Below are 55,304 nucleotides of genomic sequence, written 5' to 3' on the forward strand. Positions count from 1 at the left end.
ACCATCTGCCGGTGAATGCGGACAACCGCGCCGTGCAGGAACAGCAGATCATCGATCTGGTCGAGCGCGAGAACATCGACCTGGTGGTGCTGGCCCGCTACATGCAGATCCTCTCACCGCGTCTGTGCGAAGCGCTGGCCGGCCGCGCGATCAACATCCACCACAGCTTTCTGCCCAGCTTCAAGGGTGCACAGCCGTACCATCAGGCCCACGCACGCGGGGTCAAGATCATCGGCGCGACCGCGCACTATGTCACTTCCGACCTCGATGAAGGCCCGATCATCGAACAGGACGTCGCCCGGGTCGATCACGCCATGACGCCGCGCGATCTGGTGCGCCTCGGCAGCGACACCGAATCGCAGGTGCTGGCACGCGCTGTGCGCCGTCACGTGGAGCATCGCATCATCCTCAACGGCCACCGCACCGTCGTGTTCCGGTAAGGTCCGGCTCAACCCCTCCATTGCGGATCTGACGTGCTTCATCAGTACTGGGCCGAATTCCTCACCCTCGCCGTGGTTCACCTTCTGGCCGTCATCGCCCCCGGCCCTGACTTCGCGGTCGCCGTCCGGCAGACGGTGCGCTTCGGCCGCCGAACCGGCATCTACACCGCGCTGGGCATCGGCGCGGGCATGTCGGTACATGTCATCTACACCCTGATCGGCGTCGCCGCACTGTTGAACGCCACGCCGTGGTTGATGAAAGGGGCCCGTTGGATCGGTGCCGCCTACATCTTCTATCTGGGCATCCGGTTCCTGCTGAGCAAACCGGGCAGCGACAGTAGTGCCGTCGAGGCGGGTGCTCCGGTGGTCGCAGTGCAGACACCGGGACGGTCGTTCGCGATCGGGTTCATGACCAATGCGACCAACCCCAAGGCCACGCTGTTCTTCCTGGCCGCGTTCACCACGCTGGTGAGCGCGCAGACGCCATTGGCGGTACAGGCGCTTTATGGGCTGTGGATGTGTGTGGTCAATGCGGCGTGGTTCGTGCTGGTCAGCGTGGCGCTGTCAGCGGCGGCGGTGCGGCAGCGGTTCCTGCGCGTGAGCCATTGGTTCGAGCGGCTGATGGGGGTGTTGCTGATCGGGTTTGCGATACGTCTGGTTGTGGTTGCCTGACGTCGTTCCTCGCCTGCGGGTCACGACCAACGGTCGTGACCTACCGGTAGGTATCGACCGTTGGTCGATACGCAACCATCAACGCGCCACAATCCCTGCCGCCAACAACGCATCGCGCGTAGCCGCATCATTCTCCGCACTCACCGCCCGGGTCAGCTCCCACAGATACCCCACCCGGAACGCTGCCGCCACCGCATCCTGCGCCGTCCACAGCACGCAGTAATCCCGCGCCAGCCCGCACACATGCACCTCGGCAATGCCACGCTCGCGCAGCCAGCCGGCCAGGCCCGTTGCCGGGCGGGTACCTTCAGGCCCGAAGTTCTCCTGGAACGCGCTATAGGAATCCACCTGCCGGCGCGTGCCTTTGCGCAGAATCAGATCGGCCGCGTCCCAATTCACGTCTGTATGCAGCGCGGCCCCGGGCGTGCCTTGCACGCAGTGGTCTGGCCACAGTGTCTGCGGGTGCCCGTGCAGGGTGATCTGCTCGAACGGCGCATGCCCCGGATGCTGGCTGGCGAATGAGGCATGGTCAGCCGGATGCCAGTCCTGTGTGGCCACCACCGTGTGATAGCGCCGCTGCGCCAGCAATTCGGCAATACCGGGCACGATGGCGTCGCCGTCAGCGCAGGCCAGCGCACCGCCGGGCATGAAGTCCGGCTGCAGATCGACCACGATCAGGGCGACATCGACGGGGAAGCGGTTCATGGGGGATGGTCACGGGCGCGGGGGACCACAGTCTATCGCACGCCCCGACACGTCATTCGTTCGTGGTGCCATCCCCGTAATACAACACCCCGATCTCGATCTTCCCGCGCCCGGACGCCTGCCGATGCAGGTTGGTATCCCGCAGCGAGTACACACACCCGCAGTACTCCTGCTGGTAGAACTGCTCGCGCTTGCTGATCTCCACCATGCGCGCTGCGCCACCACCCTTGCGCCAGTTGTAGTCCCAGTACTGGATACCGGGGTAGTGCGCGGCGGCACGATGCCCGCAGTCGTTGATCTGGTTCATGTCCTTCCAGCGCGAGATGCCCAGCGAACTGCTGATCACCGGGAACCCATGCTCATGCGCATACAGGGCAGTGCGCACGAAGCGCATGTCAAAGCACATCGTGCAGCGGATGCCGCGCTCGGGCTCATGCTCCATGCCGCGCGCCCGCGCAAACCACTCTCGCGTGTCGTAGTCGGCATCCACGAACGGCACATTGTGCTTCTCGGCAAAGCGGATGTTCTCTTCCTTGCGCAGCTGGTACTCGCGCGATGGATGGATATTGGGGTTGTAGAAGAAGATGGTGTAGTCGATCCCGGAGGCGGTGATCGCCTCCATCACTTCGCCCGAGCACGGCGCGCAGCACGAATGCAGCAGCAGCTTGGTGTGGCCATCGGGCAGGGAAAGGGTAGGGCGTACAAAGTCGTTCATGGCAGTTCCAGTGTGCCCAGCGCCGGCAACGGCGGCGCTGGGCACGGTCTACAGAAGGGAGGGTCAGGCCGCGTTGGCGTCGGCGTATTCGTCACGAAGTTGCTGGGCAGCCGCCACCAGCGCCTCCAGCGCGGCGCGGGTTTCCGGCCAGGCACGGGTCTTCAGCCCGCAGTCCGGATTCACCCAGATCTGCTCCGGCCGCAGCACTTCGGCGGCCTTGCGCAGCAGTGCCACCATCTCCTCCTTGTCCGGCACGCGGGGCGAGTGGATGTCATACACGCCCGGCCCGATCTCGTTCGGATACTGGAAGCGCACGAAGGCATCCAGCAGCTCCATGCGCGAGCGCGAGGTCTCAATGGAAATCACATCCGCATCCATCGCCGCCACCGAGTGGATGATGTCGTTGAACTCGGAGTAGCACATGTGGGTGTGGATCTGGGTGGCATCACGCACGCCGCTGGCGGTGATCCGGAACGCTTCCACCGCCCAGTCCAGATAGTCACGCCACTGCGCGCGGCGCAACGGCAGGCCCTCGCGGATGGCGGGCTCGTCAATCTGGATGACCCCGATGCCCGCCGCTTCCAGGTCCAGCACCTCATCGCGCAGCGCCAGCGCGATCTGCCGGCAGGTATCTGCCCGGGCCTGGTCGTCACGCACGAAGCTCCACTGCAGCACCGTCACCGGTCCGGTCAGCATGCCCTTCATCGGCCGCTCGGTCAGCGACTGCGCGTACTGTGACCAGCGCACCGTCATCGGCTGTGGGCGGCTGACGTCGCCGAAGATCACCGGTGGCTTCACGCAGCGCGAGCCATAGCTCTGCACCCAGCCGTTTTTGGTGAAGGCAAAGCCCTCCAGCTGCTCGCCGAAGTACTCCACCATGTCATTGCGCTCGAACTCGCCGTGCACCAGCACATCCAGTCCGATCTGCTCCTGCGCGCGCACGCAGAATTCAGTCTGGGTGGCCAGAAACGCATCGTAGTCGGCGTCGGATAGCTTGCCGGACTTGTTGCGGGCGCGTGCTTCGCGCACCTCCAGCGTCTGCGGGAACGAGCCGATCGTGGTGGTGGGGAACAGTGGCAGGTTCAGCGCGGCGGCCTGGGCCAGGTGGCGCTGTGGGTAGGCGCTGTGCCGCTGCGAATCGGCGGCGGTGATCGCGCCCAGGCGCTCGGCAACCACTGGGTTGTGCACCCGCGGCGAGCGGCGGCGCGCTTCCAGCCGTTCGCGGGCCGCCGCCAGCGGCCTCTCGGCCACGGCCGGGTTGTCGATGGCATTGGCCAGCAGGCGCAGTTCCTCCAGCTTCTGCTTCGAGAACGCCAGCCAACCCCGCAGCTCGCTATCCAGCTTGGTCTCGTGGGCCAGATCCACCGGGCTGTGCAGCAGCGAACACGAAGGGGCCAGCCACAGATGGTCGCCACCGACGTGACCATGCGCATAGCGCGCCAGCAGCAAGGCGTTGTCCAGATGGGTGCGCCAGATGTTGCGGCCGTTGACCACACCGGCAGACAGCACACGTCCTGCCGGCAGTGCCTTGATCACCGCATCCAGCTGTTCCGGTGCACGCACCAGGTCCACATGCAGGCCCTCCACCGGTAACCCAGTGGCCAGCGCCAGGTTGTCTTCCAGCGCACCGAAGTAGGTGGCCACCAGTACCTTGGGGCGGGTGGCTGCAGCCAGTACTTCATAGGCATGAACGAAGGCCGCGCGCGTGGCATCGTCCAGGTCCCGCACCAGCACCGGCTCGTCCAGCTGCACCCACGCAGCACCCGCCGCCTGCAGTTGGCCCAGCAGTTCCACATACACCGGCAGCAGCGCGTCCAGCAGGTCCAGCGCCGGGCTGCCGTCGGTGGTCTTGGACAGCAGCAGGAAGGTCACCGGGCCGATCAGCACCGGGCGCGTTTCAATGCCCAGACCCTGCGCCTGCCGGTACTCGGCCAGCGGCTTGTTGCCGCGCAGGGCAAAGCCCTGGCCGGCCTGCAATTCCGGCACCAGGTAGTGGTAGTTGGTGTCGAACCATTTGGTCATTTCCAGCGCGTGCAGGTCATGCCCGTCGCGCTGCAGGCCGCGGGCCATGGCAAAGTAGCCGGCCAGCGGATCCGCGTCGGCCAGGGCGCGGTAGCGGGCCGGAATCGCGTCGAACAGGAAGGCGGCATCCAGCACCTGGTCATACAGGCTGAAGTCGTTGCTGGTCGGCACATCCACGCCGGCGTCGTGCTGCAGCCGCCAGTGCGTGGCGCGCAGCGTCGCGGCGGTGTCCAGCAGCGACTGCGCGCTGCTCTGGCCCGACCAGAATGCTTCCAGCGCACGCTTCAGCTCGCGCTTGGCCCCGATGCGGGGGAAACCCAGATTGGTAACCGTGGTCATGAAAAGTGTCCTCATTGCTTGGCGGCATTGAGGAACGAAGGAACCGTGCAGCGTCCACGTCCTTGCGGCCATGTGCGCTTCACCAGCGACCTTCGCCCCCGCGGGCGAACCGGATCGAAGCAGAAAGCGGTCGTGCTCTCTGGCCGGGGCCGGTATTCGGGCTGATGGACACGGGCGCGCAGGCCCACCTAGTGCCCGCCGCTTCCCAGGCGCGAAGCCCAGTGCTGTGTGGCGGGGGTCGTTTCCATTCACCGCTGCGGGGCAGCTCCGGAATGAGCGCAGAGCGCTTTCACCGGATTCCCGTTTAATTTCATCCCTTCATCTGCATGAAGAGATAAACACCTTCGGCCCGCACAAGGTAGACCTCGGACGGGCGAAGGTCAAGAACAGCTTGGCGGCATCAAACGCGGGTGCGTTCCGCGCGGGTGCGGATCATGGCAAACGCCTCGTCGACCCGCAGCTCCCCATTCTCCCAGACCGTGACCATCGCGTCTTCAGTACCGGTAGGAAGCGTACCGTCATTGACCGGCACCGTATTCAGCCGGCCATCCTCCACGTTGCGCACCAGCTGCAGCCGTCCCCGTTTGCTCTGCTTGCCACTGTCGGTCACCGGATCCTTGTACACGTCGATCCATTCGCCGTTGACCCGCGCCGCCGAGCACTTCAGCGCGAACTTCTGGGTGTCGCGGTCCAGCCGCTGCAGCAGGGCACCGCCCATGCCGAAGGCCACGTTGTTGGCCGCGTAGCCGGCGTCGGTGATGCGCTGCAGGATCGCGCGGATCGTATCCGGGTTGATGCCATCACCCTGGATCACCCGCACATGGTTGAGCACGCGGTAGCCCTTGCCGTTCACCGTGTGGCCGAAAGCTTCGTCGAGCAGTACCAGGCTGTCGGCCACCACCTCCACCGGGTCGCCCGAGTCGGGGCGGATCACCAGCGTGGCCCCCGAGGCGATCACCTCTTCGCGCAACGTGGTGCCCCAGTGCTCGCGGATGGCGTGGTAGATGTCATAGCTGTCCGACACCACCGCGACAATCGCGCCGGGTTTGCCGAACTGCTTCAGCATGTTGCGATACGCATCCACTTCGCGTTCGCGGCCCCAACTGGTGATGGTGCTGTGCTCGGCGGCCGGAATCGAATAGCCCGCCATCGGCTCGTGGTAGTGCGCGCGGGCCAGGCACAGCGCCGATACCGTGTCAGTCCCGAGGAAGTTGACCAGATGCGCGGCTCCGCCCAGTGCCGCCGATTGCAGGCTCGACACGCCGCGCGCGCCAAAGTCGTGCAGCTTGAACGGCAGCTGCCCTTCCGGGTCGTCACTCGTGAGTTCCAGGAAACGACGGATGGTCTGCTTGGCATGCCAGCTGATGGTGGCCACGGTCACCGGGTACCACACCCGTAGCAGCAGCGTTTCAAGGTACGACGGCACCCAGTACGCCTGCGGGTCGGTCGATTCGATGGTCATCAGCGCCTGGTGGGTGGGCACCACGCTGCCTTCGGGCACGGCACGGATGCGCACCGGCAGGTGCCCGCCCAGCCGGTCAACGATGTCGCGCCAGCCGGCTTCATTGAACGGTTCACCGTGCGCGGCGAACAGGTCGCGCGCCTCGTCGATGTCGGCGTGGGTGACCGGACGCGCCAGCGCGTCTTTCAGAATCGACTGCAGGCCGAAGAACACGGTGCGGTCGTGCAGGCCGCCGCGCGATTCCACATAGAAGAACGTGGCGTCGGTGCCCGGCGGGTACTGCAGCCAGTGGCTGGCCTTGTAGCTGTCGGTATTGAGGAGAAGATTATCGAGGTAATGCATGACGGGAAGCTCCTTCGCGTCGAGTGGCACCGGCGGTCTATCCGCCGGTGATGGAACCAGGTCGGGCTCAGCCGCGACCCAGGAAGTACTCCAGAATGTGCAGGTGGTCTTCGTACAGCCGGGCCCCCATGTCCAGCGCCTCGCTGACCGGGAACCAGCGCGCCTTGTCGGCATCGTCGCCACCGCGCACCGGCGGCAGCTCACCGGCCGGGAACTCGAAGTGGAAGGCGTGGGTGATGGTGCGGCCACGCTGGCTGCGTTCGGGGTGGTCGAACACCTGCTGGCCCTTCAGCGAACCCTTCAGCACGGGCAGCGGCAGCTTCAGCCGGGTTTCCTCGCGCAGCTCGCGCAGGCAGCTGTCGAGCAGGGTCTGGTCCTGGCCGACGAAGCCGCCCGGCAGCGCCCACAGGCCCTTGCCCGGTTCCGAGCGGCGGCGCACCAGCAGCACATGACCCGAGTGCACCACCACCGCATCGGTGGTGACGAAGGTGGGTGCATACGGCGCGTCTTTCCAGGCGGCCTTGTACTGTTCGATGAAGCGGTACTCGGCGACCAGCTGGTCGTAAGCCGGTGAGCTTTTGCGGAATGCCTCCAGCATGTCGTACACCGGGGCCGGCACATTGCCACGCAGCATCAACAGGGCACCGTGGAAGTCCACATCGCCGGCTTCAAACAGGTAGCGGCGCAGCTCGGTGGCTGACAGCGTGGCGGTGTGCTGCACATCCACCAGCGGCCATTGCGGAAACTCGCGCAGGTAGTAGCTCGATGCGTCCTTGTCCATGCCCACCAGGCCAACCTTGGCATCGGCGGCGGCACCGTCTGCACGCAGGGCTTCAGCCACGTTGCGCTGCACGCCGGCAATCCACTGTGCTTCGTTGTACAGGTGGTCGCGCAGCGGCTGGATGATCAGACGATCAGTGCTGCCATCAAGAGCGGCCTGGATCATCACGGCGCGTTCGGCCACCGTCCAGGGATTGCGCAGGCTGCGTGGGATATCGGCAGAGCCGACCAGGAAGATCAGCTTGCGGGCCCGGCTCAGGGCCAGGCGGGCAACGGCAGCGTGGCCGTTATGAAAGGGCTCGAAACGCCCGATGAAGACGAGATAGTCGAATTCCATGAGAATCCCTCATGTCGTTGTGAGTGCCGCGGGTCTGTCCCTTGGCTTGAAGGCAATGCTACGCCTCCTGTTCAGCACGTCAAGCGCCGGCCAACGGTCCGAGGTAGCGCTGCCACAGGTGGTTCACCAGCTGCAGGCGCGGGTCGTACCTGCGCTTGCGCGCCACCAGTTCGGGCCACTGCGGGTAGGCGCGTTGGAACTGGTCCAGCGTCGCATGCGGCCGGTAGGGCAGGTAGTGGCACCCGCCGCACAGCAAGGCCGCGTCGATCAGTGCACGTGTCCACTCGGCGGCGCGGTCATCCGACCACGGCAGTCTTCGTTGCTTGTGGTACAGCACAAAGCAGAACACGTCCTCGCGCGCCCACGACATCACCGCCAACGGATCTGCTGGTGCGTGACGAATCGAAACGTTCAACGCGTTGACCTGATGCGCCTTCAATATGTTCGCCAGCATTCGCGCGAAGGTGCGGAAGTGGGCAATCGGAATGAAGTACTCCTGCAACAGGTAGGTGGACATGCTGCGCGTGCGCGGCTCCAGCGCGGCCACGTCCAGGCTGGCCTCAAGATTGCGAAGAACCACCCGGGGCTCGCGCAGGGTCTTCTCCACCACCAGTTGCTCGCGCAGCTGCGCACCGCCCGGCAGTTCGGACACCGCCCAGATCAGGTTCTGCTCGGTGCCGTAGTGCGCCCCGACCGGCACCAGCCGCGCCGTATCGGTCAACGCAGCGTCCGTGCGATACCAGGTCACCGCCAGCGGTGAATTGAAATCCGGCGGCATCAGGTCGGCGTTGTGCATGATTGCGCGTGGATCGGCCAGCACGTGTTCGCCGAACCAGTCAACGTAAGCATCCAGCGACATGCGCTGGGTATGCCGGGCCATGGACACATTGTCGACGACGTCCAGCTCCACCTCGGTGATGACCCCCAGCAGACCGTAGCCGCCCAGCGCGGCGCGGAACAGGTCGCTGTTGTGAGTGCGCGAGGCCTCCAGCACTTCTCCCGAACGCAGCACGATCTGCAGGGCGCGCACGCTGCCGGCGATGCTGCCGCTGCCGACGTAACGTCCATGGCAGTTGACCGATACCGAGCCGCCCACGCTGAAGTTGCTGAAGCTCTGCATCACCTTCACTGCCAGCCCGTGGCGGTCCAGCTGCTCCTGCAGTGCACGCCAGCGCATGCCGGCCTGCACCCGCACCACCTTGCCGGGCACGTCCAGGAACACCAGTTGATTGCAGGTGCTCATGTCCAACTGCAAAGCCTGCTGAGCACTGGTCTGCCCGCCCATGCTGAAGCGCGCGCCGGCCACGCAGACGGTGCCGGTGTGCCGCTCCAGCGCGGCGGACACCTCAGCGGTATGGCGGATCGGCACCACCGCGGCCACCTCGGTGGGCTCCAGCTGGCTGATGTCATTCACGGTCGGCGCAGCCTGACGCGTGCAGGCGCCCAGCAAGGCCACGCTGCTGCAGCTGGCAATGAAGCGACGTCGAGAGGTCATCAGCCTTCCTGGCAATGCGAGGTCAGACCGATTGTGCCTGTTCAGCGGGCCAAGCGCGACGCGCGGCCTGCACGCGGCGGCAATTGCAGGCACCATACGGTTCCTGCTTCGTACGTGATCCCTGCATGACTGTCGTACCTGCCTTCCTTCGCCGTACTTCCCTTGTCACCCGCATCGTCATCGGCCTGCTGCTGGGCATCGTGATTGGCGTGGCACATCCGCCCACCGCGCTGGCGCTCGGTCTGCTGGGGGAAGTCTTCATCAGCGCCCTGAAGGCGGTCGCGCCGGTGCTCGTGCTGGTTCTGGTGGTGGCCTCCATTGCCGGTCATCGCGGTGGCGGCACCCACATGCGGCCGGTGCTGATGCTGTATCTGCTGGCCACCGTGGCCGCCTCGCTGGTCGGCGTCGCCGCCAGCTTCCTGTTCCCGACCACGCTGGTACTCAAGGCGGCCGGAACTGCCGCGCAGGCCGCGCCCAGCGGCATCGGCTCGGTGCTGCACACGCTGCTGCTGCAGATCGTGGACAACCCGGTCAACGCGCTGGTCAAGGCCAACTACATCGGCGTATTGGCCTGGGGCGTGGGCCTGGGGCTGGCATTGCGCCACGCCGGCGAGGCCACCCGCGCCATGCTGGCCGATGTCTCTGCTGCCTTTACCCGCGTCGTGCAGTGGGTGATCGTTCTGGCCCCGATCGGCGTGTTCGGCATCGTTGCCTCGACCATTGCAGGGTCCGGCCTCGGCGCGCTGGCCGACTACGCGCGCCTGCTGGCGGTGCTGCTGGGGGCCATGCTGGCGGTGGCGCTGCTGGCCAACCCGCTGATCGTGTTCCTCGTGACCCGTCGCAATCCCTATCCGCTGGTGCTGACCTGCCTGCGCGAAAGCGGCATTACTGCATTCTTCACCCGCTCCTCGGCCGCAAACATCCCGGTCAATCTCGCCCTGTGCAAGCGTCTGGGTCTGCATGAGGGTACCTATTCGGTGGCCATTCCGCTGGGGGCCACGATCAACATGGCCGGCGCGGCAATCACCATCTCGGTGCTCACCCTGGCGGCGGTGCATACGCTGGGTATCCAGGTCGACCTGCCCACCGCGTTGCTGCTGAGCGTGGTGGCGGCCATCGGAGCCTGCGGGGCCTCCGGCGTGCCGGGCGGCTCGCTGCTGCTGGTGCCGCTGGCCTGTGGCCTGTTCGGTATCGAGGACAGCGTGGCCATGCAGGTGGTGGCGGTCGGCTTCGTGGTCGGCGTGGTCCAGGATTCGGCGGAAACCGCGCTGAACTCGTCGTCCGACGTCGTGTTTACCGCTGCGGCCTGCGCCCGCGCGGAGCGCCTGGCGCGCTGACGCGGCCATACGCGTGTTCAGCCCAGCGCATCGAGCACCTGTTCGATGCGCTGCTGCAGCGAGCCGGTCAGCAGGGTGAACGGCCGCTGCTGCGTGGAGAGCCATCGCACATAGGCGTCGTGCTGGGCGTGCCGGAATGCGTCGTCGCGACGCGTTCCATCCTGCACAAACGGAAAGTCCGGTGCGCACATGAACAGGTGCGCATAGGGACGCTCTGCCAGCGCATGTAGCTCAGCCTCGGCCCTGTCGAACATGTCCTGGCAGTAGAGCAGGGTGGTGAGTGGCGTGGTGTCGCACACCAGCCATCGATCCGCCGTTGCCGCCAGCGCGTTCTCGCGTTGCACCTGAACCTGTGCGATGTGCAGCAGGTCGTCGTAGTCCAGCGCACCGGCTTTCGCTTCCCAGTGCTCGCGGCCAAACTCCGCCGCCCAGTGCGTCTTCAGGCGGTGCGCCAGCGCAGTTGCCAGCGTGGTCTTGCCGCTGGATTCCCCGCCGAGCAGGCCGATGCGGCCAACAAAGTCCGCATACACGCGGGGATCGAGATAGTGGCGCAGGCCATGGGGATCAGCGCGTAGCGCAGTACCCGATACCGGAACATGGCGTCGATCGAGATCCAGGCAGACATGGGCGACCGGCCAGACCTCTCCCGTTGAGCCACTGAAATGGTGCTGCAACGCAGCCGCGAAGTCATCGCCATAGTGCTCGCTGGTGAATACCGCATCGACGCGGCAGTCCCACAGCGACGCGCAGACCCACGCCACGAACGTGCGCTGTGATGCGTCATCGTCCCGGTTGTCGGGCAGTTGGCGTGGCGCAATCCCTCGCTGCGCACACAGGTGTGCCAGCCGTGCCTCATCCAGCACCAGCCGCTCCACCTGCGGATACAGCGCCTGCAGCCAGGCCTCGCGACGCGCGGCGTCGCAGCCGGGTAGCTCCGGCTGGCTCCAGCTCAGCAGCAGCACCCGGTCGCAGCGCGACAGCGCATGGTCGATCAGGGCCTGGTGGCCTCGGTGCAGCGGGCTGAACTTGCCAACCACCAGCCCGGTGTTGAAGCGATCCTGCATGTACGGCGTTCTTCCGTGAAGCGGGGCGGCCAGTCTACGGGGTCGCCCAGGGACATGGAGGAATCAACTGAACAGCGCGATCCGTGCCCGGAGTCTCAGGCCGTGAGAGACGCTTTCGTCATACTGGGCATATAGCGTCAAACCCAGCCGCTTGCAGCGCGGCACTGACAGGCAAGTCACACCCATCCAGGGACGGCCACAGGCGCATCCAGGCGTCGCAGGCAGCGGGGGTAGTGTGGTGGCAGACAAGTATTGCGATCTGGTCATGAAAGGCGGCATCACCAGCGGCATCGTGTATCCCAACGCGGTGCTGTCGCTGGCCCGCGAGTACCGGTTCAAGAACATCGGCGGCACCTCAGCCGGGGCAATTGCCGCAGCGGTGGCCGCGGCCGCCGCGATGGGCGACCGGCGTTGCCGGGCCGGTGAAGCCTTGGGGCCCAACGCTGGTTTTGCCGGCCTGGCCGACGTCAGCACCCAGCTGTCGCGGCGAGGCTTCATCTACAGCCTGTTCCAGCCCGTGTATGGCGCACGTACCGCTTATCGCCTGCTGGTGATGTTGACCGGCAAGGCCGGCGTGCCGCGCAAGGTGCTGTGCCTGCTGGCGGCGGTGTTCGCGATTGCGCCGCTGGAGCTGCTGGCCGCGCTGGTGGGGCTGCTTGGCATTGGCTGGCTGGCCGGTGGCATGGCCGGCGTGTGGGCGACGCTGCTGCCATCGCTGTTGTGTGCGTACGGTGCGGGCGTGCTGGCCTCGGCGCTACGTGTGGCGCGGGTGGCTCGCCGCAATCTGCTGGGGCTTTGTTCCGGTGCCACGCAAGCCGATGCCAGTGCACCGGCACTGACCGACTGGCTGCACACCCAGCTGCAGGCGTTGTCGGGCAAACCGCTCGAGCAGCCGCTTACCTTTGCCGACCTGCACAACGCGCCGCGCTACGTGGGTGAGCCGGTCGGCGCACATGCGGTCAGTCTGCAGATGATCACCACCTGCGTGTCGCACACCGAACCGCGCACGCTGCCGTTCACCGCCTCGCAGTTCTGGTTCCGGCGCGAGGAGTTTGAACGGCTGTTCCCGGCCAGTGTGGTGCATTGGTTGGTGGAGCGAGCAGGCACGCCGCAGTCCGTCGACGGTGTCGACTACTACCGGCTGCCGGAAGGCGAACACCTGCCGGTCCTGGTCGCCACGCGCATGAGCCTGAGCTTCCCGCTGCTGATCAGTGCGGTGCCGCTGCATGAGCCTGCGCGCCGCGAGCGCCGCTGCGATCCGGTGGAAGACCCGGCCCCACCGCGTGACAACACCAATGTCGCCGACAGCATGGAGGGACTCACCAGCGGCGGTCACAGCTGTGGTCCGGTGATTACCGCATTCCGGGTGTGCTGGTTCTCCGATGGTGGCATCAGCAGCAACTTCCCCATCCACCTGTTCGACGCCGCGCTGCCGCGCTGGCCGACCTTCGGCATCAACCTTGTCTACCCGCGTCATGCCGAGCCGGAGCGTCTGTCGCCGGATTCACCGGATGCGATCAACGCCGCAGTGTTCCTGCCCACCGAGAACCGCCATGGCTGGCAGCGCAGCTACCACGCCATCGCGCGGCCGCTGGCGGCGGCGGAGATGAGCGGCTTCCTGTTCTCCATCGTTTCCACCATGCAGAACTGGCGCGACGTGCTGCAGGCGCGTGCGCCCGGTTACCGCGACCGCATCGTGCACGTGTCGTTGCAGGGCGACGAAGGCGGCATGAATCTGGACATGCCGCAGGCCGTGCTCAGCCGCATCGCGGCCAAGGGCAGTGTGGCGGGTGAACGTTTCTGCGATTTCTCGTTCGCCAATCACTACTGGATCCGCTGGCGCAACCTGGCCTCGGCCTATCAGCGCTATACGTTGGAGATCGCACGCACCGATGATCCACTGCAGCGCGTGGCGGCGTGGGCACCGGCGTATGAGACGGTGGCCATCGGTGAGCCGTTGGAGCCGTCTTACCGGCTCAGCTCGGAAGAGAAGCGGCGTGAGTCGCAGCAGCTGTGGCGGATGATGGTGGAGCAGGGTGAGGCGTGGGAAGACCTGGGCCCCGATCTGACCGATGGCGCGCCGCGGCCATTACCGCAGATGAAGGTCACGCCAAGCTATTGACCGGTAGGTGCCCACCGTTGGTGGGCACGAACAGTGGCGATGCAAGACGCGCGCCGCGTTGCGGCGTCGCACGACCAACGGTCGTGCGCTACCGCCATCTCTCCACCGTTCCGGCGGCTGCCGGTCGCAGATCAGGGCATACTCCTGCTGTCCAGCTACGGAACCGAGATGAACAACGGTCACCTCCTGCTCATGCTGATTCTTCCCTGCATTGCGACCGTGTTCCGGGTCGTGATCTTTGTCAGGAAGGGCGGGAAGGTACGTACTTCCCTATGGAACTGCGTTCTGGACCAGTTGAAGGCCGTAAGCTTGTACGGCCTGCTCGGCTCGCCTCTGGGTGTTCTGCCCTTGGTGGTCATTGGCGTGATCCTTAAGGGCGAGCTGCTCCATCTCTGGATCGTGATTCCTGCCATGCTGTTTTCCTTCCTGTTTGGAGCGCTCCCGGCAATGGCAACCGGGGCGGTCATCGGCGCTCTCAAACCCTGGCTTTGGGGATGGGGGGCGCTCGTGGCAGGCTGTGTTTTCGGCATGCTGCTCACGGCTCAGTGGGTCGTCGCCATCTCCCTTGCCGATGAGTTGAAAGATGTAATGATCTTTGCGCTCGCCGGGGGATTCGCCGGTCTGGTGTGCTCGGGAATCCTGTTCCGCAGGTCAGGAACAGCGGTCTAGCCGCGCCCCGGCAACTGCGCGAACGCGCGCTGCATGCAGTCCTCGCGCGGGCACACCCGGCACCCGGGTCCGATCGACACCGAGTTGCCCGGGCTCTGGATATCCAGCCCGCGTGTATAGATCAGCCGTTCGGCATGCTGCAGGTCACAGCCCAGCGCCACTGCAAAGGTCTTGCGCGGCTGCCCATGCCCGATCGGGCCGCTGCTGACCTGACGCGCCAGCCAGAAATGGCGACGGCCATCGGGCATGCGTGCCGTCTGGGTCAGCACCCGCCCGGGCTGGTTGAAGGCTTCGTACACGATCCACAGCGGACACGAGCCGCCCACCTGCGAGAAGTGGAAGTCGGTCGCCGAATGCCGCTTGGATACGTTGCCGGCGCGATCCACGCGAATGAAAAAGAACGGCAACCCTGGCGCACTGCGCCGTGCCAGCGTGCTCAGCCGATGGCACACCGCCTCGAAGCCCACGCCGAACCGGTGTGCCAGCAGGTCGATGTCATACGCACTCTGTTCTGCCGCGCGCAGGAACTGTGCATACGGCATCACCAGCGCGCCGGCGAAGTAATTGCTCATGCCGATCCGCGCCTGCGCAATCTGCTCCGGCTCGCGGAAGCCCGCACGTGCGATCACCGCGTCGATCTGCGCGGCATAGCCCAGCAGCCCTAGTTCGGCCGCCATCTGGAACGCCTGCTGGCCCGGCTCCAGGTAATCCGGCAGCCACAGCGTGCGGCTGCCGCCGTCATACACCCGCTTCTCGCGCCCGGCCTGCAGCGGAGCCACTTCCACCAGCACGCCATGACGGTCGGCCAGCAGCTGGCGCAGGCGCGGCGCGACGTGCCCGGCCACCAGCCCCCATTCGGCGAACAGCTGCTCGGCCAGGTCGTCCAGCTCGGGAATGTGGTTGTGCATGCGGTTGAAGAAATCACGCACCTGGTCACCGGCCGGCAGCGCCTGCCCGGCCTGCGGGTCGCCCAGCTGGAACTCCAGTGCCGCCGCGTGCTCGCGAAGCAGCAGGTGGCGGCGGTGCAGGTCGAGCAGGGCATGGCTGATCTGCGGCAGGTTGCCGGCCATCGCGCGCAGTTCGGTGCTGCTGACGTTGTCCAGGCCGAGGTCGCGCAGGGTCTGCCCCAGTGCCTCCTGCAGCGCCGCCGGCTCGTCGTCCTCGAACAACGCGCCGAGGTCGCCCAGTACCTCACCCAGCTTCTGCTGCACCGCCGGGGTCAGCGGGCGCTTGTTGCGCTCGATCTGGTTCAGGTAGCTGGCCGACAGCCCCAGCGCCCGGGCCAGGTCGGCCTGGCTGAAGCCGCGCTGCTCGCGCAGCTTGAGCAGGCGCAGGCCGATCTGGCGGAGGGGAGGCTGGCTATTCACAAAATTCACAAGAATCGTAGCGGGCGTTGGCCAGATTAAGCGCAGACAGCCCGGAAATCGAGTGTTGGCCTGTGAATAATGCCAATCACCTTTTCGCACCCGCCGGGATTGTCATGACTGTTGCAGCGCCCCGTATCCGCATGTTGATCGACGGCCAGTTCGTCGAGTCGGCCAGCTCCAACTGGCAGAACGTGGTCAATCCGGCCACCCAGGACGTCCTGGCGCAGGTGCCGTTCGCCACCGTGAGCGAAGTGGACGCGGCCGTCGCTGCCGCCAAGGAAGCCTTCAAGACCTGGCGCAAGACCCCGATCGGCACCCGCGCCCGCATCTTCCTGAAGTACCAGCAGCTGATCCGCGAGCACATGAGCGAGCTGGCCCACATCCTCAGCGCCGAACAGGGCAAGACCCTGCCCGACGCGGAAGGTGATGTGTTCCGCGGCCTGGAAGTGGTCGAGCACGCCGCCGCCATCGGCAACCTGCAGCTGGGCGAGCTGGCCAACAATGTCGCCAACGGCGTGGACACCTACACCCTGCTGCAGCCGCTGGGCGTGTGCGCCGGCATCACCCCGTTCAACTTCCCGGCGATGATTCCGCTGTGGATGTTCCCGATGGCCATCGCCACCGGCAACACCTTCATCCTGAAGCCGTCCGAACAGGACCCGATGGTCACCATGCGCCTGGTCGAACTGGCGCTGGAAGCCGGCATTCCCAAGGGCGTGCTCAACGTCGTGCACGGTGGCGAAGAAGTGGTCAACGCGATCTGCGACCACCCGGACATCAAGGCCGTCTCGTTCGTCGGTTCCACCCGTGTCGGCACCCACGTGTACAACCGCGCCTCGCTGGCCGGCAAGCGCGTGCAGTGCATGATGGGCGCGAAGAACCACGCCGTGGTGCTGCCGGACGCGAACAAGGAACAGAGCCTCAATGCCATGGTCGGTGCCGCCTTCGGTGCCGCCGGCCAGCGCTGCATGGCCGCCTCCACCCTGGTGCTGGTCGGTGAGGCCCGCGAGTGGGTGCCGGATCTGGTCGCCAAGGCCAAGACCCTGAAGGTCAGCGGCGGCACCGTCGCCGGCACCGATGTGGGTCCGGTGATTTCCTGCGCCGCCCGCGAGCGCGTGGAAGGGTTGATCGCCTCCGGCGTGGAGCAGGGCGCGAAGCTGGTGCTGGACGGCCGCAACCCGCAGGTCGATGGCTTCGAGAAGGGCAACTTCGTCGGCCCCACCATCTTCTCTGGCGTGAAGCCGGGCATGCGCATCTATGACGAGGAAATCTTCGGGCCGGTGCTGGTCATCCTCGAAGTGGACACGCTGGAAGATGCCATCGAGCTGATCAACGCCAATCCGAACGGCAACGGCACCGCCGTGTTCACCCAGTCTGGTGCGGCCGCGCGCAAGTTCCAGGAAGACATCGACGTCGGCCAGGTTGGTATCAACGTGCCGATCCCGGTGCCGGTGCCGCTGTTCTCGTTCACCGGTTCGCGTGCGTCCAAGCTGGGCGACCTGGGTCCGTATGGCAAGCAGGTGGTGATGTTCTACACCCAGACCAAGACGATCACCTCGCGCTGGTTCGACGACGAGACGCTGGGTCATGGCGTCAACACCACGATCAGCCTGAAGTAAGCAGGAGTTTCACCATGAGCCACTCGATGACGACGGAACTCGAAGAAGCGCAGCAGGCCTATAGGGAGGCGGCACGTGACTTCGCCCAGGCCGAACTGGCACCGCACGCCGCGCGATGGGATGCGGAGGGCATCTTTCCGCGCGAGGCGATCGCCAAGGCAGGGGAACTCGGGTTCTGTGGCCTGTACATGGACCCCGAGGTCGGTGGCAGCGGCTTGAGCCGTCTGGACGCCGCCGTCGTCATCGAGGAGCTCGCCAACGTGGATCCGTCCACTGCGGCGTATATCAGCATCCACAACATGGCTTCGTGGATGGTGTCGACCTGGGGCCAGGACGGGCTGCGTGCACACTGGTGCACCGACCTGTCGGCCGGTACCAAACTCGCCTCGTACTGCCTGACCGAACCCGGCGCGGGCTCGGACGCCGCGTCGCTGAAGACCACCGCTGTGAGGGACGGTGACCACTTCGTGCTGAACGGCTCCAAGGCCTTCATCTCCGGTGCCGGCGCGACCGAGCTGCTGGTGGTGATGGCACGAACCGGCGGTGCCGGTGCGGGCGGCATCAGTGCGATTGCGGTGCCGGCCGATCTGCCGGGCATCAGCTACGGCCGCAAGGAAGAGAAGATGGGCTGGAACAGCCAGCCCACCCGTGGCATCACCTTCGAAAACGTGCGCGTGCCGGTCGACCACCTGCTGGGCGAAGAGGGCAGTGGCTTCAAGCTGGCCATGAAGGGCCTGGACGGCGGCCGCATCAACATCGCCGCCTGCTCGCTGGGCGCGGCACAGGGCGCACTGGATGCCGCACGCCGCTACATGGGCGAGCGCCGCCAGTTCGGCAAGACCCTGTCCGATTTCCAGGCGCTGCAGTTCAAGCTCGCCGACATGGTGACCCAGCTGGTGGCCGCACGGCAGATGGTGCACAGCGCCGCACGCAAGCTCGATGCCGGTGCCAGCGACGCCAACGTGTGGTGCGCAATGGCCAAGCGCTTCGCCACCGATGCCGGCTTCCAGGTCTGCAACGAAGCCCTGCAGATCCACGGCGGATACGGTTACATTCGCGAATACCCGATTGAACGCCTGCTGCGCGACAGCCGCGTGCATCAGATTCTGGAGGGCACCAACGAGATCATGCGTGTGATCGTGGCCCGCCACCTGCTCAACACCGAAGAGGAACTGCGATGATGGATTGGCGCAAGCACGAACACACCGGCCTGAAGGTCGAGGCCGATGGCCACGTCGCCGTGGTGACGCTGGACAATCCGCCGGCGCACACCTGGACCGTGCACAGCCTGTCCGCGCTGCGTGACCTGGTTGGCGCGCTGAATGCCGACAAGGACATCTACGCCCTGGTGATCACCGGTGGCGGTGAGAAGTTCTTCTCCGCCGGTGCCGACCTCAAGCAGTTCGCCTCCGGCGACAAGGCCGCCGCACGCGAAGCCGCACGCCGTTTCGGCGAAGCCTTCGAAGCGCTGTCCGGCTTCCGTGGCGTCTCCATCGCCGCCATCAATGGCTATGCCATGGGCGGCGGGCTGGAATGCGCGCTGGCCTGCGACCTGCGCATCATCGAAGACCACGCCCAGGTGGCGCTGCCGGAGGCCACCGTCGGCCTGCTGCCGTGCGCCGGCGGCACCCAGAACCTCACCCGTCTGGTTGGTGAGGGCTGGGCCAAGCGCATGATCCTGCTCGGCGAGCGCATCGACGCCGATACCGCGCTGCGTATCGGCCTGGCAGAAGAGAAAGTGGCCAAGGGTGCGGCCAAGGCACTGGCGCTGGAGTGGGCGCACAAGGCCGAGAAGCAGAGCCCGACCAGCATCGCGGCCTGCAAGACCCTGGTGCAGTTCACCCGCACCGGTTCGCACGCCGCTGCACTGGTGGCCGAGCGTGAGGCCTTCGTCGATCTGTTCGACCGTGCTGACCAGGCCGAAGGCGTGAATGCCTTCCTGGAAAAGCGCGCACCGCAGTGGAAAAACGCATGAGCAGCGCGCCGTCGATGGACGAGGCCCCGGTGCTGTTCGAAGAGCGCAGCGCCGCCAACGGCATGCGCATCGGCATCGCCACGTTGAATGCACCGCGCACCCTCAACGGGTTCTCGCTGCCGATGGCGCATCTGCTGCTGGAGCGCCTGCAGGCCTGGGCCGACGATGCCGGCATCGCGCTGGTGGTGCTGCAGGGTGCGGGCGAGAAAGCCTTCTGCGCCGGTGGCGACCTGCACAGCCTGTACAAGAGCATGCAGGCCTACCGTGCCGACGGCAGCACCGACGTGCGCGATAACGCCTACGCGGCGGAGTTCTTCGACGTCGAATACCGCGTCGACTACGCCATCCACACGTATCCCAAGCCGATCCTGTGTTGGGGCCACGGCATCGTCATGGGCGGTGGCATCGGCCTGATGTCCGGTGCCAGCCACCGCGTGGTCAGCGAGCGCAGCAAGCTGGCGTTCCCGGAGATCACTGTCGGCCTGTTCCCCGATGTCGGCGGCAGCTGGCTGCTGCCGCGCGTGCCGGGCAAGGGCGGGCTGTTCCTCGCCCTCACCGGTGCCACGCTCAATGCGGGTGATGCCATCTACGCGGGTCTGGCCGACATCCACATCGCCGAAGCCAACCGCCCGGCCGTGTTCGACGCACTGGCCGGCGTGCACTGGAGCGATGACGCCCAGCGCAACCACGCCCAGCTCAGTACCCTGCTGCAGCAGCACGCCAGTGACGCCGCCACCGGCCCGCTGCTGCGCAACGCGGCCAGCATCGACGCACTGTGCGAGGGTGCCGATGTCGCCGATGTCGTCGCCGCCATCAGCGCGCTGAAGACCGAAGATCCCTGGTTGCAGACCGCGCAGGCCACCCTCGCCGCCGGAGCCCCCGGTTCGGCACGGCTGGCCTGGGAACTGCAGAAGCGTGCCGAAGGTGCTTTGCTGGCCGACGTGTACCGCTTCGAGTACGTCGCCGCGCTGCACAGCGCCGCCCACGGCGACTTCGCCGAAGGCATCCGCGCGCTGCTGATCGACAAGGACCGCAGCCCGAAATGGCAGCCGGCCACCCTGGCCGAGGCCACCCCGGCCTGGGCGCAGACCTTCTTCGTTTCGCCGTGGGACGACGCCGCGCATCCGCTGGCCGACCTCGGTGCCACCGTTACTGAAAGGAGCCTTGCATGAGCCGTATTGCATTCATTGGGCTGGGCAACATGGGCGGCCCGATGGCCGCCAACCTGGCCAAGGCCGGCCATGCCGTGCGCGTGTTCGACCTGGTGCCGGCCGCCGTGCAGGCTGCCGTGGACGCCGGTGCCACCGCCGCCACCTCCGCACTGGATACGCTGACTGACGCCGAAGTGGTCATCAGCATGCTGCCGGCCAGCCGCCATGTGGAAGGCGTGTACCTGGGCGAAGACGGCGTGCTGGCCGACATTCCAGGCGGCGCGCTGGTGATCGATTGCAGCACGATCGCGCCGGCCACCGCACGCAAGGTGTCTGAAGCCGCCGCCGCGCGCGGCCTGCAGATGCTCGACGCCCCCGTCTCTGGCGGCACCGCCGGCGCAGCGGCCGGCACGCTGACCTTCATTGTCGGTGGCGAAGCCGATGCGCTGGAACGTGCCCGCCCGCTGCTGCAGGCCATGGGCAAGAACATCTTCCATGTCGGTGCCAGCGGTGCCGGTCAGGTCGCCAAGCTGTGCAACAACATGGCACTGGGCGTGATCATGGCGGTCACCGGTGAGTCCATCGCCCTGGGCGTCGCCCACGGACTGGACCCGAAGGTGCTCTCGCAGATGATGGCGGTCAGCACCGGCCGCAGCTGGGCCACTGAAGTGTGCAACCCGTGGCCGGGCGTGCTGGAAAATGCGCCGGCTTCGCGCGGCTACAGCGGCGGCTTCGGCAGCGACCTCATGCTCAAGGACATGGGCCTGGCCGTAGAGGCCGCCATGAGCGTAGGTGCCTCCATCCCGCTCGGCGAACTCGCCCGCAACCTGTACTCCATGAACCACCAGGCCGGCCGCGGCAAGCTGGACTTCAGCAGCGTCGTCCAGCTGATCGCCAACGAAAAATAACAATCGGCATCTCGCCGGTCGCGCACGACTCACCGGTGGGTCACGACTCAACGGTGGGTCACGACCGTTGGTCGTGACACGAACAACCCAAATGCATCCCGCAACCCGGGATCCACCGCGGTGGGATGGGCGGCTGCCAAGCACTTGAAGCCAGGCAGCCGCCCATTTTTATGCATCAAACAATCGTCAACGTCACATCGATGTTGCCACGCGTGGCATTCGAGTACGGGCAGACGATATGCGCCTTCTGCACCAGCTCTTCCACCTGCTCACGCGGCAGGCCCGGCACGCTGATCTGCAGCTCGGCCTCAATACCGAAGCCGGTCGGAATCTGACCGATGCCCACGCGACCGGTGATCTGCGTCTCGGCCGGCAGTGCGACCTTGGCCTGACCCGCCACGAACTTCAGCGCGCCCAGGAAGCAGGCCGAGTAGCCAGCTGCGAACAGCTGCTCCGGGTTGGTGCCCGTGCCGCCGGCACCGCCCAGCTCGCGCGGGGTGGACAGCTGCACGTCCAGCACGTTGTCCGACGAGACGGCGCGGCCTTCGCGACCGCCGGTTGCGGTGGCCTGGGCGGTGTACAGAACCTTTTCAATCGACATGGGATATCTCCTGGCTGTGAAGGGGTGAACCGTTGTTGAGGTGTACTTTGCCCGCAATGGGTGGACGTGTGGCAACATGGCGTCCAGAAAACTTGATCTGGAGTCCGCCATGGTCGACCGCCTTCAATCCCTGCTCAGCCGCTTCGCGGTCCGTGCCGAGGTTTTTCACACGGGCGCGCTGACCGGCACCAACGATCTGCCCGGCGACGGTGAGCGCGGCCAGCTGCACCTCATCCGCGACGGCCGCATCCAGGTGAAGCATCAGGACGGTTCGGTGCTGGACATCGACCAGCCCAGCATCCTGCTCTATCCCCGTGCCCACGCGCATCGCCTGGTCGTAGATCCCAGCACCGGCGCAGGAACCGCCTGTGCCCACGTGCAGTTCGAAGGCGGCATCAACAACCCCATCGTCAACGCCTTGCCACCGGTGATCTGCCTGCCGCTGAAGGAGCTGTACGGCGGCGCGCCGATTCTGGAGGTGCTGTTCGAAGAAGCCTTCGCACAGCGCTGCGGTCGCCAGGCGCTGCTGGACCGCTTGTTCGAAATCGTGCTGATCCAGGTGCTGCGCGTGCTGATGGAGAACGGTCAGCTGCGCGTCGGCCTGCTTGCTGGCATGGCACATCCCCGTCTGCGCCACGCGCTGGTCGCGATGCACGAAGCGCCGGCCGAAGAGTGGACGCTGGAAAGTCTCGCCCAGCGTGCGGGCATGTCGCGCAGTGCCTTCGCCGACAGTTTCCGCGACACCATCGGCAGCACGCCGGGCCACTACCTGCAGGGCTGGCGTACCCGGCTGGTGCAGCAGGCGCTGCGCAAAGGGCAGCCGCTCAAGCGCATCGCGATGGATGTGGGCTATGGCAGCGAGGCGGCGCTGTCGCGCGCGTTCAAGGCGCAGACCGGGCAGTCGCCGCGGCAGTGGAAGCAGGGTGTGGAAACCAGGGCTGCCGTGACGGCGTGAGAGGCCGCCACGGCGGGACGGGTTACTGGATGTTGAGCGGATCGTCGCCCTTCTTGTACGCGTAGCCGGTCATTACCCAGTGCCCACCGTGACCGGTGGAAGGTTCGGTCCACTGGAACGTCCACGACTGCATCGTGCCGTCCGGCAGCGTGTTCTCCACGCTATAGACCTCACCCGGGTAGCCTGAGTCCGGCAGCCCGCCGGGTGGCGTCGGGGTGTTGCGCTGGGTGAGAGGGAAGTGCTGGATTCTTTCTACCGAGACCACGCTTGCGCCGCTCAGCGGTGGAAACCGGGGCGCATGCTTCGAGACCCATGCGAGTACTTTTTGCCCCTCGTTCTGGTTTGCTGCCCACGTGTGGTTGACGACGACGGTGGCGCTTGATGGCGCTTTCGCTACCGCCACACCGGTGGCACTGGCTGCCAGTACAAGCGCGAGCATTGCTGGAACGATCAACCTCATAGCATTCACTCCCTTGATCAAGCGCGATGCGGATTCATCGCGCCGGATCGAAGCTAATGCAGCGCCTGCACCATCCCGAATGCAACAAATTGCATCCTACCGTTGTGCGGGATCAAATCTGACCCCGTCGGACACCCAGCCTCAGATCGTCCACTCCCGATCCGTCGTGAACATGATCGTCAACCACCGATCCGGCGATTCCTCCCCCAACGCCTCACCGATCTCATCACGTAGCCGGTCCCATTCCACCAGCGCACGCGGCGGGTCATTCTCCGGTACCACAAAGAACAGCTCGATCTGATCGCCGCGCCCCACCTTGGCCACATAGCTGCGGTGTTCAATGAAGCCATGCTTGGCCACCACCGCCCGCGCCACCTCATCCACATGCGCCTGCAAACCCACCGGCGTGATCAGCAGGATGTCCGACAGCGCCCGCCGCACCGTGCCCAGCGGAGCAAGCACCACGAACGCGCACACCACCAGCAGGATGGCCGGATCGATATACGGCACCACCCATGCCCATTCGGTACCACGCAGCAGCCAGCCGCCGCCAAACGCCAGCAGGTAGGCACCGGACATTGCTGCCGCCACCATCCAGTTCTTCGCATCCAGCCCCACGAACTCCGAGCCGATGCGCCGGTTCGCCCGCCGCACGAAGATCGCCAGCGCACTCTCGGCAATGATCGACAGCACCGCGAACACAATCGCCGGCCCCAGCGCGATATGGCGTCCGCCGGACATCAGCGCGTCCACCGCATTGACCGCCGCATACAGCGCCGCCCCGATCATCAGCGTGCCGCTGACCCCCAGCACGATGGGCTCCAGGTGCCAGAAGCCCATGGTAAAGCGCTGGTTCAAGCGGGACTGCAGCGCATCCACATTGGTGGACAGGCTGATCAGGCGCACGACCAGCAGCGACAGCCAGGTCATCACCACGTCGATCAGGCCGTAGATGCCGTCGAAGATGATCAGCGACGAATTGGCCAGCAGCCCGAAGGCCACCGCCGCCGCCGCCATCGCAAACGAGGCCGCAATCGACAGGCTCAGCACGCCCTGTTCGGTGGTGGGGTCGAAGCGGGAAGGGCGGGTGCTGCGCATGGTGACAGGGCTGGGTGGACCGGGCCCATTGTGCACATCCCCCGTGACAGGCCATGAAGATCGCCTGTAAGTGACTGATATGAATGATGGAAAAACCGGCGCGGCAGCCCAGCGTCATCAAATTGACGCCCATCCCGTACAATCGCCTCAGCGCAGCCGTGGGGACGGTTGCCGACCGGGCGTGGAAGCCGTATCGCCGGGCGGTAACGAACCGCTGTGCAGAATGGATGCTCAACTACCGCCGTGCGCCCCGACAGGGCCAGGCATTACGCAGGGAGAAGCGGAACGTGAACTTGAATACCTCGAATCCGGCGATGAGCGCAGCCGCCTGCTGTGCTGCGTTGCTGGCACTTTGCCTCGGGCTGGTTGCCGCCCATCCTGCCGCCGCCGCTCCGCAGACGTCCTCGGCACCTGCCGCGGAGACGATCAGCGACGAGGACATGGACCCGGGCCTGGACGATTCCTACAACGTCGCAGATTTCCGTCCTCAGTACGGTGCCTGCATCGAGGCGAGTGACGCAGTCATGCCTGAGATCAAGGATTGCCAGGACGAGGAATTCTCCTTCCAGGAGGCACGACTGCGCGCTGCCCTGGCCCGGATCAACGCGGGTCCAGACGGCTACTTCAAGGACGAGGTTGGCAACTGGCAGGCGGAGTACATGCGTTACACCAACATCAACTGCGGTGATAAGGAGAAGAACGGCCCCGTAGGCGAAGGGCTGTCGTGCTTCATGAATCGCTACGCCAATCGCGCAAATGCGTTGGAAGCCCTGGCCGACATGGCGGAAAAGGTTTACGGAAAGGGGCGCTGACACTCAGCGCCTTCAACCCGTTGCGTGCAACGGCTCAAGACAAGAATCGCGCTGCTACCTGAAAGGCAGCCACCTGCAAGGAGAACCAGACAATGCAGATTACGAACACACACCAGCACCGTCGCATCGCTCAGCCGATCAAGCGGTCATTCGCAGTACTTGCCTTGGTGATGGCGCTGGCTGCATGCCAGGCCTCGGATACCGAAGCGCAAACCGCGAATGTGCCGGCTACCGCCCCTGAGACCGCAGCAGCAGCTCCGTCCGCCCCAGCAGCATCGCCGGCTGCACCCGCCGCTGGTTCGACCGAAGTTCCCTTGACCACCGCCGACGCGGCCGATGACGCGCAGCCCGCGGCGCTGGATGACTCCTACAACAAAGCCACCCTGCGCCCGGAGTATGCCAAGTGCATCAAGGCCACCGAGGGCGTGACCCCGGAAATCCAGGCCTGCCAGGACGAGGAGTTCGCGTGGCAGGAGAAGCGTCTGCAGACCGTGTGGGGCAAGATCGCCGACGGTCCGGACAGCGTTGAGAAGGACAAGCTGGCCGACGAACAGGCCGCCTACATGGAAGACACTGACAAGAACTGCACCTGGAACCCCGACGAAGACGGCCAGGGCCAGATGCTGGACGCGCAGTCGTGCCGCATCAACCGCTACGCCAACCGCGCTGGCGCGCTGCAGGCGCTCACCTCGAAGTAATTCATCCCGCAAAGGAGTGTAGGCAATGGACGTTGTAACCCAGGCAAAGCAGAAGATGGACGACTGGCACCGCGGTGCCACCTCGGCCCACTACGAAACCGGCGGTCGCGGTCCCGGCCACGTGTCCACCGGCAAGGGCGACCATGGCGGTGTTTCGTACGGCAGCTATCAGTACGCCACCAATGTCGGCGGCGCTGCGGAATACGTGGCAGCCTCGCGCTACAAGGACGAGTTCACCGGCCTGAAGCCCGGCACGCCCGAGTTCACCGCGCGCTGGAAGGAAGTGGCCGCCGAGCACCCGAAGGAGTTCGCGCAGGACCAGCACGACTTCATCCAGACCAAGTACTACGACGTGCAGATGGGACGCCTGAAGGACATCGGCATCGACCTGTCTGATCGTGGCCCCGCAGTGCAGGATGCGCTGTGGAGCACTTCGGTGCAGTACCGCGGCATTACCCGCTCGGTGTTCGAGAAGGGCCTGGAAACCACCTACGGCAAGGACTACAAGCTCTCCGACCTGAGCGACGAACAGATCGTCCGTGCGGTGCAGGACTACAAGCACGATAACGTGAAGACCCACTTCTCCAAGTCGCCGGACCTGTGGGATTCGCTGGCCAACCGTGCCCTCAACGAGAAGACCTCGTTAGTTGGGCTGGCGCGCTACGACGAAGTGAACAAGCACCCGGAGCAGTATCAGGGCAAGGACTACCAGCAGGCCTTCGGTGAACCCGAGCCGCAGCAGTCGCGCGGCCGCACCCGTGCCGCTCCGATGGCCGACGGCATGCTCACCCCCGGTGAGCGCGGCGACGAAGTGGGCGCGCTGCAGGACAAGCTGATCCAGGCTGGCTACACCGGCAAAGACGGCCAGCCGCTGACCGCCGACAAGCACTACGGTCCCAACACCGAACATGCCGTGCGCGAGTTCCAGCGCGACCACGGGCTGTCGGTGGACGGCAAGGCCGGCAAGAACACCCTCGACGCCATCAATGGCCAGGCCCCTCAGCAGGCACCGGCGCAGCCGGCCGCACCTGCTGCGCCGACCCCGGCAACGCCGCCGACGCCCGCCCGCGATCAAGCGACCCCGGCCCAGGAGCAGGCTCCGGCCGGTCCGGCCCCGGCGGCTGCACCCGGCGGCGAGCGCATCCGTCTCGTCGAGCCCTTTGGCAGTGCAGACGGCAAGGCCAACCGCACCATTCCGCATGGCACCTCCGGTGAGGACGCCTTCCGCGAGATGCACATCCACCATCCCAACGCCAACCGCGAGGCGGTTCGCACCGGCAACGCCAGCAAGGCCGACCGACACTCGGAGATGGTGGAAGGCGAACTGGAGACCGTGCGCACCCGCGAGGACAAGAACGGCATTCCGCTGGTGCACAAGGACCTGATTCTGACCAATCAGGCCGGCGGGCGCGGCGTGATGGTTCCCAATCCGGTAGAGGGCTACGTCCAGGTCAACCAGGACAAGTGGAATTCCATCAGCATCTACAGCCACCCGGCCGGTCACCCCGACCGCGAACTGGTGGGGCAGGTGCTGCATGGCCAGAAGGGCACCACGCCCTACAAGACCGGCGACTTCGTGGAATACGGCGCGCCGCTGATCAAGCAGTCCGACGCCGGCACCCCGGGTGCGGTGCACGCCCACATCGAGCTGGAACCGGATCAGTTCCGCAAGTACATGGGCGACATCCTCAACGACCGCATCACGCTGGGCGGCGACGTGCACAAGCAGGGCCCGCAGCACAAGGACGGCCCGTCGCACGGTGCCATGGCCGACGGCATGCTCACCAAGGCCGAGCGCGGTGATGACGTCAAGGCGCTGCAGGAAAAGCTGGCCGGCCTGGGCTACCAGGGCAAGGATGGCAAGCCGCTGTCCAACACTGGCTACTTCGGCAACGACACCCTTGCTGCGGTCGAGAAGTTCCAGCGCGACCATGGCCTGAAGGACGACGGCAAAGCCGGCGAGAAAACCCTGACTGCGCTCGACGCCGCGACCGCGGAGAAGAACAAGGCGCAGAAAGAGCCGAGCATGCGAGACGCCTCGCACGCCGACAACGGCCGCTACAACCAGGCCGTGGACAAGCTGCAGAACCTGGAACAGCAGCGTGCCCAGGGCGGTCTGAAGCCGCTGTATGCCGACAAGGAACAGCTGGAGCGTGTCGCCGGGCAGATGGTGGTGTCCAGCAAGGCCGCCGGCATGCAGCAGATCGACTCCGTGGTCGCCCGTCCGGACGGTACCGGCGTGATCGCAGTGCAGGGCACCCTGGGCGACCCGGCGTCGCGCCGCGCGCTGGTGGAGCACAACCAGGCCGCCCAGCAGACCGTGGAAGCCAGCACCCGCCAGGCCGACACGCAGAGCCAGTCGCAGCAGCAGGATCAGAACCAGAACCAGCAGCAGGAACAGAACCGCTCGCGCGGGATGTAAGCGTTGAAAATGGCCGGTGGCGTGCAACGCGCCACCGGCCGATGCTTTACGGAAATCGCTTGTTACTTGCGCCTTGCGCACTGATGCGGACATGCGGGTTGATCGCGTCGCCCGCCAGATCAAGACATCATCTTGATTCGACGTGACTTCGCGGATTCAATGCGCAGCTCGCGGTGCTGCGACCGATTGATTCTTCCACTTCTGGAACACGCATCGCAAAATTTGCGTGTCAATCGCGACAATGGCTCGATTGCGACTGCCTACGCGCAACTCCCTGTCGCAAATGCCAATTTCATTCCATGGCAGAAGAGCGCACTGTCCGCCCCGGGTGTTACAGCCCGTTCGAAACAAATAATGCTTGTGCATCCCTGAGTCGGGAGGGTGGTTAATACAACACCCTCGTGAGGGGGAAATACGCCACACCGTGTGGTTTCGAACGGCTGTAAACCTCCCGACCTCCCCTCGCCGCAACGGCGAGGGGTCTTCATCGACGACGGAGATTTCATATGCACAAGAACCGCGCATCCGCGCCTGATCGTGACGCAACCTCCTCAGAAACAACCGGCCTGACCCAGCGCTGCCGCTGCTGCAACAGCCTGCTGCGGCCACCGGTGCTCTCCAACCAACCCGTCCCCTTTATCCTGCTGCACGGCACCTGGCTGCACGACATGGGAATGCGCGTGGGCGCACGCGTGATCGTGGAAGCCGGCCTCGGCCTGGTCACCGTAGCGCTGATCGGCCCACGCGACCTGGTGGATGAGGTGACGCCCAACGGCCCCGACGGCGAGATCCACCAGATCCACTTCACCGACGTACACGCCGATCCCATCCGCCAGATGCCCTCTGCCGCGTAGTGCACCCCTGAAACCGCGCCCGGCGTTGGCCGGGCGCTCGCCGAAAAACGCCCTTCCCAACCTACTTCTTGAAAATCCAACAACTAACCGCCCTGGTCCCCTTCGGCCCCCGAACCCACCGAATCCGCAAAAACGTCGGACACCGCCGCACCGCCTTACGCAACAGATAGATCGGCGGAAGCTCCACCCCAAGCGCCTGCGACGCGGCATGCACAGCAACCAGCCGAATCGCCAGCAGCTTCGGGTCCATGGAGTGGTTCTTGATCACCTCATTTTCCAAACCCTTGTTCGCAGCGCTCCAGAAGCGCTCGATCATCTGATCCTGCGTCCACACGTCCTGCATCTTCAGTTCTCCCATAGGCCCAACGGCTCACGCCCACAACTGAAGCGATTCTCCGACCCGAAGGTCCCAATGAAAATTCCGAATGACGCAATCGACACACTGCGCGTCATGTGGCGCGCGGCATCCTTGCCATGGAATGGCCCCTCTCCGTTCCCCGTGTGCTGGTAGCGTCGGTCGACAGACGATGACCGATAGCGGTGGTCGGCACGGTAGCGAGTGACCTCCAACGCAGAAGCGCCTCCCTGTTGGATGGTCATGCGCTACAGCGGTGATCGGCCTTGCGAGCCGTCGTCTGTCGACCGACGCTACCGCTGAAGCCGCACCGGCATCATCATCCGGTTTCCCGCTATGATCAGCGCCAGCACGGATGATATGAATGAGCCTTATCACATGGACAACCTAAAACTTTTCAAAGCCTCCACGCAGGATGCGGAGGTGGTCTTCCGATTGATGCAGTACTACTTCTTCGAGGCTTCTGCCTGGAGTGATGAAGAGATCCTCCCCGATGGCCTGTACGACTGTGCGTTGGCCGACGTCGAGGCCCGGCTACGGGATGAACCCGACTGGACGCGTCTGATCTGGCTCGATGGCGCACTCTGCGGGTTCGTCCAGGTGGACGTGTTCGAGTTCGAGGGCGGGGAGCTTCCCGAGTTGGCGGATCTGTTCGTTCTTCCCAAGCATCGAGGCAAGGGCATCGCGGCGGCGGTGGTCAAGGAACTAGTGCGACCCGAAACGGGCGAATGGCTTCTGGCCACCTTCCGCAAGGACAAGACCGCGCGCGCGTTCTGGCAGCGCAATCTTCCGAAGATGGGGATCGCGCAACGCGTTCCGCCCGGGCCAGAGAAGGAAGATTTTCGCTACTTGTTGATCAGAGCGCAGTAATCAGATTGACCTCGTAACTGGCGGGGGTGATTCGGCGGTCGGCGCAATCCGCTATATCCACGACACCAACGAAACCCACGTGGTCGGCGATCCTTGCGCCGGTAGCGTCAGTCGACAGACGACGGCCGATAACGGTGATCGGAACGGTAACGAGTGAACCTCAACGCAGAGGTGCCGCTCCGTTCAATGGTTCATGCGTTACAGCAGTGATTGTTGTTGTCGACCGTCGTCTGTCGACCGATGCTACCAAGGCAACATCGATCCGGTCATGATCCGAGTGCTGCATGAAGTTGAGAGCAGTTGCGCCACCGCAGAATCAGAGTTCTCCGAGGTCAATTCGTGCGGGTGATCGTTAAAGTCTCGCGTTCATTCCGATGACACAGGTGACGCATGCCCCGCTTCATCCACACGCTGCTGCTCGCATCGAGCCTTGTTCTCGCCGTTGCAGCTCCGGCGGCGGCGCTCGAGCTGGCCGTCAGTACAGAGAACACGCACGTTCTATCGCTCAGAGTGATGGCCCATGACAAGGAGGTCATGGCTCCGGTGCTGCAAGTAGCTGCCGGTAAACCTGCGTCAGTGGCCATGAGCAACCGCGAAGGTCCGATGTACACGCTGGTCACCACCACTCAACCGCCAATGGGCGAGGGTGCACCCGCCACGGGAGGCGTGCAGCTATCCCTGTGGAAGGGCGACGAAGACAGTGGCATCCGGATGATCGAGGGCAGGGTGTTCGCCAATGGCACCCGAACGCTCAGCGACGGACAGGGCACTACGGTGGAGCTGATTTCCCACGCTGCGTATTGAGGCACAGGAGCAATGCGAATGACGCAACCGGATCGCCGCGTCGGTAGCGTCGGTCGAAAGACGACGGCCGATAGCGGTGATCGGCACGGTAACGAGTGACCATCAACGCAGAAGCGCGTCTCCGTTCGATGGTCATGCGTTCCAGCAGTGGTCATTGTCATCGGTCGTCGTCTGTCGACCGACGCTACCAAATCAGCAACCGCAGAGGTCCCGGCGCAACGAGACACCCTCCCAAAAGCCACCATTCACCCCGGGCAGGTAAACTATTGATTGCGCGGGCAAACCCCGCCCCCCAATAGCCCCACCTGCCCATGACCCTGCCTGTCCCAACCGCCGCGGACCGCTACGCCGCTTCCCTGCGCCTTTCCGTCGCCCCCATGATGGATTGGACGGACCGCCATTGCCGCGTGTTCCACCGGCTGCTGGCCCCGGGTGCGCGGCTTTACACGGAGATGGTCCACGCCAATGCCGTCATCCACGGCGACCGTGAGCGCCTGCTGGGCTATGACGGCAGCGAGCACCCGCTGGCCCTGCAGCTGGGCGGCAGCGACCCGGAGCTGCTCGCCCAGGCGGCGCGCATCGCCCAGGACTGGGGCTATGACGAGGTCAACCTCAACTGCGGCTGCCCCTCCGACCGCGTCCAGGCCGGACGCTTCGGGGCCTGCCTGATGCGCGAGCCGACCCTGGTGGCTGAATGCGTCGCGGCGATGGTCGCGGCAGTCGACATCCCGGTCACGGTGAAATGCCGCCTGGGTGTTGATGACGACAACAGCTACGAAAATTTCCTGAATTTCGTCGATCAGTCGGCCAACGCCGGAAGCGCGATGTTCATCGTGCACGCCCGCAATGCCTGGCTGAAGGGCCTGTCGCCCAAGGAAAACCGCGAAGTGCCGCCGCTGCGCTACGAGTGGGCGCACCAGCTCAAGGCCGACCGCCCGCATCTGCCCATCGTGCTCAATGGCGGGCTGGCCACGGTGGAGGCCTGCCAGGCCCAGCTGCCGGCGCTGGACGGGGTGATGCTGGGCCGTGCGGCCTATCACGACCCCTACGTGCTGCATCAGCTGGAAGCCGCCCAGACCGGCGCTCCGCTGCAGCCGCGCGAGGCGCTGCTGCGGGCCATGCGCCCGTACATCGAGGCCCAGCTGGAGCGCGGCCTGGCGCTGAAGCACATCACCCGCCACCTGCTCGGCCTGTTCCACGGCCAGCCCGGCGGGCGTGCGTTCCGTCAGGTGCTCAGCGAGGGCGCACACCGGCCGGGTGCGGACTGGAGCCTGATCGAGCAGGCGCTGGAGATCACCCGCGCCCAGGCCGAACGGGTCGCGGCCTGACCTGAACCAACGTGACCGCTGTCACGGCCGCCGCTTGATCCTTTTGGCGTTTTCCCGCTATGGTTCACTTAGATGAACGTAGCCACGGGGCACCCGGAAAAGTTCAGACCGGATTCACTGCGTAAAACCAAGAATTTGCAAAAGATTCGTAAAGCGCTGGCCCAACGCCCGCACTTCCCGATTCACAACTTTTGAACGTTTTGACGCCGTCCGCTAGGATCGAACCGATGCTCTTCGTGACCCGCCACCGCCGCCTTGCTGTCGCCGCCCTGCTGGCAACGGGTGCCGTCGCTGCTGTTGGCAGTGCCAGCGCCCAGGTGCCACCGCCGGATCCGGCGCGCGCCGAGGCCATGCGGGCCGCGCGTAGTGCGCCGCAGGAGCGGTCGCTGTCCGACGCCGTGCGTCGGGTCCAGCGCACCACCGGCGGCCACATCCTGGGTGCGGAGCGGGTGCCGTTCGACGGGCGGGACATCAACCGCGTGAAATACATGGATGACCGGGGCCGCGTCCGCTACATGGACGACCCGGCGCAGCCACGTTCACAGCCCCGCACGCCCCGGTCGGATATGTCATCACTACGCGGCGATAACCCCTGAACAGGGATAGTTGGCCGTCAACAACGAAATCCACTGGCCCCAGGCCACACCCAGGACACTAGGGAGAGTTCATGCGTATCCTTCTGGTCGAAGACGAAGCCCCGCTGCGGGAAACACTGGCAGCCCGGCTCAAGCGCGAAGGCTTTGCCGTCGATGCTGCGCAGGACGGTGAGGAAGGTCTGTACATGGGCCGCGAAGTGCCGTTCGACGTCGGCATCATCGATCTGGGCCTGCCCAAGATGTCGGGCATGGAACTGATCAAGGCGCTGCGTGACGAAGGCAAGAAGTTCCCGGTTCTGATCCTCACCGCCCGCTCCAGCTGGCAGGACAAGGTGGAAGGCCTCAAGCAGGGCGCTGACGATTACCTCGTCAAGCCGTTCCATGTCGAAGAACTCCTCGCCCGCGTCAACGCGCTGCTGCGCCGCGCCGCTGGCTGGAGCAAGCCGACCCTGGAATGCGGCCCGGTTGCACTGGACCTTGCCGCACAGACGGTCAGCGTCAATGGCAGCAACGTGGACCTCACCAGCTACGAGTACAAGGTGCTGGAATACCTGATGATGCATGCCGGTGAACTGGTCTCCAAGGCCGATCTCACCGAACACATCTATCAGCAGGATTTCGACCGCGACTCGAACGTGCTGGAAGTGTTCATCGGCCGCCTGCGCAAGAAGCTGGACGCCGACGGCGAGCTCAAGCCGATTGAAACCGTGCGTGGCCGCGGCTACCGCTTCGCGATTCCGCGCTCCAACGAAGGCTGAGATCCAACGTTGGCGATTGCATGATGTCCGGCCGTCTGTGGTTCTTCAAACGCTGGCGGCCGCGCTCACTGCAGGCTCGCCAGCTGCTGGCTGCCAGTGTGAGCCTGCTGGCCTTCCTGGCCATCGCAGGCTACGCGCTTGATGCGGCCTTCGCCGACACCGCTCGCGCCAATCTGCGCGAGCGGTTGAAGAACTACGCCACCGCGTATGCGGCCGGCATCGACTTCACCCGCGACCGCTCGCTGTACATCCGCGAACAGCCACCGGATCCGCGCTTCGACGTGCCCGGCAGTGGCCTGTACCTGCAGGTCGTGATGCCGGACGGCAAGGGCAACTCGATGTCCGCCGAAGGCCCGATGCTGCCCACCGTGGGCGGCGGCATCCTGGCACCGCGCCAGGAGGTCTTCGAAGGCCCGCTGCCGATGATCCAGATCGACGGCAGCGAGGGCTCGGTGTACCGCTATGGCCTGGGCCTGGTGTGGGACGCCGACGCCGACCCCACCACTGAATTCCCGTACACCATCTACGTGATGGAAGACTCGCGCGCGCTGGGTGCGCAGCTGCGTGTGTTCCGTGGCCGGGTGTGGTTCTGGATGGGCGGTGCGGGGTTGATCCTGCTGCTGCTGCAGACCGTCATTCTGCAGTGGAGCCTGCGCCCGATGCGTCGGGTGATCACCGAGCTGACCAAGGTGCAGCGCGGCGAAACCGAGCGCATGAGCGAGCGCCACCCGCGCGAGCTGGAACCGCTCACCGACAGCATCAACGCGCTGATTGAAAGCGAGCGCGAAAACCTCGAGCGCCAGCGCAATACCCTGGCCGACCTCGCGCACAGCTTGAAAACTCCGCTGGCGGTATTGCGCACGCAGCTCGACAGTGGCGCGCACGACCAGGACCTGCGCGAGGAATTCGACGTGCAGCTGCGGCGCATGAACAACCTGGTGTCCTACCAGCTGGCCCGCGCCGCGTCGTCGGGGCACAAGCTGTTCTCCGCGCCGCTGCCGATCGAATCCAATGCGGAAGAGATCGTGCGCGGGCTGGAGAAGGTGTACGCCAGCAAGGGCGTGCTGTGCGAATTCGATATCGATGAAGCCGCGCGTTTCCACGGCGAGCCGGGTGACCTGCAGGAACTGCTGGGCAACCTGCTGGAAAACGCCTTCAAGTGGGCCAACCGCCGCGTGCTGCTGACCGCCAAGCCGCTCACCGCGCCGGGTGTTCGCCGTGCCGGTCTGCTGCTGTCGGTGGACGATGACGGCCCGGGCATCGCGCCGGACGATATCGCCAAGGTGCTGCAGCGGGGTGTGCGCGGCGACGAGCGCGTGCAGGGCCATGGCATCGGTCTGTCGATCGTGCAGGACCTGATCAAGGACTACCGCGGCGAACTGCAGGTGAAGCGCTCGCCGGAACTGGGCGGCGCACGGTTTGAAGTGAAGTTGCCGCCAGGGCCGTAAAGCGCACGGCGAACCGACCAACGGTCGGTACCTACCGGTGTGCCACGGCCCCGACCCGCCACGGCCCCGACCCGCCATGGCACCGACCCGCCATGGCACCGACCCGCCATGGCACCGACCCACAACGGTAGCTACCGACCGTTGGTCGGTAGCCCAACCGCCGGCGGCTCCCCATAGAACCGCCGCAGGTGCGCGGCCACCGCCGGCATCTCCTGCGCCAGCAGGTCCGGCGCCGAGAAGTGATACTCCGTCGCCACCGCGAAAAACTCATCCGGCGCTTCCGCCCCGTACGGATCGATCACCGTCTCTTCGTCCGCGTCCACCTGCGCGCACAGCGCATCGAACGCGGCCTGGAAATCCGCCGCCCATTGCTGCTGCCAGTCGCGCGGCAGCGGCGGGGTGCCGTCCAGCACGCCGTCCAGCATGTCGATCCGGTGCGCCATCTCATGCACCACCACGCAGGCGCCCTCATGTGGGTGCGCCAGCTCGGCCTGCACGTCATGCCAGGACAGCAGCAGCGGCCGGGTGTGCGACACCTGGCCGATGGCATCTTCTTCCCACTCGTGCAGCACGCCGTCTTCGTCGACCTCGCTCTGCGGCACCACGAAGCCTTCCGGGTATACCAGCACCTGCGACCAGCCCTGCAGGCCGACCTCGCCCAGCTTCAGCAGGGGCAGGCAGCACAAGGCCGCAATCAACACCGCATCGCGCTCCTGTAGCACCAGTCCGCCCACCGGCGTGACGGTCTTGCCATGCACAAACGCCGCGCTAAGTTCGCGCAGCCGCGCGCGATCGGCATCGGGTAACCCGCGCAACCACGCGGTGCGCTGGCAGGTGTGTTGCCAAGCCTCATCAGGAATGGGGCGCGGACCGGGCCGCAACCACTGCAGAAACGACTGGATCAGCGGAACATGCCCGGCAGGAAGCTGTGCCACTTCGGCGCACGCAGGCGCGGCAGCACGTCGTCGTCGCCACCGCCGCCGGTGCTGCCGGCCGGGGACACGCTGGGCTTGTTGCTGGACGGCGCACTATTGGCCGGCGGGTTGGCCGGGGTCGTGCGCTCGGCCTCGGCCGTCGAATACACACAGCCGCCCCGGCCCTGGTGGGTCAGCGCATCGGAAGCCTGCGCGGCCATCGGGGCCGTCAGCAGAAGCAGGCAATGGGCGAACAGGCGCATCGTCGACATCCGGTGGGGGCGGGTGGGGGGTAATTTTCGATTCTAGCCCGATTCTGGTCCCGGTTTGGAACCCCCGGCAGGCGCGGCCCGGCGCTTTCCCGCATAATTTTCCCGTTTCTCCGATGGACACCGCCGTGGACGACCGCCAACTGCTGGCCAAACTGAGTGCCGGGCGCTTGTCCGGCGACGCCCTGGCCCGCGAGCTGGGCCAGACCCGTGCCGCCATTTGGAAGCGAATTCAAGGACTTAGGTCGGCCGGGATCGAGATCGACGGCCGCGCAGGCGACGGCTACCAGCTGCAGCAGCCGGTCGAACTGCTGGACGCGGCCACCATCACCACCGGGCTGCCGGCTGCGCTGGCTCCCCTGCTGGACGACCTGCAGGTCGCCTGGAATGTCGGCTCCACCAACACCGAATTGTTGCGGTGCAGCGCGCCGCAGCGCGGCTCGGCCGTGCTGCTGGCCGAGCGCCAGACCAGTGGTCGCGGCCGCCGGGGCCGCGAATGGGCCTCGCCGCTGGCCGCGCACATCTATCTGTCGGTGCTGCGCGGCTTCGCCGGCGGGCTGTCGCGCCTGGGCGGGCTGAGCCTGGTTGCCGGCGTGGCCGTGGCCGAGGCGTTGCAGGCCCAGGACGTGAAGGACGTGGCCCTGAAGTGGCCCAACGACATCGTGGTCAACGGACACAAGCTGGGTGGCCTGCTGGTGGAGGGCGGCGGTGAGTTCGCCGGCCCGGCACGGGCGGTGATCGGGCTGGGCATCAATGTGCGCATGCCGCCGGCCTTCGCCGCACAGATCACCCAGCCGTGGACCGACCTGACCACCCTGATGGGCGGTGAGGTCAGCCGCAACGCCGTCGTCACCGGGCTGCTGGCACATCTGCTGCCGGCGCTGGAGCTGTTCGAGCAGGATGGGTTGGCTCCGTTCCTTGCCCGCTACGCCGCGCTCGACAGCCTGGCCGGGCGCACCGTGCGGGTGGAAGACGGTGGCACCTGGCACGAAGGGCAGGCCCTGGGCCTGGCCGAGGACGGCGCGCTGCGCGTGCGCATCGAGGGCGTGGAGCGGGTGTTCCATGCCGGGGAAGTCAGCGTGAGGGCGCAATGAGCGACTGGTTGTTCGACCTGGGGAATTCCCGTTTCAAATTCGCACCGCTGCAGGGCGTGCGCGCCGGCGACGTGCAGGCGTGGCCGCACGGGGCCGAAGCCATGCCAGCGCAGGAGATAGATAACCTGCCGACCGGTGACATCGCCTACGTGGCCAGCGTGGCCGCACCGGCGCTGACCGCCAGCATGCTGGAACTGCTCGGGCAGCGCTTCGCGCAGGTCCGGGTGGCCCGTACCGAAGCCGAGTTCGCCGGCCTGCGCATCGCCTATGCGGATCCTGCGAAGTTCGGCGTGGACCGTTACCTGGCTCTGCTGGCTGTTGCCGACCGCCGCGAACCGGTGGTGATAGCGGGGGTGGGTACCGCGCTCACCATCGATCTGCTCGATGGACATGGCCAGCACCACGGCGGACGCATTGCGGCGTCGCCGACCACCATGCGCGAAGCCCTGCACGCGCGTGCGGTGCAGTTGCCCGCCAGCAGTGGGCAGTACAGCGAGTTCGCCAACGACACCGCCGACGCGCTGGCGTCCGGCTGTGACGGTGCCGCCGTGGCGCTGATTGAACGCAGTCGCGAACGCGCGGCCGAAGTGCTGGGCACGCGCCCCGCGCTGCTGATTCACGGCGGTGGCGCACCGGCACTGATGCCGTTGCTGCCCGACGCGCAGTTCCATCCCGCACTGGTGCTGGACGGCCTCGCGCGCTGGGCCGTGCATCAGCCACCGGCGGCACGGTAGGATCGAGCGCATGCTGACCCGTGCCCTGATCGTCGTTCTGGCCATTCTCAATGTGGGTGTCGCGCTGTGGTGGATGCTGCGCGGCGAACCCGTGCCCGCCCCGGTGGAAGCGCCTGCCGGCGTGGCCCGCCTGCAGTTCCTGGATACCCCGCCCGCCGCAGCGGCCGCGCCTGCAGCGGCCACGACGGACGCCGCCTCGACGGCACCGCTGACCGACGCCACGGCAGCGCCGTCCGCACCCTCTGCTTCGACGGCACCCTCCGCCGCACCGGCCGCCACCACCCCGGCTGCGCCCCCGGCGGCACCGCCTGTGGCCGCCGCGCCCACACCTGCTGCGCCGGCACCCGCCCCAGCACAGTGCCTCAGCCTCGGCCCGTTCACCAGCCGTGACACCGCCATCGCCGCCCAGGGCAAGGCCGGCGACCTGCTGCAGCGCTCGCGCCTGCGCGAAGTGCCCAATGCCGGGGCCAGCACCTACCGGGTGATGATGCCGCCCTCGGCCAGCCGCGAAGAGGCGCAGGCCCTGGTCAAGCGGATTGCCGCCGCCGGGATCAGCGACTACTACATCCTCGGCCAGGGCGAAGACGCCAACGCCATCGCCCTGGGCCAATACCGGAACCGCGAAGGGGCCGAGCGGCGCATGGCCGCGCTCAGCGCCGCCGGATTCAACGCCCGGCTGGTCGCCAGCGGCGGTGATGGCAGCGCCCAATGGTGGGTAGATGCGACATTGGTTGACGCAGCCAGCCCCAATGCAGCCCGCCAGCGCAGCGGGGCCGCACAACAGCGCTCGCTGGAATGCGCCCGCCTGCGTTAGAATCGCGGTCCGCGCCGCCAACCGGCGCGCGTCATGCCTGTGCCGGCATAGCTCAGTTGGTAGAGCAACCGCCTTGTAAGCGGTAGGTCCCCAGTTCGAATCCGGGTGTCGGCACCATTCCAGGCAGCAGCGGACACGCATGGCGTGTCCCTACAGACAACCCGAACCGCGCGACCACCCACACCGCGCGACCAAGGATCGTAGTGACACGCCATGCGTGTCAAAGCCATCATCCTGCGCACGTAAACCGCCATGCGTGTCAAAGCCATGATCCTGTGCACGTACACACGCCAAGCGTGTCATCGTCATCCAGATCAATTCGTCTCAGCGTACCGATACGACAACAGCGACTTCACCAGGAACGTCACCTGGGTCGCCGAACGCGCATCCACGCGCATCACCGGCAACCGATGCCCGGCTTCAAACAGCGCGTTGCGGAACTCGGGAATCTGCAACGCGGGATACTCATCTCCACGCGTAACACCCACCGCTAGACTCGCTTCCGGTGCAATCCGCGAGAACTCCTGCAGCAGCTCCACGGTCGATTCAACTGCTTCCGGGTGACCGGCGCTGACCAGCACGATCACGCCGAGTGCGCCTTCGCACACCATCGGCCACATGAAATCCAGGTAGCGCTGGCCGGGCACGCCGTACACGTGCAGCAGTTCACCGTCGTCCAGCTCAATCGAGCTGTAATCCAGCGCGACGGTGGTTTCCACCTTGTCGCCGACGGTGTCACCGCTGAGCGGCATTTCGGTGCTGACCGGCTCGATATCGGAAATCGCACGCACCGCGGTGGTCTTGCCGGCACCCATGCTGCCGACGAACACCAGCTTGTTGGCGGGCAGGCTCATCACTGACCCCCTTGGAACAGGTTCAGGCCGAAGCGGCGCGCCACCCACGAGAAGAAACGTGAGTCGCTGGCGTCTTTACGGCGGGTGGGGCTGGGCACGGCGGCATCCTGGTTCAGAGCGAGGCCACTGGCAACAGCAGCACAGAAGATCGATTCCACCGTGTTACGCGGCAGATGGCAAGCCGCAGCCAGCGCGGCGGGTTGCCACGGGCGGGCATGCAGGCTGGCAATCGCCAGCAGCCAGTCCGCAGGCACGTCGTCGGCATGCAGGTCGGGCCAGTGCCGCAATTTCAGCGTCGGTGGCGTATCCAGTGCCGGCAGCAGCTCCGGACGGTAGCGCGCGAGCGCGAAATACAGCGCCTCGAAGGAGTGCCGCTGCGGCAGGCGGTAGGTGTACTGGTGCTGGAAGGTGGCGGCGTCAACGACTTCCGACGACCACGTAGTGTCATCCAGCTGCGCGATCAGCTCGGCCAGCGACAGCGAGGCGGGCAGGGCGATGCTGCGCGTGGTGGTGTCGACCGCCGCGCTGATCCCACCCCGCTGCAGCAGGTGCAGGTCCGCACTGGCCGGCATCTGCACCAGGCGCAGCAGCTTGGGCACGCCGGGCGAGGGGCGCTCTGCAGCCGCGGCCGGCGCATTGAGCAGCAGGCTCGACAGCTGTTCGTTGATGTCGCGCACGGTGGCACCGTGCGGCAGGCGGCCGGAAGCGGCGTCGGCGTAGCGACGCGCGATCGACAGCATCGGCACGTTGGACGCGTTCGCTTCGCTGAGCGTGCGGGCGGCGTCGGCATGGTCCAGGCCGATCACCAGCAGGTCGGCATCGCCGCTCCAGGGAACCAGCTGCACGTCCATGCGCTCAGCCAGCAGCATCGAACAGGCCAGCTTCAACCGGGTCTGATGCAGCACATCCAGACCGGCGGCGGCCACGCGGAAACTACGAAGGGGGGTATTCATCGGGACAGGTCGCGCGGCCCGCGCGCAGCACCCGCAAGCGGGTGCCACACACGTGGGGCCTCAGGCGATCAGCTGAAGTCCAGGGTCTTTTCCATGGCCTTCAGTTCGTGGCGCGACATCGCCAGGTTGGCCTTGCTGCGGTCCATGATCACGTACAGGAACAGCATCGGATTGCTTTCCAGCGGACGGATCAGGTGGTACTGGGTATCCAGCGTGATCAGGATGTCTTCGATCGAATCAGACAGACCCAGCGAGGTCGCGACGCGACGCTTGGCGCGCACCACTTCGGTGTTGCCGGCCGCAGCCAGTTCCAGGTTGATGTTGCCGCCGCCCGCCATGGCCAGGGCCATGCCGCTGTCACCGTCAACGAGGGCCGCGCCAACGAAACCGGCGAGGGAGTTCAGCTTTTCAAGCGAATGATTCGGCATACAAATCCTTTTTGCTCAGACACAGGGGGCAGCAGACAGAAGCCTGCCGGTGAGACACAACAATACGGGAAGGGTCAGCCCGCGCGTGACGGCAGCAGGGCGTGCAGGCGTCCGGCGCATTCGCGCGCATGGAACAGCAGCACCGCCATGTTGACGTCGTGGCTGGCAACAGCGGTGAGGGTGAGCGGCTTGTCGGCGCTGATGCGGATCAGCACCACGTTGCCCAGCTTGGTGCAGATGGTGGCGTAGTCGGCTTCGCTCAGTGCCAGCTCGCGCGAAACGGTCTCGCCCAGGGTGAGGAAGGAATTGGCCATCGCGGCGAGGCGGCGACCGTCCACGCCCAGCGCCGAATCCTCGGCGACGGCGCGACCGTCGGCGGTCGACAGCATCAGCAGGGTCAGGCCGGACTCGCGTTCGCGGGCCTGGCGGAAGGCATCTTCAATGGCGGCGGCGTCATACAGCTGGCGGGCCGGCTGGCTTTCGCCACTGGCATTGCGAACGATCTGATGAATGTTACTGCGCTGCACGTACTGCCCCCTAAACACGACGAACGACAGACCAACCCGTTGCGGGTTAGTCAATCAGCACTGCGAAGAAGTGCGAAATGTATCACGCAGGTGACGTCATCTTGGCTAATGAAAGGTAAATCACACTTCCTCTCACTCAAGTGTCAAACCGTTGACACGCAAGGCTTTCACGCTGCGTCACGGTTCGGCGCAGCGCGTTGGATGTGGTTATTTCATCACCATCCGCAGGCGTCCGGTGCTGCATCGCCGCGAGTGTGAAAAGCATCACATCACTAGACTGAGGGACTAATTTCACGTGTTCGGAGTCAGCATGAGCAAGCGTCTTCCCCCGGTGTCCCTGATTGGCGTGCCCACCGACGTGGGGGCCGGTCATCGTGGCGCGGGGTTGGGGCCGGAGGCGCTGCGCATTGCCGGGTTGGCCCAGGCGCTGGAGGCGCGCGGGGTCAACGTGCGCGACTGCGGCAACCTGGACGGTCCGCGCAATCCATGGACCGCCCCCGAGCAGGGCTACCGTCACCTGGACGAGGTGGTGGCCTGGAACCGTGCGCTGATGGACGCCACCTACGCCGAGCTGCAGGACGGCCGCGTGCCGATCATGCTGGGCGGCGACCACTGCCTGGGCATTGGTTCGATCACCGCAGTGGCGCGCTGGTGCCGTGAGCAGGGCCGCAATCTGCGGGTCCTGTGGCTGGATGCACACTCGGACTTCAACACCAGCGAGGTCACCCCGTCCGGCAACGTGCACGGCATGCCGGTGGCCTGCCTGTGCGGGCTGGGCCCCGAAGCATTGACCCATCTGGGTGGCAGCGCGCCGGCGATCTCGCCGCAGCAGGTGCACCAGATCGGCATCCGCTCGGTGGATCCGGATGAGAAGCGGCTGATCAAGCAGCACAAGGTCGATGTCTACGACATGCGTTACATCGACGAGGTGGGCATGAAGCGCACGGTGGAAGCGGCACTGGCCGGCATGGATGCCAACACGCATCTGCACGTGAGCTTCGATGTCGATTTCCTCGACCCCAGCATCGCCCCGGGTGTGGGCACCACGGTGATGGGCGGGGTGAACTACCGCGAAGCCCAGCTGGTGATGGAGATGATCGCCGACACCGGGCAGATGGGCTCGCTGGATATCGTCGAACTCAACCCGCTGCTGGACACCCGCAACATCACCGCGGAAGTGGCCGTGGACCTGGTCGAAAGCCTCTTCGGCAAGTCCACCCTGATGCGCGACTGAGCGCATTCTGGGCGCTTCCCTGCGGCCGGCTGAACAACGCCGGTCGCCTGTTCACATCGATTGCACGCGCCAACAGCGAGATTGCACCCACGCGGCGGCGCTGCCGGAAACGGCGGCGAGGTCACCGCGATCAGGAAGGCGGGCCCGTGCCCGTCTTACAGGTGGGACCCGATTTGCGGTGCCGTTTTTGAACCTTGAGGAGAAGCCCATGAAGCGTGTTATTGCACTGATGCTGTTGTCGATGTTCTCGGTTGCCGTGCTGTCCGGCTGCAACACCGTTGCCGGTGCCGGCAAGGACGTGCAGAAGGCCGGCGAAAAGGTCGAAGACGCCGCCAAGGGCAATTGATGACTGTGCTGGCCCTGGCCGGCACGCATCGGGAAAAAGCCGGGGAAACCCGGCTTTTTTCATGTGCGCTGCACACCGCTGTCTGCATGTTCAACGACGTGAGCATCGTTTTCATTCACGCTTGACCGTCGGCCAACACGCGATTGCGCACTCTGCACCTGCGGCGACATTGCCGTTCCAACAGGATGCCAACCCATGAACAAAGACATCATTTCCGGCAAGTGGACGCAGCTGAAGGGCAAGGCGCAGGCCAAGTGGGGCGATCTCACCGACGACGACTTCAAGGTTGCTGAGGGCAATGCAGAATATCTGGCCGGCCGCCTGCAGGAACGTTATGGCTGGGCAAAAGACCGCGCTGAAACCGAAGTCCGTGACTTCGAGAAAGCCATGCGCAAGGAATACCCGGATTACCACTGATCGGGTGCCGGTCTGATCCGGCAACGTGAAGTGAAGAAGAGACGGGCCGCACTGCGGCCCGTTCTTCTGTCTGTCCGATCAACGCCAGCGGTACGGCGGCGGGTCGGGCACGAACTGGCCCGGAAACGCCTGCGGCTCGCCCGCCACCGGACGCGGCCGGGTCATGATGCCGCGCGCGATCAGGTTGCGCTCGCTGTCATAGCGGACCGACACCTGCTGCACCGGGTTGCGGCTGGCGCGGCGGAAATCCGTGCTTCCCGAATACGACGATTCGCGCGCGCCATGTCCGGTGCCCAGCGCGGGCGCCGGGGCCGACGCGACCGCCGAGCCCGTTACCTCGACTGACGACAAGGCGCGGTCGGCTGACTCCGCCGCCGGTGCCTGCGCGCGCTGCCGCGCCATCGGCGCTGCCGGTGCCACCGGCGGGCGGAACTGCGGCGCTTCATTGAACACCGCCATGCCGATCACGCCGATGTTGTCGGGCCGGCCGGTGCGGCTGGCGTAGCTGCGGCCCGGGTCGGTGAACACGAACTGCGCCACTTCCTGTCGGGATTTACGCCAGCCGGTGATGTCCGCGCTCTGCCACGGTTCCAGCACGTAGCCGGTCTGGTCCAGAGAGGCCACCTCGCCGTTGATCACGTTCAGTCCGTCCACCGACAGCACCACCAGCACGCGCCCGGGGCTGCGGTTGGTCAGGCGCAGGCTGTACGGGTGGCCGTTCTGGCCGGCAACCCAGCGCTGGCCACGCTGGCTGTAATACGGCAGCTCGCTGCCCTGGTCGCGGTCGACGATGCTCAGCTGCACCGGTTCAGTACGGCCCGGGTCCGGCGGGTAAGGCTTGAAGCCGGTCAGGGCCAAGGTGGCGAGCAGGGGCAGGATCAGGCGTTTCATGGCAGCGCATCCGCTGGGAAGGTAGTGGGTTGAACGTGCCACCCGGGCCAACGGGGTTGCGCCGGGGCAGGTAAACTGGGGGCGTTTACCTGTCCGACATGATTCCCCCCATGACCACCCGCGTTCTTACCGGCATCACCCCCTCCGGCACGCCCCACCTGGGCAACTATGTCGGTGCCATCCGCCCGGCCATTGCCGCCAGCCAGGCTTCGGAGATCGAAAGCTTCTTCTTCCTGGCCGACCTGCACAGCCTGATCAAGGCGCAGGAGCCCGAGCGCACCCAGCGTTCCACCCTGGAGATTGCCGCCAGCTGGCTGGCCTGTGGCCTGGACCCGGACAAGGTGTGGTTCTACCGCCAGAGCGACATCCCGGAAACCACCGAGCTGATGTGGTTCCTGACCGTGATTGCCAGCAAGGGCATCCTCAACCGCGCCCATGCCTACAAGGCGGCGGTGGACAAGAACCGCGAAGAGCAGCTGGACGAAGATGCCGGCATCAGCGCCGGGCTGTTCATGTACCCGGTGCTGATGGCCGCTGACATCCTGATCTTCAAGGCCAACCGCGTGCCGGTGGGCCGCGACCAGATCCAGCACATCGAAATGGCGCGCGACTTCGCCCAGCGCTTCAACCACGTGTACGGCCAGGAGTACTTCCCGCTGCCTGATGTGGTGATCGATGAGCAGGTCGCCACCCTGGCCGGCCTGGACGGCCGCAAGATGAGCAAGAGCTACCACAACACCATTCCGCTGTTCGCGCCGCGCGCGGAGCTGAAGAAGCTGGTGTTCTCGATCCTCACCGACTCGCGCGCGCCGGGCGAACCCAAGAGCACCGAAGGCTCGGCGCTGTTCCAGATGTACCAGGCCTTCGCCAGCCCGGAGCAGACCGCCGCGTTCGCCCAGGCCTTCGCCGACGGCATCAGCTGGGGCGATGCCAAGCAGCAGCTGTTCGAGCGCATCGACCAGGAACTGACCCCGCTGCGCGAGCGCTACGACGCGCTGATGGCCGAGCCGGAGAAGATCGAAGCGCTGCTGCGTCGCCGTGGCCAGCAGCTGCGCGAGCAGTACGCCATTCCGTTGCTGAAGGAACTGCGCCACGCCGTGGGTCTGCGCGACCTCTCCACCGCGCGCGAAGCGATCGCTGACGATGCCCAGGAACTGCGCGCCGCCCCGCCGCTGTTCAAGCAGTACCGTGAGAAGGACGGCCGCTTTTACTTCAAGCTGCAGGCCAGCGACGGCACCCTGCTGATCCAGAGCGAAGGCTTCGATTCCCCGCGCGATGCCGGCCAGCTGATCGCCGTGCTCAAGCAGGCCGAGCAGGGCGACCAGCTGCAGAGCGAGCTGTTCAAGCTCGAAGCCGAGGTCGATCAGATCCTCGCCGCCCTGGCCGTTCTGCGCGACGCATGATGTACGTGGGGTGCCGACCAACGGTCGGTACCTACCGTTGCATGGAATCCGGTAGCCACCGACCGTTGGTCGGTGGTGGGGCCGCCAACCATGGCATCATCCGGTCATCCCCAACAGGATGACCGCAATGCCCTGGCTGTCTCTGTTGCTGTTCCTGCCCTGGTTCACCCTGCTGGGTGCCCTGTTCTGGTGGTTCCCGCGCGAACCCCGCACCTCCGCGCGGCGCGCCTTCGACACCCTCACCCTGCTGCTGGCCTTCGCCCTCAGCGCCATCGCCATGCTCTGGGGCCACCACATCGGCGTGGTCCAGGGCGACGCCGGTCCGATCTGGCGGCAGGTGCTGGCCGTGCTGTATGCCTACGGAGCCTTCCTCGCCGTCCTGGTGCTGGCGATACTGCTGCGTGGCAGCTGGCTGGCGCGACGTGCGACCAAAGCCGAATCGAAGGCACCCCACGGTTTGGCGTAGATTGTGCGGTATCGACCCACGGGCGATGCTCCACCCGTTTCATTGCCAGGGAGGCACAGATGCCTATCGACCCCAGCATTCATACCATCGACACCGCGTTCCAGCGCGATGACTTCGGTGCTGCCTATCTGATCACCGAGGCCGGCCGCGCCGCCTTCATCGACTGCGGCACCGGGCTGTCGGTGCCGGCCATGCTCGCCGCGCTCACCCGGGTCGGCTTCACCCCCGAGCAGGTCGACTGGCTGATCGTCACCCACGTCCACCTGGACCACGCCGGTGGCGCGGGCCTGCTGATGCAGCAGCTGCCCAACGCGCAGCTGGTGGTGCATCCGCGTGGCGCGCCGCACATGATCGACCCGGCACGATTGATTGCCGGAGCGACCGAGGTCTACGGGGCCGAGGAGATCGCCCGCAGCTATGGTCCGATCCTGCCGGTGCCGGCCGAACGCGTGGTGATTGCCGAAGACGGCTACCACGTGGACCTGGCCGGTCGTCCCTTGCTGTGCATCGACACCCCCGGGCATGCCCGCCACCATCTGTGCGTGTGGGACGAGCGCAGCCGCAGTGCCTTCACTGGCGATACGTTCGGGCTGTCCTATCGCGAACTCGACAGTGACCAGGGCGCGTTCGTGGTGCCGACGTCGTCACCCGTGCAGTTCGACCCGGAGCCGCTCAAGCATTCCATCGGTCGTCTGTTGGCACTGCAGCCGCAGTCGGTTTACCTCACCCATTTCGGCCGCGTCGGGGACATTCCCAAGCTGGGTGCGGATCTTGTTGAGCAGATCGATGCGATGGTGGAGATCGGTCGGCAGTGCGATGGGCGTGCGGATCGGCATCGGTGCCTGGTGGCGGCGTTGACCGAGTTGTATGTGGAGCGCGCGATGGCGCACGGGTGCCGGTTGGATGAGGCGGCCGTGGTGCGGGTGCTGGCGATGGATATCGAGCTCAACGCGCAGGGGTTGGCGTGTTGGTTGGATCGGGATCGGCGGTGATTGCGCGGGCGCGCGGCGCGCGGTTGCGTGGCGACGTCATGTAGTTGTCACGTTACACTCTGGCATTCCGTTTCTGCCTGGTGTACTGCCGTGAATCCGATGCGCATCCTGCTGCTGTCGTCCTGCCTGTTTGCAGGAGGCCTGGCCTACGCGGCCAATGATCTTCCCGGCGGTGGCATCGATCCGCAGGCGCTGTCCCAGCATGTGCGCGTCCTGGCGTCGGACGAATTCGAAGGCCGTGCCCCGGCCAGCCCCGGCGAAGAGCGCACCGTGCAGTACCTGATCGAGCAGTTCAAAGCGTCGGGCCTGCAGCCGGGCGGCGTGGACGGCAGCTGGGTACAGCCGGTGCCGATGGTGCGCGCCCAGGTCGATGGGCCGGTCACCGCGAAGCTGCGCCAGAAGGGTAAGACCCAGGCCCTCAGCAACGGCGTCGACGTCACCCTGCAGAGCCTGCGCCCGCAGGCTGAGGTGAACATCAAGGACGCCCCGCTGGTGTTCGTCGGCTACGGCATCGACGCGCCGGAACGGCAGTGGAACGACTACAAGGACGTCGACCTGCACGGCAAGATCGCCGTGGTGCTGATCAACGATGCCGACTTCGAAGCGGAAGTGCCCGGCGCGTTCGACGGTAAGGCGGTCACCTACTACGGCCGTTGGACCTACAAGTTTGAAGAGGCCGCCCGCCGTGGCGCGCAGGGCGTGCTGATCGTGCACGAAACCGCACCGGCCGCGTATGGCTGGGCCACGGTGAAGAGCTCGGGCACCTCGCCGCTGTTCGACATCGAACGTCCGCAGGAGCAGGCGCTGGCCCAGCACGTGCCGCTGCGCGGCTGGATGCAGCGTGCGCTGGCCGAACAGCTGTTCCGCGACGCCGGGCTGGATTTCGAGGCCGAGAAGCGCAAGGCGATGAGCGCCAGCTTCCAGCCGGTGGCGCTGGGCGATGCCACGCTGTCGGCACAGTTCAAGCTCAAGCGTGAGCAGGTGATCACCCGCAACGTGGTGGCCAAGCTGCCCGGTGGCGAACACGGCGATGAAGCCGTGATCTTCTCCGCGCACTGGGATGCCTTCGGTATCGGCCAGCCCGACGCCAAGGGCGACCGCATCCGCCGCGGTGCCATCGACAATGCTACCGGCGTGGCCACCGTGCTGGAGCTGGGCCGCGTGTTCGCCGCTGGCCCGCAGCCGCAGCGCACCCTGTACTTCGTCGCGCTCACCGCCGAGGAAAAGGGCCTGCTCGGCGCGAACTACTACGCCGCGCATCCGCTGGCCCCGCTGGACAAGACCGCGGCGGTGCTGAACATCGAGATGTTCAGCCCGGACGGCGCGACCCGTGACATCGCGTCGTGGGGCAAGGGCCGCGTGTCGCTCGAGGGCGACCTGGAGCGTGTCGCCAAGGCGCGCGGACGCAGCTACTCGCCGGATCCGAACCTGGAAGCCGGCTTCTTCTACCGCGCCGACCACTTCGCCTTCGCTCGCCTGGGCGTGCCGGCGATCACCATCGGCCCGGGCCTGGACAAGCTGGACGGCGGCGTCGAAGCCGGCCGCGCGCTGCGCGACAAGTACTTCGCCGACTGCTACCACCAGGCCTGCGACGCCTGGACCCCGAGCTGGGACCCGGCCGGCCACGCCGCCGATACCCTGCTGGTGTACGACCTTGGCATGGAACTGGCCAACAGCCGCCGTTGGCCGCACTGGGAAGAAGGTTCGGAGTTCCGTGCCATCCGCGAAAAGAGCGAAGCGGCCCGCCGCTGACGCGGCCCGCACGACCAACGGTCGTGCGCTACCGGTCCACGCCTTCCGGTAGGTCACGACCGTTGGTCGTGACCGGGCCGCCGGGAAACCCAAACAAAAACGCCGGGGCATGCCCCGGCGTTTTCGTTATCACATCGACGCGTTATTTCCGCGTCCCATCCAACCAGTTCGGGCCCTTGTTCTTCAGGAAGAACACGTACACGAACAGCGACACCGCAATGATCGCGGTGACGTAGATGGCGAATTCACCCACATGGCCGGTCTTCAGCGCGCCCTGGTACAGCAGCGGCGCGGTACCACCGAACAGCGAGTTGGCCAGCGCGTAGCCCAGGCCCACGCCCAGTGCACGCACGTGGGTCGGGAACAGCTCCGCCTTCACCACGGCGTTGATCGAGGTGTAGCCGGTCAGGATCACAAAGCCCAGCGCCAGGGTCAGGAACGCCCACACCGGGTCATGCTGGTTCGGCAGTTCGGTGACCAGGTACCAGCTGTACAGCACGCCGCCCACGCCGAAGAACACCAGCAGGCTCTTGCGCCCGATCATGTCCGACAGCCAGCCGCCAACCGGCTGCAGCAGCATCAGGAAGGTGAGCACGCCGAGGTTGATCAGCGTGCCGGTCATCACGTCGTTGCCGGCAAACGCGCTCTGGATCATCTTCGGGCCGTTCACCGAGTAGGTGTAGAAGGCCACGGTGCCGCCGGCGGTGATCAGGAAGCACAGCAGCAGCGGACGCCACTGGTTCACGAACAGCTCGCGCATCGAGCCGGAGGCCTTGGCCTTGCCCTCACGCGCGGCTTCGATGTCGTCATGACCCAGGGATTCGTCCATGGTCCGGCGCAGCCAGAACACCACGATCGCGGCCAGGCCGCCGATGCCGAACGCAACGCGCCAGCCCCAGGCCGAGATTTCCGGCTTGGCCCAGAAGATCAGCATGGTCAGCAGGGTCAGCTGCGCCAGCACGTGGCCGCCCACCAGGGTGACGTAGTGGAACGAGGACAGGAAGCCACGACGGCCCGGAATGGCCGCTTCGGACATGTAGGTGGCCGAGGCCCCGTACTCGCCGCCGGTAGCGAAGCCCTGCAGCAGACGTGCGAACAGCAGGATCAATGCCGCCCAGCCGCCAATGCTGGCTGCGGTGGGGGTCAGTGCGATCAGGAACGAACAGGCGGCCATCATCGTCACCGACACGGTCAGCGCCAGGCGGCGGCCGTAACGGTCGGCAAAACGGCCGAAGTACCACGCGCCGATCGGGCGCATCAGGAAGGTGGCGGCGAAGATCGCCCACACATATACGGTGGAGTTCTTGTCGTCAGCCGAGAAGAACTGGGATTCGAAGTAGACCGCGAACACCGAGTACACATACACGTCGTACCACTCGACCAGGTTGCCGGCCGAGCCTTTCAGGGTGTTGGAGATCGAGCGTTTGAGCGCCGCCTTGTCATCAAGGGGCGTCGAAAGGGAGGGGGAGTGGCTCATGCGGAAAATCGTTCCTCGCGGTGAAGCGGTGGATCTGGAAAGCGTCGGGCCCAGGATAGGCACCTGCTTTTACCTTACCCCACGTGCATGACCGGTGGACATTGCACCATGTGACTAGTCCAGCTGCGACAGCGGCCCTAGAATCGCCGTTCCCCCCGCCTGCTGGTCGTGCAATGGCCGTCCCCACCCCCGTTCCCGCCCCCGCGCCGCGTACCGGCATGGTGGTTTTGGCGTTGCTGCTGGTCTATGTGGTGTGGGGCTCCACCTACCTGGGCATCCGGCTGGCCCTGGAAGGGGGCGCGCTGCCGCTCACCACCGTGTCCGGAGCCCGTTTCATCGTGGCCGGCAGCCTGATGTACGCGGTATTGCGCTGGCGCGGCATGGCCGCCCCGACCGGCCGCCAGTGGCGCAATCTGGTGTTCATGGGCCTGACCATGCTGGTGCTGGGCAACGGCATGGTGGTGCTGGCCGAGCGCACCGTCTCCTCGGGCCTGGCGGCCACCGCAGTGGCCTCGGTGCCGCTGTGGATGGCGCTGTTCGGCGCAATCCGGGGCGAACACGCCACCAAGGGCGAATGGCTGGGCATCGCCATCGGCTTCCTCGGCGTGGTCTGGCTGAATGCGGGCAGCAGCCTCACCGCGTCCCCGCAGGGGCTGATCCTGCTGCTGATCGCCCCCATCGGCTGGGCCTTCGGCTCTGTCAGCGCCCGCCGCCTCGACCTTCCGGCCCCGTTCATGACCGCCGCCGGGCAGATGCTCTGTGGCGGCGTCATGCTGGTTGCGCTCGGGCTGGCCACCGGCGAACGCCCCACCAGCTGGCCCAGCATGAATGGGCTGCTGGCGGTGGTGTATCTGTGCATGTTCGGCTCCATCGTCGCCTTCACTGCCTACGTGTGGCTGCTGCACAACGTGCGCCCGGCGCTGGCCGGCAGCTACGCCTACGTGAACCCGGTCATCGCCGTGCTGCTGGGGGCCTGGATCGGCCACGAGCGTTTCGGCGCGCACGACCTGCTGGCGATGGGCGTGATCCTGGCTGGCGTGGTGGTGCTGACCCTCGCCCGGACCCGCGCCAAGTGAGCACGGTGGACGCGCAGGCGCTGCAGGAGCAGCGCCGGGGCCTGGCGATCACCGCCTTCACCTTCACCCTGTGGGGCCTGGTGCCGGTGTACTGGCACCTGCTCAAGGCGGTGCCATCGCAGCAGATCATTGCCCACCGCATCATCTGGAGCACCGTGCTGGTGGTGGCCTGGCTGCTGCTGAGCAGCGGCCGGCGCTGGTGGAAGACCATTGCCGCGCAGCCGCGCGCGCTGCCCACGCTGGCGCTGAGCAGCCTGGCCATCGCCTTCAACTGGGGCCTGTACATCTGGGCCATCAACGCCGGCCACGTCATCGAAACCAGCCTGGGCTACTTCATCAACCCGCTGGTGAGCGTGCTGCTGGGCGTGCTGGTGCTGAAGGAACGGTTACGCGGCCTGCAATGGCTGGCGGTGGCCTGTGCCGCGGTCGGCGTGGCCTGGCTGACCGTGGATGCCGGCCGCCCGCCGTGGATCGCACTCGGCCTGGCCTGCTCGTTCGGGCTGTACGGCCTGCTGCGCAAACTGATCTCGGTGGACCCGGTCGCCGGCCTCGGCATCGAGAGCCTGTACCTGTTCCTGCCCGCGATCGGCTTTGCGATCTGGAGCGAAGGGGCCCACGGCGGGGCCTTCTTCAGCGGCTGGGGCTGGAAGAACGACCTGCTGCTGATCCTCGGCGGCGCGGTCACCGCGCTGCCGCTGATCGGCTTCGCCTACGGCGTGAAGCGTATCCCGCTGTCGCTGGTCGGCATCCTTCAGTACATCGCCCCCACCATCGGCCTGCTGCTGGGCGTGTTCTTCTTCCGCGAGCCCTTCGACACCGGCAAGGCCCTGGGCTTCGCCGCGATCTGGGTCGGCCTGCTGCTGTTCATCGGCGACAGCCTGTGGCGGACGCGGAAGGCGGCGACGCGCTGAGTCACCCCGTCCCACGAACGCTACCCGCACCCCGCGTAGAGCCACGCCACGCGTGGCTGAAACCATCACCGCCCCGTAACCCCACAGTACGCGCCAACCCGCTGGCCGCCCATTCCCCACATCTCAGAAATTCATCATCGCCTCGCACTTGCCATCCAAATAGCATCGCGCGAACCCGCTGACGGGTCTTTGAAATTAGGAGGTCAACTGTGTGGAAGTTCTCCGCGCGGCGAACGTGTCTGCTCGCCCTGATGGTGGTTTCTCCCACCCCCGCTTGGGCAATGTGCTGTCCAGGGGATGCAACCATCATCAAGGCGGCAGAAAGTGGACTTGGGCAGAGCCAACCCTCCGCGAGCGACCTGAGCCTTGATCCGCGATGGCGCGTGCACGCCTTTGAACGCGACGGCATCAGCTACTACCAGGTCGGTGACGTGATGGGGGTGCTGCAATTCATCGTCGCAAGATCGGGGCAAACGTTCTGGTTGTTGCCGGCCGGTTACACCGATGCCCAAATCATCCTGCCCTCGGATGATCGCTCCACAAACCCTGCAGCTAATGCAGAAGAGGTGTATCGGCATCCCGAATTCGCACTAGTGGTTAGTGGAATCGGAACCGCAAGCTCTTGGTGGGTCGAACTTCGACCCACGTCTTCACCGAAACCTTCTACTCCTTGAAAAACATTCGGATACGGTTGCGGTGGCACTCAACGGTGCCGCCGTAGGCCTGAGTGCGACCGCTAAGTCGCCCGACAGCCATGGTTGCGGTACTCCGGGACAAGCGGTGCCGTGTATCCAACGTGCCCACTGTGACCAAAATTCCCTTGCTGGATTGATAACTGCCGCACTTTCCGCGGATCTTCAGTTGCCCGGGCTCGTGCTCAAGAAGCAAGGACACCGCCTCTATCATCGCCCGATACGTCGTCAGTTGAAGATCCAAGCTAAGGCGACAGGGATCGCCCAAAAGATAGGGCTGGACCAGACGATCCGTCTCCTCCCATGCGTCGCCGATTCCACCGACCTGGAGCGCCAGATAAAGCCCTACATGCTCCATCGTGGTCGGATAGACCATGTTGGCCTGTTCCCGGAACTTACGTGAGTGCACTGTGGCCACGTTCAAGACGCTGGTGGCTACGTCATGCTGTCCTCGGACCCTAAGCCAATCAATCGTCTCGCTGAGCGCTGCGTCAAGACCGTCGCCTATTCGCCTCAAGTCGGCCACGCGATTTCTCAGCTCACGCTCACCTGTGCAATGGGAGGCCCGAGTGTTTGCTATGGCTTGTCGCTGTGCCTTCGCCTGGAACAAGTACTGGCGATAGTAGTGAGTGATTCTGGATCCGAGAACAAGAAGGGTCGTCCCTGCCAGTGCAGTGAGCAACTGCACCTTGAAGGATTCCAGATCAAACGATTCCGGAAGGCCGGTGACCGGCGTGTTGATACGAACAAGGATGCTCATCAGTGGCAGTCCAACGGCAGCTCCCCACCACCCATGGATGCACGTCAGCACGACTACTGGTATCGCCATGAGCAGCTGAAGGATGACCTTGGCAGAATCAGACGTCTCTGGGAGTACCACCGAAACAGCTCCGCATGCCAGTAGCGACAAACCCGCATAGGTTGTGGTTGCGCCCCGCCACGCCGCCCAGTCGATTCCTCGCCGCTTCATCCATAGGAGCGCCAGGGGGGCGGTGGTGAGTATGGCCATGTAGTGACCCAACACCACGCGCGATGCCACCGTCATGAAGCCGCCAGCAGGTGGTGCGTCTGAAAGCATGTGGACGAGCGCGAGGTTGCCCACGCCAATCGACACGGAGATGGCTGCTGCTACTGTGATGAGCCATGTGTCCCTATGACTGGAGATCGCCCTACGATGTAGATGCACAACCAAGGCAGCGAACGGAAACTGGTAGGACGACGAGATAAGGACCCAATCCAGCCCGTGCTTGGCGATCATTGGAACGCGCAGGCAGCCGAGGTACACGTACTCACCCAGCAACAAGTACGGCCACATCTCCCGGCGACACACCAGAAGCGCCGCAACTCGGATGCCCGCAGGCAGGAAGAACTGATCCAGCGACACATGCCAGGCCGACCAGCATGCCGCAGCGTAGAGTGCCGCAACCAGTAAGCCTTCCGGGAGCTCAAGTAGACGCGATTGAAGTCCCTTGACCCACTT

General features: G+C 65.7%; 56 protein-coding genes, 1 tRNA gene and 1 riboswitch (2 of these 58 running past the window's edge). Of the genes, 36 read left to right on the top strand and 21 right to left on the bottom strand.

What is annotated here, in order from left to right; all coding sequences use genetic code 11:
• Together purU and PDM29_RS08605 are read left to right on the top strand one after the other, a co-directional pair.
• Positions 1-440, top strand: the 3' portion of a protein-coding gene (gene purU / locus PDM29_RS08600) for a formyltetrahydrofolate deformylase (protein WP_311193428.1). It extends 412 nt beyond the left edge of the window; only the last 440 of its 852 coding nucleotides appear in the window; its start codon lies beyond the left edge, outside the window; the stop codon is at positions 438-440.
• Positions 441-473: 33 nt separating this feature from the next.
• Positions 474-1,112, top strand: coding sequence for a LysE family translocator (locus PDM29_RS08605; protein ID WP_311193429.1), 639 nt, complete (start codon positions 474-476; stop codon positions 1,110-1,112).
• Between the two features lie 78 nt (positions 1,113-1,190).
• Here the strand turns inward: PDM29_RS08605 and pncA are convergent, their stop codons facing one another.
• From pncA to PDM29_RS08635, 6 genes are all read right to left on the bottom strand, one after another.
• Positions 1,191-1,817 carry a bifunctional nicotinamidase/pyrazinamidase gene (pncA, locus tag PDM29_RS08610; protein ID WP_311193430.1) on the bottom strand — a complete coding sequence of 209 codons (627 nt, stop codon included), beginning with the start codon at positions 1,815-1,817 and terminating at the stop codon, positions 1,191-1,193.
• Between the two features lie 52 nt (positions 1,818-1,869).
• Positions 1,870-2,532, bottom strand: a complete 663-nt coding sequence (locus PDM29_RS08615; protein ID WP_311193431.1) for an epoxyqueuosine reductase QueH — start codon at positions 2,530-2,532, stop codon at positions 1,870-1,872.
• Positions 2,533-2,595: 63 nt separating this feature from the next.
• Positions 2,596-4,893 (bottom strand): 5-methyltetrahydropteroyltriglutamate--homocysteine S-methyltransferase, encoded by a 2,298-nt coding sequence (metE, locus tag PDM29_RS08620; protein WP_311193432.1) that lies wholly within the window; start codon positions 4,891-4,893, stop codon positions 2,596-2,598.
• A gap of 130 nt (positions 4,894-5,023) precedes the next feature.
• A riboswitch (cobalamin riboswitch) is annotated at positions 5,024-5,255 on the bottom strand.
• Positions 5,256-5,293: 38 nt separating this feature from the next.
• Positions 5,294-6,697, bottom strand: a complete 1,404-nt coding sequence (locus tag PDM29_RS08625) for a nicotinate phosphoribosyltransferase (RefSeq protein ID WP_311193433.1) — start codon at positions 6,695-6,697, stop codon at positions 5,294-5,296.
• A 67-nt stretch (positions 6,698-6,764) separates the two neighbouring features.
• Positions 6,765-7,814: a bifunctional nicotinamide-nucleotide adenylyltransferase/Nudix hydroxylase gene (locus PDM29_RS08630; RefSeq protein WP_425508733.1), complete on the bottom strand. Its 1,050-nt coding sequence runs from the start codon at positions 7,812-7,814 to the stop codon at positions 6,765-6,767.
• Between the two features lie 79 nt (positions 7,815-7,893).
• Complete coding sequence (locus PDM29_RS08635; RefSeq protein WP_311193434.1) at positions 7,894-9,309, bottom strand: FAD-binding oxidoreductase; 1,416 nt, start codon at positions 9,307-9,309, stop codon at positions 7,894-7,896.
• Positions 9,310-9,434: 125 nt separating this feature from the next.
• Here PDM29_RS08635 and sstT point away from each other — a divergent pair, with 125 nt between their 5' ends.
• A complete protein-coding gene (gene sstT / locus PDM29_RS08640) occupies positions 9,435-10,646 on the top strand; it encodes a serine/threonine transporter SstT (protein ID WP_311193435.1) in 1,212 nt (403 codons plus the stop codon).
• Positions 10,647-10,663: 17 nt separating this feature from the next.
• Here sstT and PDM29_RS08645 read toward each other — a convergent pair whose 3' ends face one another.
• Positions 10,664-11,710, bottom strand: a complete 1,047-nt coding sequence (locus PDM29_RS08645; protein WP_311193436.1) for an AAA family ATPase — start codon at positions 11,708-11,710, stop codon at positions 10,664-10,666.
• A 265-nt stretch (positions 11,711-11,975) separates the two neighbouring features.
• Between PDM29_RS08645 and PDM29_RS08650 the strand changes: the two genes are divergently transcribed.
• Positions 11,976-13,832: a patatin-like phospholipase family protein gene (locus PDM29_RS08650; protein ID WP_311193437.1), complete on the top strand. Its 1,857-nt coding sequence runs from the start codon at positions 11,976-11,978 to the stop codon at positions 13,830-13,832.
• 168 nt (positions 13,833-14,000) lie between these two features.
• Positions 14,001-14,501, top strand: a complete 501-nt coding sequence (locus PDM29_RS08655; protein ID WP_311193438.1) for a hypothetical protein — start codon at positions 14,001-14,003, stop codon at positions 14,499-14,501.
• Here PDM29_RS08655 and PDM29_RS08660 read toward each other — a convergent pair.
• Entirely contained in the window at positions 14,498-15,868 is a 1,371-nt protein-coding gene (locus tag PDM29_RS08660) for a helix-turn-helix domain-containing protein (RefSeq protein WP_311193439.1), read from the bottom strand. The genes PDM29_RS08655 and PDM29_RS08660 overlap by 4 nt on opposite strands.
• 113 nt (positions 15,869-15,981) lie before the next feature.
• Between PDM29_RS08660 and PDM29_RS08665 the strand changes: the two genes are divergently transcribed.
• From PDM29_RS08665 to mmsB, 5 genes are read left to right on the top strand one after another with little or no spacing between them, the layout of a single operon-like run.
• A complete protein-coding gene (locus tag PDM29_RS08665) occupies positions 15,982-17,487 on the top strand; it encodes a CoA-acylating methylmalonate-semialdehyde dehydrogenase (protein WP_311193440.1) in 1,506 nt (501 codons plus the stop codon).
• Between the two features lie 14 nt (positions 17,488-17,501).
• Positions 17,502-18,668 carry an acyl-CoA dehydrogenase family protein gene (locus PDM29_RS08670; protein WP_311193441.1) on the top strand — a complete coding sequence of 389 codons (1,167 nt, stop codon included), beginning with the start codon at positions 17,502-17,504 and terminating at the stop codon, positions 18,666-18,668.
• Entirely contained in the window at positions 18,665-19,462 is a 798-nt protein-coding gene (locus PDM29_RS08675; RefSeq protein WP_311193442.1) for an enoyl-CoA hydratase, read from the top strand. Before PDM29_RS08670 ends, PDM29_RS08675 begins: the two co-directional genes overlap by 4 nt.
• Positions 19,459-20,634 carry an enoyl-CoA hydratase/isomerase family protein gene (locus tag PDM29_RS08680; RefSeq protein WP_311193443.1) on the top strand — a complete coding sequence of 392 codons (1,176 nt, stop codon included), beginning with the start codon at positions 19,459-19,461 and terminating at the stop codon, positions 20,632-20,634. The genes PDM29_RS08675 and PDM29_RS08680 overlap by 4 nt, the downstream gene beginning before the upstream one ends.
• Positions 20,631-21,521 carry a 3-hydroxyisobutyrate dehydrogenase gene (gene mmsB, locus PDM29_RS08685; RefSeq protein ID WP_311193444.1) on the top strand — a complete coding sequence of 297 codons (891 nt, stop codon included), beginning with the start codon at positions 20,631-20,633 and terminating at the stop codon, positions 21,519-21,521. Before PDM29_RS08680 ends, mmsB begins: the two co-directional genes overlap by 4 nt.
• 175 nt (positions 21,522-21,696) lie before the next feature.
• On the opposite strand, the gene PDM29_RS08690 is transcribed toward mmsB, so the two are convergent.
• Positions 21,697-22,122, bottom strand: a complete 426-nt coding sequence (locus PDM29_RS08690; RefSeq protein WP_311193445.1) for an organic hydroperoxide resistance protein — start codon at positions 22,120-22,122, stop codon at positions 21,697-21,699.
• Positions 22,123-22,231: 109 nt separating this feature from the next.
• On the opposite strand from PDM29_RS08690, the gene PDM29_RS08695 reads away from it, so the two are divergent.
• Positions 22,232-23,077: an AraC family transcriptional regulator gene (locus PDM29_RS08695; RefSeq protein ID WP_311193446.1), complete on the top strand. Its 846-nt coding sequence runs from the start codon at positions 22,232-22,234 to the stop codon at positions 23,075-23,077.
• A gap of 22 nt (positions 23,078-23,099) precedes the next feature.
• Here PDM29_RS08695 and PDM29_RS08700 read toward each other — a convergent pair whose 3' ends face one another.
• Both PDM29_RS08700 and PDM29_RS08705 read right to left on the bottom strand, forming a co-directional pair.
• Positions 23,100-23,537, bottom strand: coding sequence for a hypothetical protein (locus tag PDM29_RS08700; protein ID WP_311193447.1), 438 nt, complete (start codon positions 23,535-23,537; stop codon positions 23,100-23,102).
• A 141-nt stretch (positions 23,538-23,678) separates the two neighbouring features.
• Positions 23,679-24,635, bottom strand: a complete 957-nt coding sequence (locus tag PDM29_RS08705) for a cation diffusion facilitator family transporter (RefSeq protein WP_311193448.1) — start codon at positions 24,633-24,635, stop codon at positions 23,679-23,681.
• Between the two features lie 83 nt (positions 24,636-24,718).
• On the opposite strand from PDM29_RS08705, the gene PDM29_RS08710 reads away from it, so the two are divergent.
• The 4 genes from PDM29_RS08710 to PDM29_RS08725 all read left to right on the top strand — a co-directional run bounded on the left by PDM29_RS08710 (position 24,719) and on the right by PDM29_RS08725 (position 29,421).
• Entirely contained in the window at positions 24,719-25,447 is a 729-nt protein-coding gene (locus PDM29_RS08710; RefSeq protein WP_311193449.1) for a hypothetical protein, read from the top strand.
• Positions 25,448-25,539: 92 nt separating this feature from the next.
• A complete protein-coding gene (locus PDM29_RS08715) occupies positions 25,540-26,145 on the top strand; it encodes a lysozyme inhibitor LprI family protein (protein ID WP_311193450.1) in 606 nt (201 codons plus the stop codon).
• A 25-nt stretch (positions 26,146-26,170) separates the two neighbouring features.
• Positions 26,171-28,567, top strand: a complete 2,397-nt coding sequence (locus PDM29_RS08720) for a VgrG-related protein (RefSeq protein WP_311193451.1) — start codon at positions 26,171-26,173, stop codon at positions 28,565-28,567.
• A 506-nt stretch (positions 28,568-29,073) separates the two neighbouring features.
• Positions 29,074-29,421 (top strand): hypothetical protein, encoded by a 348-nt coding sequence (locus PDM29_RS08725; RefSeq protein ID WP_311193452.1) that lies wholly within the window; start codon positions 29,074-29,076, stop codon positions 29,419-29,421.
• 61 nt (positions 29,422-29,482) lie between these two features.
• On the opposite strand, the gene PDM29_RS08730 is transcribed toward PDM29_RS08725, so the two are convergent.
• A complete protein-coding gene (locus tag PDM29_RS08730) occupies positions 29,483-29,779 on the bottom strand; it encodes a hypothetical protein (RefSeq protein WP_311193453.1) in 297 nt (98 codons plus the stop codon).
• A gap of 333 nt (positions 29,780-30,112) precedes the next feature.
• On the opposite strand from PDM29_RS08730, the gene PDM29_RS08735 reads away from it, so the two are divergent.
• From PDM29_RS08735 to PDM29_RS08760, 6 genes are all read left to right on the top strand, one after another.
• On the top strand, positions 30,113-30,646 hold the full coding sequence (locus tag PDM29_RS08735) for a GNAT family N-acetyltransferase (protein WP_311193454.1): 534 nt from the start codon (positions 30,113-30,115) through the stop codon (positions 30,644-30,646).
• A gap of 390 nt (positions 30,647-31,036) precedes the next feature.
• Positions 31,037-31,450 (top strand): hypothetical protein, encoded by a 414-nt coding sequence (locus tag PDM29_RS08740; protein WP_311193455.1) that lies wholly within the window; start codon positions 31,037-31,039, stop codon positions 31,448-31,450.
• Positions 31,451-31,761: 311 nt separating this feature from the next.
• Positions 31,762-32,778: a tRNA dihydrouridine(20/20a) synthase DusA gene (gene dusA, locus PDM29_RS08745; RefSeq protein WP_311193456.1), complete on the top strand. Its 1,017-nt coding sequence runs from the start codon at positions 31,762-31,764 to the stop codon at positions 32,776-32,778.
• Positions 32,779-33,005: 227 nt separating this feature from the next.
• Complete coding sequence (locus tag PDM29_RS08750) at positions 33,006-33,374, top strand: hypothetical protein (RefSeq protein ID WP_311193457.1); 369 nt, start codon at positions 33,006-33,008, stop codon at positions 33,372-33,374.
• Between the two features lie 71 nt (positions 33,375-33,445).
• A complete protein-coding gene (locus PDM29_RS08755) occupies positions 33,446-34,132 on the top strand; it encodes a response regulator transcription factor (RefSeq protein ID WP_311193458.1) in 687 nt (228 codons plus the stop codon).
• A gap of 23 nt (positions 34,133-34,155) precedes the next feature.
• Entirely contained in the window at positions 34,156-35,580 is a 1,425-nt protein-coding gene (locus PDM29_RS08760; protein ID WP_311193750.1) for an ATP-binding protein, read from the top strand.
• 131 nt (positions 35,581-35,711) lie between these two features.
• Here PDM29_RS08760 and PDM29_RS08765 read toward each other — a convergent pair whose 3' ends face one another.
• The gene (locus tag PDM29_RS08765) at positions 35,712-36,515 is read right to left on the bottom strand and encodes a M90 family metallopeptidase (RefSeq protein WP_311193459.1); all 804 of its coding nucleotides are present in this window, start codon (positions 36,513-36,515) and stop codon (positions 35,712-35,714) included.
• Positions 36,482-36,757, bottom strand: coding sequence for a hypothetical protein (locus PDM29_RS08770; RefSeq protein ID WP_311193460.1), 276 nt, complete (start codon positions 36,755-36,757; stop codon positions 36,482-36,484). The genes PDM29_RS08765 and PDM29_RS08770 overlap by 34 nt, the downstream gene beginning before the upstream one ends.
• A gap of 50 nt (positions 36,758-36,807) precedes the next feature.
• Here PDM29_RS08770 and birA point away from each other — a divergent pair, with 50 nt between their 5' ends.
• The 4 genes from birA (at position 36,808) to PDM29_RS08790 (ending at position 39,522) form a co-directional block, all read left to right on the top strand.
• Positions 36,808-37,857, top strand: a complete 1,050-nt coding sequence (gene birA / locus PDM29_RS08775; RefSeq protein WP_425508749.1) for a bifunctional biotin--[acetyl-CoA-carboxylase] ligase/biotin operon repressor BirA — start codon at positions 36,808-36,810, stop codon at positions 37,855-37,857.
• On the top strand, positions 37,854-38,591 hold the full coding sequence (locus PDM29_RS08780; RefSeq protein ID WP_311193462.1) for a type III pantothenate kinase: 738 nt from the start codon (positions 37,854-37,856) through the stop codon (positions 38,589-38,591). The genes birA and PDM29_RS08780 overlap by 4 nt, the downstream gene beginning before the upstream one ends.
• Positions 38,592-38,601: 10 nt before the next feature.
• Entirely contained in the window at positions 38,602-39,405 is an 804-nt protein-coding gene (locus PDM29_RS08785) for an SPOR domain-containing protein (protein WP_311193463.1), read from the top strand.
• Between the two features lie 41 nt (positions 39,406-39,446).
• A tRNA-Thr gene (locus PDM29_RS08790) sits at positions 39,447-39,522 on the top strand.
• A gap of 197 nt (positions 39,523-39,719) precedes the next feature.
• Here the strand turns inward: PDM29_RS08790 and PDM29_RS08795 are convergent.
• From PDM29_RS08795 to PDM29_RS08810, 4 genes are all read right to left on the bottom strand, one after another.
• Positions 39,720-40,259: a GTP-binding protein gene (locus tag PDM29_RS08795; protein WP_311193464.1), complete on the bottom strand. Its 540-nt coding sequence runs from the start codon at positions 40,257-40,259 to the stop codon at positions 39,720-39,722.
• A complete protein-coding gene (locus PDM29_RS08800; protein WP_311193465.1) occupies positions 40,259-41,212 on the bottom strand; it encodes a hypothetical protein in 954 nt (317 codons plus the stop codon). Before PDM29_RS08800 ends, PDM29_RS08795 begins: the two co-directional genes overlap by 1 nt.
• Positions 41,213-41,280: 68 nt before the next feature.
• Positions 41,281-41,640 (bottom strand): roadblock/LC7 domain-containing protein, encoded by a 360-nt coding sequence (locus PDM29_RS08805; RefSeq protein WP_125359704.1) that lies wholly within the window; start codon positions 41,638-41,640, stop codon positions 41,281-41,283.
• Between the two features lie 74 nt (positions 41,641-41,714).
• On the bottom strand, positions 41,715-42,167 hold the full coding sequence (locus PDM29_RS08810; RefSeq protein WP_282295010.1) for a roadblock/LC7 domain-containing protein: 453 nt from the start codon (positions 42,165-42,167) through the stop codon (positions 41,715-41,717).
• A 310-nt stretch (positions 42,168-42,477) separates the two neighbouring features.
• Here PDM29_RS08810 and rocF point away from each other — a divergent pair, with 310 nt between their 5' ends.
• From rocF to PDM29_RS08830, 4 genes are all read left to right on the top strand, one after another.
• Positions 42,478-43,401 carry an arginase gene (gene rocF / locus PDM29_RS08815; protein ID WP_282294990.1) on the top strand — a complete coding sequence of 308 codons (924 nt, stop codon included), beginning with the start codon at positions 42,478-42,480 and terminating at the stop codon, positions 43,399-43,401.
• 208 nt (positions 43,402-43,609) lie between these two features.
• Complete coding sequence (locus tag PDM29_RS08820; RefSeq protein ID WP_228884571.1) at positions 43,610-43,747, top strand: entericidin A/B family lipoprotein; 138 nt, start codon at positions 43,610-43,612, stop codon at positions 43,745-43,747.
• Positions 43,747-43,872: a hypothetical protein gene (locus PDM29_RS08825; RefSeq protein ID WP_311193466.1), complete on the top strand. Its 126-nt coding sequence runs from the start codon at positions 43,747-43,749 to the stop codon at positions 43,870-43,872. Before PDM29_RS08820 ends, PDM29_RS08825 begins: the two co-directional genes overlap by 1 nt.
• Positions 43,873-43,942: 70 nt before the next feature.
• Entirely contained in the window at positions 43,943-44,164 is a 222-nt protein-coding gene (locus PDM29_RS08830; protein ID WP_260341728.1) for a CsbD family protein, read from the top strand.
• A gap of 78 nt (positions 44,165-44,242) precedes the next feature.
• On the opposite strand, the gene PDM29_RS08835 is transcribed toward PDM29_RS08830, so the two are convergent.
• Complete coding sequence (locus PDM29_RS08835; RefSeq protein ID WP_311193467.1) at positions 44,243-45,055, bottom strand: hypothetical protein; 813 nt, start codon at positions 45,053-45,055, stop codon at positions 44,243-44,245.
• Between the two features lie 110 nt (positions 45,056-45,165).
• Between PDM29_RS08835 and PDM29_RS08840 the strand changes: the two genes are divergently transcribed.
• The 4 genes from PDM29_RS08840 to PDM29_RS08855 all read left to right on the top strand — a co-directional run bounded on the left by PDM29_RS08840 (position 45,166) and on the right by PDM29_RS08855 (position 49,668).
• Positions 45,166-46,458 carry a tryptophan--tRNA ligase gene (locus PDM29_RS08840; protein ID WP_311193468.1) on the top strand — a complete coding sequence of 431 codons (1,293 nt, stop codon included), beginning with the start codon at positions 45,166-45,168 and terminating at the stop codon, positions 46,456-46,458.
• Positions 46,459-46,585: 127 nt separating this feature from the next.
• Positions 46,586-46,924 (top strand): hypothetical protein, encoded by a 339-nt coding sequence (locus tag PDM29_RS08845; protein ID WP_311193469.1) that lies wholly within the window; start codon positions 46,586-46,588, stop codon positions 46,922-46,924.
• 59 nt (positions 46,925-46,983) lie between these two features.
• A complete protein-coding gene (locus tag PDM29_RS08850; protein ID WP_311193470.1) occupies positions 46,984-47,916 on the top strand; it encodes an MBL fold metallo-hydrolase in 933 nt (310 codons plus the stop codon).
• A 99-nt stretch (positions 47,917-48,015) separates the two neighbouring features.
• Positions 48,016-49,668 (top strand): M28 family metallopeptidase, encoded by a 1,653-nt coding sequence (locus tag PDM29_RS08855; protein ID WP_311193751.1) that lies wholly within the window; start codon positions 48,016-48,018, stop codon positions 49,666-49,668.
• A gap of 142 nt (positions 49,669-49,810) precedes the next feature.
• On the opposite strand, the gene PDM29_RS08860 is transcribed toward PDM29_RS08855, so the two are convergent.
• Positions 49,811-51,145 (bottom strand): MFS transporter, encoded by a 1,335-nt coding sequence (locus PDM29_RS08860; protein WP_311193471.1) that lies wholly within the window; start codon positions 51,143-51,145, stop codon positions 49,811-49,813.
• A gap of 173 nt (positions 51,146-51,318) precedes the next feature.
• Here PDM29_RS08860 and yedA point away from each other — a divergent pair, with 173 nt between their 5' ends.
• The 3 genes from yedA to PDM29_RS08875 all read left to right on the top strand — a co-directional run bounded on the left by yedA (position 51,319) and on the right by PDM29_RS08875 (position 53,806).
• Positions 51,319-52,221: a drug/metabolite exporter YedA gene (gene yedA, locus PDM29_RS08865; RefSeq protein ID WP_311193472.1), complete on the top strand. Its 903-nt coding sequence runs from the start codon at positions 51,319-51,321 to the stop codon at positions 52,219-52,221.
• Positions 52,218-53,132, top strand: coding sequence for an EamA family transporter RarD (gene rarD / locus PDM29_RS08870; RefSeq protein WP_311193473.1), 915 nt, complete (start codon positions 52,218-52,220; stop codon positions 53,130-53,132). Before yedA ends, rarD begins: the two co-directional genes overlap by 4 nt.
• Positions 53,133-53,341: 209 nt before the next feature.
• A complete protein-coding gene (locus PDM29_RS08875; RefSeq protein WP_311193474.1) occupies positions 53,342-53,806 on the top strand; it encodes a hypothetical protein in 465 nt (154 codons plus the stop codon).
• Here the strand turns inward: PDM29_RS08875 and PDM29_RS08880 are convergent.
• On the bottom strand, positions 53,796-55,304 hold the 3' portion of the coding sequence (locus PDM29_RS08880; protein ID WP_311193475.1) for an MASE1 domain-containing protein. The gene runs 12 nt beyond the window's last position; only the last 1,509 of its 1,521 coding nucleotides appear in the window; its start codon lies off the right edge, out of view; it ends in the stop codon at positions 53,796-53,798. The genes PDM29_RS08875 and PDM29_RS08880 overlap by 11 nt on opposite strands.

This window comes from Stenotrophomonas oahuensis (genome assembly GCF_031834595.1).
Classification (GTDB): Bacteria; Pseudomonadota; Gammaproteobacteria; order Xanthomonadales; family Xanthomonadaceae; genus Stenotrophomonas; species Stenotrophomonas oahuensis.

Coding starts and splice junctions, on each gene's coding strand:
- PDM29_RS08760 (WP_311193750.1), top strand. CDS start 34,156: ATGTCCGGCCGTCTGTGGTTCTTCAAACGCTGGCGGCCGCGCTCACTG.
- PDM29_RS08655 (WP_311193438.1), top strand. CDS start 14,001: ATGAACAACGGTCACCTCCTGCTCATGCTGATTCTTCCCTGCATTGCG.
- metE (WP_311193432.1), bottom strand. CDS start 4,893: ATGACCACGGTTACCAATCTGGGTTTCCCCCGCATCGGGGCCAAGCGC.
- PDM29_RS08670 (WP_311193441.1), top strand. CDS start 17,502: ATGAGCCACTCGATGACGACGGAACTCGAAGAAGCGCAGCAGGCCTAT.
- PDM29_RS08780 (WP_311193462.1), top strand. CDS start 37,854: ATGAGCGACTGGTTGTTCGACCTGGGGAATTCCCGTTTCAAATTCGCA.
- sstT (WP_311193435.1), top strand. CDS start 9,435: ATGACTGTCGTACCTGCCTTCCTTCGCCGTACTTCCCTTGTCACCCGC.
- PDM29_RS08845 (WP_311193469.1), top strand. CDS start 46,586: ATGCCCTGGCTGTCTCTGTTGCTGTTCCTGCCCTGGTTCACCCTGCTG.
- PDM29_RS08830 (WP_260341728.1), top strand. CDS start 43,943: ATGAACAAAGACATCATTTCCGGCAAGTGGACGCAGCTGAAGGGCAAG.
- PDM29_RS08785 (WP_311193463.1), top strand. CDS start 38,602: ATGCTGACCCGTGCCCTGATCGTCGTTCTGGCCATTCTCAATGTGGGT.
- PDM29_RS08740 (WP_311193455.1), top strand. CDS start 31,037: ATGCCCCGCTTCATCCACACGCTGCTGCTCGCATCGAGCCTTGTTCTC.
- yedA (WP_311193472.1), top strand. CDS start 51,319: ATGGCCGTCCCCACCCCCGTTCCCGCCCCCGCGCCGCGTACCGGCATG.
- PDM29_RS08840 (WP_311193468.1), top strand. CDS start 45,166: ATGACCACCCGCGTTCTTACCGGCATCACCCCCTCCGGCACGCCCCAC.
- PDM29_RS08755 (WP_311193458.1), top strand. CDS start 33,446: ATGCGTATCCTTCTGGTCGAAGACGAAGCCCCGCTGCGGGAAACACTG.
- PDM29_RS08715 (WP_311193450.1), top strand. CDS start 25,540: ATGCAGATTACGAACACACACCAGCACCGTCGCATCGCTCAGCCGATC.
- PDM29_RS08725 (WP_311193452.1), top strand. CDS start 29,074: ATGCACAAGAACCGCGCATCCGCGCCTGATCGTGACGCAACCTCCTCA.
- PDM29_RS08850 (WP_311193470.1), top strand. CDS start 46,984: ATGCCTATCGACCCCAGCATTCATACCATCGACACCGCGTTCCAGCGC.
- PDM29_RS08835 (WP_311193467.1), bottom strand. CDS start 45,055: ATGAAACGCCTGATCCTGCCCCTGCTCGCCACCTTGGCCCTGACCGGC.
- PDM29_RS08730 (WP_311193453.1), bottom strand. CDS start 29,779: ATGGGAGAACTGAAGATGCAGGACGTGTGGACGCAGGATCAGATGATC.
- PDM29_RS08860 (WP_311193471.1), bottom strand. CDS start 51,145: ATGAGCCACTCCCCCTCCCTTTCGACGCCCCTTGATGACAAGGCGGCG.
- PDM29_RS08705 (WP_311193448.1), bottom strand. CDS start 24,635: ATGCGCAGCACCCGCCCTTCCCGCTTCGACCCCACCACCGAACAGGGC.
- PDM29_RS08645 (WP_311193436.1), bottom strand. CDS start 11,710: ATGCAGGATCGCTTCAACACCGGGCTGGTGGTTGGCAAGTTCAGCCCG.
- PDM29_RS08680 (WP_311193443.1), top strand. CDS start 19,459: ATGAGCAGCGCGCCGTCGATGGACGAGGCCCCGGTGCTGTTCGAAGAG.
- dusA (WP_311193456.1), top strand. CDS start 31,762: ATGACCCTGCCTGTCCCAACCGCCGCGGACCGCTACGCCGCTTCCCTG.
- PDM29_RS08805 (WP_125359704.1), bottom strand. CDS start 41,640: ATGCCGAATCATTCGCTTGAAAAGCTGAACTCCCTCGCCGGTTTCGTT.
- PDM29_RS08650 (WP_311193437.1), top strand. CDS start 11,976: ATGAAAGGCGGCATCACCAGCGGCATCGTGTATCCCAACGCGGTGCTG.
- pncA (WP_311193430.1), bottom strand. CDS start 1,817: ATGAACCGCTTCCCCGTCGATGTCGCCCTGATCGTGGTCGATCTGCAG.
- PDM29_RS08735 (WP_311193454.1), top strand. CDS start 30,113: ATGATCAGCGCCAGCACGGATGATATGAATGAGCCTTATCACATGGAC.
- rocF (WP_282294990.1), top strand. CDS start 42,478: ATGAGCAAGCGTCTTCCCCCGGTGTCCCTGATTGGCGTGCCCACCGAC.
- PDM29_RS08665 (WP_311193440.1), top strand. CDS start 15,982: ATGACTGTTGCAGCGCCCCGTATCCGCATGTTGATCGACGGCCAGTTC.
- PDM29_RS08800 (WP_311193465.1), bottom strand. CDS start 41,212: ATGAATACCCCCCTTCGTAGTTTCCGCGTGGCCGCCGCCGGTCTGGAT.
- PDM29_RS08700 (WP_311193447.1), bottom strand. CDS start 23,537: ATGAGGTTGATCGTTCCAGCAATGCTCGCGCTTGTACTGGCAGCCAGT.
- PDM29_RS08630 (WP_425508733.1), bottom strand. CDS start 7,814: ATGGAATTCGACTATCTCGTCTTCATCGGGCGTTTCGAGCCCTTTCAT.
- PDM29_RS08720 (WP_311193451.1), top strand. CDS start 26,171: ATGGACGTTGTAACCCAGGCAAAGCAGAAGATGGACGACTGGCACCGC.
- PDM29_RS08695 (WP_311193446.1), top strand. CDS start 22,232: ATGGTCGACCGCCTTCAATCCCTGCTCAGCCGCTTCGCGGTCCGTGCC.
- PDM29_RS08615 (WP_311193431.1), bottom strand. CDS start 2,532: ATGAACGACTTTGTACGCCCTACCCTTTCCCTGCCCGATGGCCACACC.
- PDM29_RS08750 (WP_311193457.1), top strand. CDS start 33,006: ATGCTCTTCGTGACCCGCCACCGCCGCCTTGCTGTCGCCGCCCTGCTG.
- PDM29_RS08855 (WP_311193751.1), top strand. CDS start 48,016: ATGCGCATCCTGCTGCTGTCGTCCTGCCTGTTTGCAGGAGGCCTGGCC.
- mmsB (WP_311193444.1), top strand. CDS start 20,631: ATGAGCCGTATTGCATTCATTGGGCTGGGCAACATGGGCGGCCCGATG.
- PDM29_RS08710 (WP_311193449.1), top strand. CDS start 24,719: ATGATGGAAAAACCGGCGCGGCAGCCCAGCGTCATCAAATTGACGCCC.
- PDM29_RS08795 (WP_311193464.1), bottom strand. CDS start 40,259: ATGAGCCTGCCCGCCAACAAGCTGGTGTTCGTCGGCAGCATGGGTGCC.
- PDM29_RS08825 (WP_311193466.1), top strand. CDS start 43,747: ATGACTGTGCTGGCCCTGGCCGGCACGCATCGGGAAAAAGCCGGGGAA.
- PDM29_RS08690 (WP_311193445.1), bottom strand. CDS start 22,122: ATGTCGATTGAAAAGGTTCTGTACACCGCCCAGGCCACCGCAACCGGC.
- PDM29_RS08625 (WP_311193433.1), bottom strand. CDS start 6,697: ATGCATTACCTCGATAATCTTCTCCTCAATACCGACAGCTACAAGGCC.
- PDM29_RS08675 (WP_311193442.1), top strand. CDS start 18,665: ATGATGGATTGGCGCAAGCACGAACACACCGGCCTGAAGGTCGAGGCC.
- PDM29_RS08635 (WP_311193434.1), bottom strand. CDS start 9,309: ATGACCTCTCGACGTCGCTTCATTGCCAGCTGCAGCAGCGTGGCCTTG.
- PDM29_RS08770 (WP_311193460.1), bottom strand. CDS start 36,757: ATGCGCCTGTTCGCCCATTGCCTGCTTCTGCTGACGGCCCCGATGGCC.
- PDM29_RS08820 (WP_228884571.1), top strand. CDS start 43,610: ATGAAGCGTGTTATTGCACTGATGCTGTTGTCGATGTTCTCGGTTGCC.